We start from the raw sequence: 42,248 nt of genomic DNA, 5'->3' as shown, positions 1-42,248 counted from the left end.
GGAGGCTGAGGGATTTGAACCCTCGGTGACATCGCTGCCACGACGGTTTTCAAGACCGTTCCCTTAGGCCGCTCGGGCAAGCCTCCCCGCGTCGCACTACCTGCGGCGACGTGGGGAGGGCTCGCGGGGCACATGGTTCCGGCGGGGACGCCTGGCCGGAGGTTGGCCACCGCCACGATGGTCGGCCCTGTACGCCCGATCAGGCTCAGGCAGATACATAGGGCTATGCGCCCTCCCTCAGCGGACCTTGCGAACAGGACTGCATACGTATGGCGTCCTCCGTACCGTGGTGTGTGGCGGTATTGCTGGCTGAACCGGTTCCGGCTGATGGGCTCGGCGAGCCGGGAGTCAGGGGGGTGAGGCATGTCGGGGCATGGACGGCAGGGCAGGTCACGTGGCGAGCTGATCCGGCAGCGCGCGCAGGCGAAGTTTGTCGGCCGGCGGACGCAGTTGTCGCTGTTCGCGGAGAACTTGGCGAAGGACCCGGAGTCGGAGCGGGATCCTGCTGAGTTCCTGTTTCACGTGCGTGGAGTGGGCGGCGTAGGCAAGTCCACCTTGCTGAGGCAATGGCAGGAGGTGGCGCGGCGGGCGGGCGCGGTAACTGCAGTGGTGGATGAGAACGACGTCCACGGAGTGCAGCAGGCCCTGGTGGAGCTGGCTCGGCAGTTGGCAGAGCAGGCGGGCCCGCTCAAAGAGTTCGACCGGGCAGTCGAGCAGTACCGGCGGGAGCAGGAAGTGGCTGCCGAGCCAGTACCGACGCAAAGTGGCTCAGCGGCTGAGGGCGAGGCGTCGGTTTCGAGCCGGGTTGTATCGCAGGCCGCGCTGGGCGCGGCGTCGCTGATCCCGGGAGCTGGGGTAGTGACCGCGATGGCGAACCCGGATACCGCGGCCCAGGGACTGGATCGACTGCGGGCCGGGGTTCGGTCCCGGGGACGGCGGGGGCGCGGGGGCGACGCGGTCGGAGGAAGCCGGGCGTTTGTCTCTGAGCTGGGCCGGCTGTGTGGGCGGTACCCATGGGTGGTGCTGTTCTTCGATACCTGGGAGCAGACTGGCCGCTCCCTGGACGGGTGGCTGCGGGATCTACTCGCGGACTCGTTTGGGCCGGTGCCGGTCAACGTGATGGTGGTACTGGCAGGGCGTGACGAACTCGCGGAACGGGAGTGGGCGCATCTGCGGGCGTTGGTGGCAGACGTGCCACTGGAGGTGTTCACCGAGGCGGAGACGCGGGAGCTGCTAGCCAGCCGAGGCGTGACAGAACCAGGGGTGGTGGAAGCGGTCCTGCAGCTGTCGATGGGGCTGCCGCTGCTAGTGCAGCTTCTCTCTCTTGCCCCGCTCGGCGCCGCTGAGGACGTGGACGCGGACGGCGACGTGGTCGATGCAGCGGTCGAACGCTTCGTGCAGTGGATAACAGACCCTCGACAGCGTGAGACGGTCCTCGCGTGCGCGCTGGCCCCCCAGCTGAACGAAGACGTCTTCGCTGCCGCCGCACCACAAGAGGCGCAAGGACTATGGAGCTGGCTGTGCGGGCAACCGTTTGTCACCGGCCGCGGCGGCTTCAAGCAGTACCACGCAGTAGTGCGCGCAAGCATGGTGCGCCAGCAGCGGACCCGTTCCCCACAGCGTTGGACCGCTGCACACCACCGGCTCGCCGACACGCACGCCACCTGGCGGACAGCCGCTGAACAGGACCTCATCGAGAGTAAGCGGTGGAGCAATCCCCGATGGCGTCGCCACCGCTTGGATGAGACTTACCACCTGCTGTGTGCACACCCGGCAGGCCAGCTGGCACCCGCGCTGGAGCAGGCGGTCCATGCCGCTGGCACGGACACTGACACTCTGCGGCAGTGGACCGATTCCTTCCAACAAGCAGCCGACGACACCACCGACTCTGCCCTCCTATGTTGGGCCAACCGCCTCCAAAACGCGGTCGCCAACGATGAGCCCGTCCTGCCTTTTCTTGCCGCACTGCTGTCTCACGGCCACCTGAGCACCACTTCCCGGGCTTGGTCCTACACCTATCGCGGCGAGTACCTCTACCGCGTTGATCGCGATGAGGAAGCGATCTACGAACTGGACCGTGCCATAGCCACCGACCCCCGCAACACCCGTGCCTGGGCCTACCGAGGCGCAGCCCGCCAGCAGCTCGGCCACCATGACCAGGCCATCAGCGACCTCACCACTGCCCTGAACATCGACCCCAACGACGCCTGGACCCACGGTCAACGTGGAGAAGCCCACCGGCAGACTGGGAACTACGACCAGGCCATCACCGACCTCACCGCTGCCCTCAACCTCAACCCCACCTACGCCTGGACTCAAGCACTACGGGGAGAGGCCCACCGGCAGGCCGGAAACTACGACCAGGCCATCACCGACCTCACCGCCGCCGTCAACATCCACGCCCCCGACGACGCCTGGATCCTCGGCTCACGGGGAGAGGCCCACCGGCAGACCGGGAACTACGACCAGGCCATCACCGACCTCACCGCCGCCATCAACATCGACCCCAACGACGCCTGGGCGCTCGGCTCACGGGGACAAGCCCACCGGCAGACCGGGAACTACGACCAGGCCATCACCGACCTCACCGCCGCCATCAACATCGACCCCACCTACGCCTGGGCCCACGCTCAACGGGGCCAAGCCCACCGCCAGGCCGGGAACTACGACCAGGCCATCACCGACCTCACCGCCGCCATCAATCTGCGACCCACCTACGCCTGGGCCCACGGCCAACGGGGACGAGCCCACCTCGCTGCTGGGCACTACGAGCAGGCCATCACCGACCTCACCGCCGCCATCAACATCGACCCCACCTGCAACTGGGCTCTCCGCTCACGGGGACAAGCCCACCTCGCAGCTGGGCACTACGACCAAGCCATCACCGACCTCACCGCCCACCTGGACACCGAACCCCACGACGCCTGGGCCCACGCTCAACGGGGACAAGCCCACCGCCAGGCCGGGAACTACGACCAAGCCATCACCGACCTCACCGCCGCCATCAACATCGACCCCACCTGCGACTGGGCCTTGGCCTCACGGGGAGAAGCCCACCGCCAGGCGGGGAACTACGACCAAGCCATCACCGACCTCACCGCCGCCATCAATCTGCGACCCACCTACGCCTGGGCCCACGGCTCACGGGGACAAGCCCACCGCCAGGCCGGGAACTACGACCAAGCCATCACCGACCTCACCGCCGCCATCAACCTTGACCCCACCTGCGACTGGGCCTTGGCCTCACGGGGAGAAGCCCACCGGCAGATCGGGAACTACGACCAAGCCATCACCGACCTCACCGCCGCCACCAACCTTGACCCCACCTGGGCCTGGGCCCACGCTGAACGAGGAGAGGCCCACCGGCAGGCTGGGCGCTATCTCCAGGCCATCACCGACTTCACCGCTGCCCTGGACATCGACCCCAACACCTGGATCCTTGGTTTGCGAGGCATCGCTCGCCGACAAGCGGGCCACTACGCACAGGCACGTGAAGATCTTGAGCAGGCCGCCGCCGCCACACCCTGTGATAGCGATTTTCTGTTCGAGAAGATCATGCTGGACACCTTGGAATCAGGGCCCGCGGCATGCATGGAGCGGTGGACCGAACTACTCATCTCTCCGATGCCATCACCCGAGGAGGACGCTTGGGGGTTGTTCGGACTGTTCCGTGGGCTGCTCCTCGAACCGGAAAACGACGTCGCGGCGGCAGCGGAAGAGTTTCTCTCAGAAGACCCGGACCACGACACCGTCACCGACGTGCTCCACTACCTGGCCGAGCTATCTGCCACACACGGCGACCTAGCAGACCGCGCGCGGCGGTGCCGCCAGCTCATCGTGGAGTGGACCGAGGCCCGACTAGGCAGGGGGCAGGAGTAGATCCCGCTCGGGGTGCTGGTCGCCCGTGACGCTGCCGGTGACCCCGAGGTCGGTCCGGGCGGCATCGTGGAAGGCGTTGATCGCCCCAAACACCGCCCTGTTTCGCGCGCGCCATTCCTCGAGGCTTCCGGTGATCTTCCCCATGGCTTGCCAGTCGACGTCGAGTGTCACCGAGTTCAGCTCGTGAGCAGCCTCAACAACGTCGTCCCCCGCCAGCAGCATGACCCGCTCGAAGGCACGCCCGCGGAGACGTCCCGCCTCCGCCATGCTGGCCTTGATCTCGGATTCGCTCCGTTCGCTCTCCCGGAGCCCTTCTCGGTGCTCGTAGAGCTCGACGGCCAGGAACACGCTCTCCCTGATCCTGTCGACGTAGCCGGCGTAGGCGTCGAGCTTCCTGTCGTCCCACCGAGTCAGTAGCTGGTGCTGCTTGCGCCGGCGTTCCGCCAGAGCGTTCGTCAGGTGGGTGGTCAGCGCGCCGAGCACCACGGCGGCGACCGTGACCAGTTGTTCTGCGGCCCCCACGCACTCCCCCAGACGCGGCACTCATAAAGATGTCTAGAGGATCTTAGGTGTCGGGCCGAGGCTACACCCGCTGTCTTTCGGTCGCGCTCACGGCATGGGACGTCGCCCAGGCCACCGTCGAAGCCGACGCGCGAACCGCCGCACGGCCAGTTCGTGGGCCACCTGCGGACCCGCGTACATGCACGGGATGATCGAGGCGCTGACAGAGAACGTTGCCCACGCCCCTATCAGCGCCTGGCTGATCAGCACTCCGCCCACCAGCAGGAGCCCCGCAATCGTCATCGCTAGCTTTTGCTCTTGTCCGTGCACTCGGCACCTCCCGGAGATCGTCGAGCCATCGAGGCTAGGTCGCTGATCTCGCGGGCGCTTCCGCTTTGCTGAGACGCCTCAACCTTGGCCGCTTCAGTCCTCAAACCATCCTTGCCGGGGCATGGGCCAGCCCATAGGCTCGCGTCTGACGGACCGTCAGGTTGCCGGGATGGGCAGCCCGTGGAAAAGGAGCGTCATGGTCAGCAATGAGGTTGTCGCTAAGGACCTGCCGCTGATCATCAGCGTGGACGATCACGTAATCGAGCCCGCCCATCTGTTCGAGACGTGGCTCCCGAGCAAGTATCGAGAGCGGGGACCAAAGCCGCTCACCGCCGGCATCGGCGAGCTCCAGTACGTCGGCGGTAAGTACAGGTTCACCACGGACCCGAACGGGCAGCGCACCGACTGGTGGCAGTACGAGGGACTGTTCTTCCCGTACAAGCGGATCATCGCTGCGGTGGGCTTCTCCCGCGAGGAAATGACTCTCGACGGCATCACCCGCGAACAGATGCGGCGTGGCTGTTGGGACCCGAAGGCGCGACTGGAAGACATGGATCTCAACCACGTGGAGGCGTCACTCTGCTTCCCGACCTTCCCGCGGTTCTGCGGTCAGACCTTCGCCGAAGCCCACGACAAGGAGGTCGCCCTCGCTTGCGTGCGGGCCTACAACGACTGGATGGTCGAGGAGTGGTGTGGAGACAGCGGCGGTCGGCTGATCCCGCTGTGTCTGATTCCGCTCTGGGATGTTGGACTTGCCGCCGAGGAGATCCGGCGAAACGCGGCGCGCGGCGTACGGGCCGTGACCTTCAGCGAAATACCGACGCACCTCGGGCTACCCTCGATCCACTCCGGTTACTGGGATCCGTTCTTCGCGGTCTGCGAGGAGACCGGAACGGTGGTCAACATGCACATCGGGTCGTCGTCCCAGATGCCGGCTGCGTCACCGGATGCCCCACCCGCCGTGCAGGCCGCGTTGAGCTTCAACAACGCTATGGCGTCGATGATGGATTTCCTCTTCAGTGGCGTCCTTGTCCGCTTCCCTCGCCTCAAACTCGCCTACAGCGAAGGGCAGATGGGATGGATCCCGTACGCCCTGGAGCGCGCCGACGATGTGTGGCTTGAGCACCGCGCCTGGGGTGGCGTGCGCGAGCTGATTCCCGAGCCGCCCTCCACCTACTACTACCGGCAGGTCTACTGCTGCTTCTTCCGCGACAAACATGGCATCGCCTCGCTCGACGTGGTGGGCCGCGACAACGCCACCTTCGAGACCGACTACCCCCACGTCGACTCCACTTGGCCCCACACCAGACAGGTCGCCCTCGACCATGTGAAGGGCCTGGATACCGAAACCATCCACAAACTGCTGCGCGGCAACGCCATCCGCATGCTCGGACTCGATTTAGCGCCGTGAGCTGCTGTTGACTACTGCCGCCAGACGGCAATGCAGCCTGCCAGCCGGACCTGGCGGGGCTGCATTTCGTGACCTAGCGATCAAACCTTACATAAAGATCGCGGTCACGCCATGAATCGGAGAATGCATCCAGCATTGCTTCGTAGAGTCGGAGGTCGCTGACGTTCGCCCTGGGGTCAGAAATCCTGCTCCTGATCCCCTCCTCCACGGCCTGCCAGCGCAACTCATGCATGACAAAGGAGACCAGCTCGACAACGCCTTCCCTAATCGAATCAATCAGGGAAATGAGCTCCGTCTCAAATTGAGGCCTCAGGTCTGCGTTTCGCTGCAGTACCGCAAGTGCGCGCTCCAGGTCTCGCTCAAGAGCTTCAACTCCGCACGATTCCTCCGCGGCATCCAAGATGCCTTGAGCGATCCCCTGAAAGTCCGTAATGGAATCACGGGCAAATCTCCTTTCCTCGTGGGGCGAAGTATTTTCCATCAGCATTGAGTCCATTCTTATTAAATGCGTCAACGGCTGCGTGCTGTGCGTTGGCCGCACAGGGGAAATTATGTCCAGACGAGCAAGGGCAACACATTCGCGGGCCCGCGGCGCGTGTGGGACAACGGGCTGGGCTAAGCGATGCGAGCGCGGCGGCCGACGCTACCTGGCGTCGTCCGCCGTACGTGGGGACTGGCTGTAATCGGCCGGTCCCCACCGTCGCTTCGTTCGGGCGGCCGGAGAGCTCAGCCCTGAGGGGGGCAGGTACGCGTGTTGCTGGAGCCCCAGCGGACTCGTACGGTCGCGAGCATGCCCTACTTAGAGCGACACCGACCTTCGGACTTGCTCGTCAAACTTGCGCGCCGATATATGAGTGATCTGCCTTATCTGGCGTCCAAGGGGCTGGCCCAGTACCTGAATCAACGCTTACGCGATCACCCGCGACGTCGAATGATCGACGCTCAGTTTGGCGCCAGGTTCGAGGTGCTCACCAGCGACCTCATCCAGCGCTACATCTACATGTTCGGCGTGTGGGAGCCGCACATGACGTACTGGCTCCGGCGCCAACTCCGGCCCGGCGACACGTTCATCGATGTTGGCGCCAACATCGGGTACTTCAGCGTGCTGGCGTCGCGCCTCGTGGGAGACGAGGGCCAGGTCGTCGCGATCGAGGCTTCTCCGGACACTCACCAGAACCTGCTGCGGCAAGTTCAGCTCAACGCGTGCCGCAACATCCGCGCCGTGAATGCCGCCGTCTCCGACAAGCGGGAGACGTTGGCATTCGCCCTGGCCAGCTCCCACAACCTCGGGGCGAACAGCATCGTGCCGTACGCGGGCCGGGCTGAGGCCACCTTCCGGATCGAGGCTCGGCCGCTGGTGGAGATGCTCTCCCCGGCAGAGATCACCAACGCGCGGGTGATCAAGATCGACGTGGAGGGTGCCGAGGGAAGCGTCGTCCGCGGCATGGTGCCCTTACTCGACCAGCTCCGGCCCGACGCAGAGATCACCATCGAGGTCACGCCCGACCGTATGGCGCAGCTGGGTGACTCCGCCGAAGAGCTGCTGGCCACGATGCGGGACCACGGCTTCCACACCTACCGGCTCGCCAATGACTACGCGGCGGAGAGCTACCCGCGGGCCTTACGCGACGGCCCCTCCGCCCCCGTCCGCTGGCGGGGGCCGGTCACCAGTGAAAGCGATCTGATCTTTTCTCGCATCGACGCCGAGACCCTTCCCTGAACGCGAAACGGTCCGGCTCTGCAGAGCAGAGCCGGACCGAAGGGCGTCGCGGGCCGTTGTCGCCCGCGGTGGAATCACCAGCGGATGCGTTCCCGAGTGCCGCCAGCGCATGCCGGGCACGGAACCCGGAGGGTTTGTCGACATGTGTGGCAGCCGGTGAAGCCGCAGCAATCCGGGCACCAGATCGTGCGGTGCCCAGTGCAGCACCCGCAGTACTCCACGGCTGCCGTACTCGTCGTCCGATCCGTGGCCGGGACGGTCATGGGGCCACCTCCGTCGGCGATTCAGCGTCTCCCGCCTTGTCACCTGCGTCGCTCAGTCCGGGGTCGTCCGGCGCCGGCAAACGTGCTCCCCGGCTCTGCGCGACCCTCAGCACGTCCCCCAGGGACTCGGTGACCCGTGCGAGCGCGAACCGCAGCTTGTGGGTGGCCGCTTGGGAATCGGCCAGCACTGTCTTCGCGCCGGCCAGGACCTCGGCCGCGGTGTCCGTCTGCTCCGCTTCGACGTCATCAGCGATTCGAGACAGAACACCGCCCTCGGCAGCCGTGCTCAGGAAGCACGGCTTGCCGTCGGCCGTGTCCCATGGCAGTCGACGGGGGGTGGGGTCAGTGCCATCGGGCGTCTCACATCGCGCGTGAGTGCTGAACACGGCTTCGGTGCGGTCGCCGGGAAGCAGAAGGTACGCGGCTTCCACCACGCAGCCGTCGGCGTCCGTGGACGTGCGCTCCACCACCATCACTGGTGCCTTCACGGGGATGCGGAGAGTCTTCGCCTCCTCGGTACTGGGCACACGGGCGGTGATGCGTTCGGTGGTGGACAGCGCATGTACCCCTGCATCGGCGAGTAGGTCCCAGACGCTGTCGCCCCACGGCGACAGGTTGCCTTGGGGAACCCTGGGCTTCGCGACGTCGCAGGGGACGTATACGCGGGCCAGGCTCTGCGGCCAGTTTCCCCGGCGGCTGAGGTACAGGTACTCCGTGAGCAGGGTGCCAGGCCGCACGCAGAGCAGTGCCGACACGGCGCCGGATGCCTGCACCTTCTGGATCTCGCAACTGACCTGCAGGGCACCGTCGGCCGCCGCGCGAAAGCCGGAGAAGTGCTCACCACCGCGGTAGGTGATCCGCTCGCAGGGCCGACGGACGTAGTTCCCTCGGCCGTGGAACTTCTCGACCAGACCTTCCGCCTGAAGAACCTCCAGAGCGCTCCTCAGCGTAGGTGCGCTCACCCTGTACCGGGACGCGAGCTTCGTCTCCGAGGGCAACCGTGCGCCGACTGCCAATGCACCGGACTGCACCTGGAGCCGGAGGTCGTCTGCGATGGCTTGGTAGTGCATACCCATAGCTGCTGATCACCGGTCCCTGAGGAGTCGTTGCACGGTCAGTCGCGTTCGTGGGTGCAAGGTCAGCGATTCGCCTGAGCTGAAGCACAGGCGCTTCGCCTGGCCGGGCAGGACCGTCAGGTCCGTGATCTCGAACCAGTAGCCGCCTATCGCGACGACGTCTCCCCGCCTCACCGTCTCGGTGGTGACCTCGAAGGTGATGACTGAGTTCTGTGGACGCGCCATCAGCGCCCCTCCCCGCGGTCGCACTCATGCCCCTTGCTTCGGTGGCACGGGCAGCCGCAGGCTTCGTAGGTCACCAGGGAGGCTCGGAGAGCGCCCCTGGCATTGGCCTCGCCGCAATCGCCGTGGGCACCCATTCGGCAGGCGGAGGAGTAGTACTGCCCGGACTCTCCGGTGCGCATGGGCATCAGTGCACCCCCACCAAGTTGGGGAGCTGGCCGAGCGGGAAGGAATGGTGGTCCGACTTCCTCCATAGCCGTTCTCGCTCGTCGCTGGCCATTACGTACGGGCGGACAAGAGCGATCTCTTCGGCCCGGGCCAGCTCCGCGCACTGAGGAGACAGCGGAGGCTGAGGCATGGGAGGTGCCGGCGGAGTCGCCGGCTTGGTGGTCGTCGAGCACTGCACTGGTGTGACCAGGCGGTGCCGTCCCGGTGGGCGAACTAATTGCCGTCTGGTCCAAGCGGCGGCACGGCGGATAAGGTCGAACACGCTGATCAGCTCCTTACAGCTGACGGCCGTGCCCCCGGACAGTGGCGTCTGTCGCGGGGGTTTCCTCGTTGATGTCGGCCCACGCGGTGCAGCCGCTCTCGTTGACGACGAGGCCGAAGCGGTCAGCTGTGTCCAGCACCGCTAAGAGCTCGCGCCACGACTCAGCCGCGACCGATTCCTGGGCTTCCACCTCGATGCAGATGTGGTCGTTCCGATGCGTCACGCGCGTTGTGAAGCCGGCAGCCGAGAGGCGAGCTGCCATGCGCTCGGCGCGGGCGTTGCGTGCGGGCACAAGACGTTCCTCCGTCGCCACCGGATCACTGCGCGTAAGGCTAGTTAACTAGATTAGAGCTAGTGGACTAGATTTTCCATATGCCTGAGCAGCCGCCTTACCTCCGCGTCGCTGACCTGCTGAGACGGCGCATAGCGGACCGGGAATGGACTCCGGGGGACCGGCTGCCGTCGCGTGCGCAGCTTGCGCAGGAGTGTGGCGGCGTGGGCGAGAACGTCATCCGCCGCGCCCAGGAACTGCTGATCTCCCAGGGCCTCTTGGAGGGGCGGGCCGGATCCGGTACGTACGTGGCCGAGCCCCGGGAACGACTGCGCGTCGTCCGCTCTCAGTGCCGCGAAGAGCGCGGGGAGCCGCCCTTCCGTGCCGACATGTCCGTACTGGGCAAGCACGGCACATGGGAGAGCAGCACCGAGGCGAAGGTGCCCGCGCCCGCCCCTGTAGCCGCGCGCCTGGGGATCCCGGAGGGGGACCTCTGCGTCCGGACGGCGTACGAGTTTCTGGCTGACGGCAAGCCCGTGCAGATCTCGACGAGTTGGGAGCCCTACAGCCTTACGCGCGGCACGTTGGTGGTGCTACCCGAGGGCGGCCCTCACGCCGGCAAGGGAGTCGTCGGCCGCATGGCCGCGATCGGCATCACCGTGACGCACGCGGTGGAGCAGCCCGAGCCCGGACATGCCACCGCCGAGGAGGCAACCCTCCTCGGCGTGCAGCGGGGCGCACTCGTCACCCGCATTCAGCGGACCTATTACAGCGATGACGGACGGCCGGTCGAGACGGCGGACATCGTCGTACCCGCCGGCCTGTGCGAGATCGTCTATGAGGTGCCGGTCAGTCCGTAGCGGGGTACTGCCAGCGGCAGGAGGCCAGCGCCCGCGCCCTCGCCTCCACCACGGCCATGCGCGCATCGCGCTCTGCGGCGTCCGTGTGGGCGGACTGCCCGGTCGCCTGGCCAGGCCACTTGCGGTACAGAAGACCCACCTCGCGCGTGAACCAACCGCGGCTGACGGCATCCAGCGCGAGCAGAAGACCGGTGTCCTCCGACGCGGGAAGCGCCATCCAACCGCCGAGGGCGAGCAGCAGATCACGGCGGACGAACAGGGTCGCCGGGTGGACCTGCGCACGGTAGTTGTGCGCCTTCCAGTGGTCGAGCACGGCCCCGCGCTCGATCGGACCGCCCTCGGGGTCCTGGTCGAAGCCGACGGTGCTGCCGTCGGGCATCAGGTCCAGGACGCGGGACGTGGTCCAGCCGACGCTGCGGTCACCCTCGAGCACGGCCAGGTCGCGCGCCAGCGCACCAGGCGGAAGCTGGTCGTCAGCGTCCAGGATCTTGGCGTATTCACCGTCGGCGTGCGCGAGAGCCATGGTCCGGGCAACTCCAGGACCGCCGGGCCGCCCCTGCCGGAAGGTCACCCGCACATCGTCGGGAACGTGAGGAGCGACGCCATCGCTCTTCCCGTCCTCCTGGATGATCCAGTGCCACTCCCAGTCGTCCGGGAGCTCCTGCTCGCAGAGCGACTTGTACGCGTCGCGCAGATGATGCGCGGACGGTGCGTGCACGGCAGTGACGATGATGATGCGCCGGCGCACGGCACTCACCACCTTTCCAGGGAAGTGGTGAAGAGCATTTCCGTACGGTCGCCGGGCAGCGTGATGTCGGAGAGCTCCACAACGCGGTCATTGGTGTCGTACGAGGTCTTCCGGAGGAGGATCACCGCTGTCCCGGCCGGGAGGTCCAGCTCTTCCGCCTCTTCCGGCGTGGGCGGGCGGGCGACGACCCGTTCCTCGATGCGGTCCAGTTCGATCCCCAGGGTGAACAACTGGTTCTGGGTGCCCCCCGGCCACGGCTCGTTGCTCGCGTCCAGGAGGGCCGGGTTCTCCGCGACCATGTCGCGTACGAGGTAGGAGGTCACCAGGGCGAAGGGAGCCCGTTCGGCGGCGTACCGGGTGCGGTAGGTGCGTTCGACGAAGACGGAATCCTCCGGCACCCCGAAGGCATCCGTGATGTCCTTGCCCGCCTTGACCTCCCGGTAGGAGGCGTGGAAGACGAGGTCGTTCACCTGCAGGCCGGTGTCGTGCTCGGTGGCTCCGGTCTCCGCACGCCGCTGCTCCGGCTCCCGGGCGCGGTCCTTCTCCCACTGGTGACGGGCGTTCGTACGCGACACGGTCGTGCGAGGTTGGCGGACGAAGTTGCCGCGACCGTGCTGCTTCTCGATCAACCCCTCATCGCGCAGAACGCGGAGAGCCTCGCGCATGGTCGGGACGCTCCGGCCGTACTGCTCCGCGAGTGTTGTCTCCGAAGGCAAGCGCTCGCCGGGCTTCAACTGACCTGTGCGGATGGATTGGCGGAGATCATCCGCGATCCGTTCGTACGCCTTCGCCATGGTGCTCACCGTCCTGTTGCGCGACGGCCCTCAGCATATGACTCCTAAAGAGGTCTTGACGACTCGACGAGAGGCACGTCATAGTCTTGGCAACTCCTAAAGAGGACTTGAGGAGAAGACCTCTTTAGGAGTCATGGCGCCCGGAAGGACCCGCGAAGGCGGGGACGAAGGAAGCGCTCGCGCCTTGAGAACTGCACAGAGTGCCTGGACAAAACGAGTGTTTTTGATCTTCGGCGGCGTCATGCGACGCGGCGGCGCCGGAGGTGATGACCACTCGTCTCCAGACGAACGGTCTCCCGGAACTGCACCGCAGCGGGTCCACACCCGTTGTCGGTTTTCCTGCCTCTGCCTACTCCAAAGGAGGACCAATGAAGCTTGCCATCGGTGATGTGGTGCGAGGGCGCGATGCCTTAGCCCTCGGCACCGTCGCCGGGGTCACCAGCACGGACACCGGTCGCCTTGTCATGGTGCAGCTCCCCGACGGGGGTTTTCACTTCAGCGATCCTGGGTCGCTGATCGTCGTGGCACGCAGGACTGCCCCCACGACGACAGGCCGCAACGTCGTGGCGCTGCTGGCCTTCGGTATCGCTTTGTTCGCCGCTTTCGTCGGCTGCCGGTCAGCGCGGGAACTCGGTGCCGACTGGCTGCTTGCCTTCCTGTCCGGCCTCGGCGGCCACACCGCGGTGATGGCCGCGTACCAGTGGTGGCTCCGCCTCACCGGCCCCCGGCGCTTCCGCGTTTGAACGCTCGTCCTGAACAGCGGCGGCGGCCGACGGGCCGAGGAAGGAAGTGCCGGTGAGGGATGAAGGCGGCGATGCGCTCGGCCCCGTACCCGAGCACATCGCAAGCCCTGAGAACGAAGAAGATCACCGCGACGGCCCGGCGACTGACCCCTACGAGCGTCGACCGGGCCACATCGGCTCGGACGCATCGGCTGACCGTGATCCGAGAGAAGACACCGCTCCGGGCGAGGTGTTCCTCGTCGACCAGCCCGGAGGCCCGCCAGGCCCCGGCCTGATGGACCGCACGCGCGGAGCGAAACGGCGACCAGTCATCCCTGCTTGGGCGCGGTCACGGCAGGAGTTCATGGCAGCCGGCACGGGCCTCGCTGCCCATGCTTGGCATGTCACCGCCTTCCACGCCGTGCGAACCCCCTGGTACTCCGTCCGCCTGGCCGTGCACGCTCCACGCGGCGCGGCTCGGTTCGTCGGCGGCGCGCTGCGGTGGGCCACCGACGCCGAAGGCGAGCCGTTCCGGCAGTCGGCCGCCGCCCACGAGGACATCAGCGACTACCTCAAGCTCTCCCGCCAGAGAGACCGCCGTGTGCGGTGGCGCTCGGTCGTCGCCGTCGTAGCCTCGCTAGCAGGGTTCGCCACAGCGCTGGCCCTGTACGTGCTGGCGCCGACATGGCTGCTCGCGTTGTGCGGCTTCGCCCTCACCATGGCGATGGGCCGGATGGGGCAGCCGGCCGACGCCCCGATCATCCGCCGGGCCGTCGAGATCCCGAAGGCGACCAAGCTCACGAGCGATGTCGTGCTACGCGCCCTCGGTGCGCTGGGGATCCAGGCGATCAATCAGGCCCAGGCCAAGGGCAATCCCGGCTTCGACTTCGCTGCTCCCATCACCCGCGACGGCCCCGGCTGGCTCGCGGAGGGGGACCTCCCGTACGGCGTCACGGTGACGGACGTCGTCGATCGCCGGGAGAAGTTGGCCTCCGGTCTCCGCCGGCCATTGGGCACCGTGTGGCCCGAGGCGGTGCCGGACGAGCACACCGGACGGCTCAGGCTGTGGGTCGGGGACCAGGACATGTCCCAGGCCAAGCAGCCGGAATGGTCGCTCGCCGAGTCCGGGTTCGTCGACCTCTTCAAGCCCGTCGCATGGGGGACTGATCAGCGCGGCAGGTGGGTCGAAGTCACCCTCATGTACATCGCCGGCGTGATCGGCGCCATCCCCAGGATGGGGAAGACCTACCTCCTTCGGCTCCTGCTCCTCATCGCCGCGCTCGATCCGCGTGCCGAGGTGCACAGCTACGACCTGAAGGGGACCGGCGACCTCGATCCCGTCGGAAACGCCATCGGCTACCGGCACCGGGCGGGCGACGACGAAGAGGACTTCGTCTACGCCGTCAACGCCATGCGTGAGCTGCAGACGGAGCTGCGACGGCGCACCAAGGTGATCCGGGAACTGCCCCGGGACATCTGTCCGGAGTCGAAGGTCACCACGGATCTTGCTTCGAAGCGCTCCCTGAAGCTGCACCCGATCGTGGTGGGAGTGGACGAGTGCCAGAAGTGGTTCGAACACCCGAAGTACGGCAAGGAGCTTGAGGAGATCTGCACCGACCTCGTCAAGCGAGGCCCGGCCACGGGCATCGTGCTGTTGCTGTCCACCCAACGGCCGGACGACTCCAGCCTCCCGAAAGGCATCTCGGCGAACGCCTCGGCCCGCTGGTGCCTGAAGGTCATGAGCCACATCGAGAACGACCTCGTCCTCGGCACCGGCGCCTACAAGCGCGGGGTGCGCGCGACGATGCTCGCCTGGAGTGACAAGGGAATCTGCTACTTCCTCGGCGAAGGCGCGGACGCCCAAATCGTCCGTGCGGTCGAGATCGACGCTGTGGCTGCCGAAGGCATCAGCTCGCGGGCGCGCAAGATGCGCGAGCGCCTCGGAACCCTCGCTGGACACGCGCTCGGCGAGCAGCCGGAAACCGAAGCCCCTCCCTCCTACGACCTGCTCGCGGACGTGCTCATCGCAGTCCCCGCCGGCACGTCGAAGCTGTGGAACGAGTCCATCGTCGCCCGCCTCGCGGAGCTCCGGCCGGAGGTGTACGGCGAGTGGTCGGCGGAGCAGCTGACGTCGGCGCTGAAGCCGTACGGCGTCCGCACCGTCCAGGTGTGGGGCACCACCGAGGACGGCAGAGGCGCGAACCGGCGCGGCATCAGGCGGTCCGACCTCCTCGCGGCGCTTGCGGAACGTGACGGAACAGCCGCCGCCGCATAGCCGACTCCGCCGCTAGACCTAGCGGGCGCCCCCGCTAGGTCTAGCACCCCTGCTAGCAGCAGAGAACCTCTCTGACCTGCGCGCTAGCGCCTAGCGGCACCTTCCCGCGCATCCCTGAATCCTGCCCTGAGAGGGGTTTCGATGACCTCGCTGCTTCACGCTATGCCTGGCCTCATATTCGTCGCTCTCGGTTACGCCTGCCTGTGCGCCATCAGCCCCTTCGGGACGTGCCGTAAGTGCGGAGGTTGGGGCGCCAAGATCCTCAAGGCCCGCAACGGACGGCTCAGGCGCGGCCGGGACTGCCGTCGCTGCGACGGCTACGGCCGATGCATCCGCGTGGGCCGCCGCCTCTACAACGCGGCCGTTCGCCTCCACCGCGACGGCACCCGCTGATCCTCCCAAGGAGCCGCATCCATGTCCCTCACGATCTCCGCGCTCGCACTGTTCGGCCTGCTCCTGGCCATGCTTCTCCGCTCGAAGACCCTCGGCGCCGGCTCCGCGATCGTCGCTGTGCTCTTCGGCTACTACCTCAGCCGGACCGGCGCCGCCGCCCCCATCGACCAAGTCATGGCCGCCATCAGCAACGCCATCCCCAGCCTCGCCAGTTGATCAGTGACCGAGAGGACCCCTCGATGCCGAAGCAGAACACTTCCGCGCCGCAGCCCATATCGCTGATGGCCGCCGGCGAACTCCGCGATGCGCTGACCGCCATCGAAGAAGGCAAAGGACCGACAGCCGTCGCCGCTCTTATGGCGATCGACCCCGCCTCCTGGCAGGCGATCGAGCAGCGCCTCGCCGCCGTCGTGGGGACGGACCTCCGCACGCTCCTGCTCAAGGTCGCAGGTGAGGACGACGTCGCGGTGCCGGCCATTGGCTGACAGCTCCCCGTCGAGCCCCGCTGGAGCGCCGGACAAGCCGGCCGCATTTTCTGATCACCGCCGCCAGGAGAACTGACCGAGGAGAAGCAGTGCCGAACGAGCACCGCACCACCAACGTTGCGACCGTGTACGCGGGCGCCCCCAGCATCATCTTGGAAATCTGCTGGGTGGCACAGCAGGGCCACTCCATCGACGTAGACCAGCACCGTGAGTTCTGGCTCCGCAAGGCCGCGACGCTCGACCGCATCGCCCTCAAGGGAGCGGCTGCGTACGTCCCCGCAGTCGCAGGCGAGGCGGTCGAGGCCGCCATCAGCGCCGCACGTCAGCTGGTCGAGTACGACATCGCGCACAACGGACTGAGTCGCAAGGGGCACGAGCTGGTCACCGGCGAGGACTACCGCGAATACGTCCGCCAGGAGTACCACGCGTGGAGCCGCGACCAGCGCGGGTGATTTCGCCCGGGGCAGTAGTCGGCGGGACGAAGTACGCCCGCACGCCCAGCCCACACGGAGACAGCGGTCGCTTCTCCCCCACCGACCTCACAGCCATGCAGCTCAGGAGGCTTATCGCCGTTGCCTGCCAATCTGGCCGGCGCCCCTTCCGGAAGGAGCCGCAGTGACATCCCCTGCCCGTAAGGCCTCGAACGCCCAAGGCCACCTCAAGCTCTCCGCCGTACTCGAAGAGCTGGACATGTCGCGCTCGGCCTTCTACCGGCTGCGCGCCCGCGGCAAAGCACCTAAGTGCATCAAACTCCCGAACGGCCAGCTCCGATTCCGTCGACGCGACGTCGACGCCTGGTTCGCCGCCCACGAAGAGCCGGCCCCCTGACCTTGGACCACGGGTGCGCCCATCGGGGCGCACCCCCGCTAGGAGGCATTCACGTGTTGACCTACGACGTGCGCATCTGGGGCGTTCGACAGCGCGGCAGCAAAAGCGCCCCGTTTCAGCTTCGTTGGCTGGTCGGAGGGCGAACGCATCAGCAGCCTTTCAAGACCAAGAACCTCGCGGACGGGCGCCGCTCCGAACTGATGTCAGCGGCGCGCAACGGCGAGCAGTTCGACACCGAGACGGGACTTCCCGCGTCAGAACTTAGGGACCTCAACTCACCTACCTGGTACGAACACGCCTGCGCCTACGCGCTGATGAAATGGCCCAAGGCTTCAGCCAAGCACCGAGCCGGCATCGCCGAGGCACTCGCCAACGCCACGATGGCGCTGGTGACCACAGAAAAGGGGGCGCCGGACCCCAAGGTCCTACGCCTTGCGTTGCGCTCCTGGGCATTTCAGATGCTGAAGCACCCGCAGACAGGAATGCTGTTAGCACGCAAGGACTCGGCTACGCCGCCGGAGGCCGTGGCAGACGCACTGGGGTGGATGGCGAAGCACTCGTACAAAGTGAAGGACTTAGCGAACTCCGACACCATGCGTCTCGCACTGGACGCAATCTCCAGGAAGCTGGACGGAACGAACGCGGCCGAGAACACCATCCGCCGCAAGCAAACAGTTCTGAGCAACGCCCTCCGTTACGCGGTCGAGCGGGACCTCCTGGCCGTGAACCCGATGTCGCGCATCGACTGGGAGCCTCCCCCGACCGACGACGAAGTCGACTTCCGCTACGTCCCGGAGCCGAAGCTGGCACGGGCTCTCTTGGACGCTGTCGAAGAACAGGGGCCAAGCGGCGAGCGCCTCAAGGCCTTCTTCGGGTGCATGTACTACGCCGCCCTACGCCCATCCGAGGTGGCCGCACTCGGGGAGTCCGCACTCCTCCTGCCCGAGGAGAGCGAGGAAGGCAAGTGGGGCGAATTCATCCTCGCCGAGAGTCGTCCTGAGGTCGGTTCCGGATGGACGGACGATGGAAAGTCGTACGAGAAGCGTGGCCTGAAACGCCGAGCTCGTAAGGCGACGCGCTCCGTGCCGATCCCTCCAACGCTCGTGAGAATGCTCCGCGCCCACATGAAGACGCATGGCATCGCATCAGACGGCCGACTCTTCTATGCCGTCGAGGGCGGACGCGTCCGCTCGACCGAGTACACCGCAATTTGGCAAGCCGCACGGGAGAAGGCCCTTCCACAGGCGGGCGTGGACACGCCGCTTGCAGAGGTCCCTTACTCATTGCGGCAAGCCTGCATCTCCCTGTGGATCAAAGCCGGCGTCGATCCCGTGGAGGTCGCGCGCAGGGCCGGTCACAGCCCTGCTGTGCTGTGGCGCTTCTACGCGAAGGTGCTGCGGGGCCAGCAGAGGCAGGCGAACCATCTCATCGACCAGGCACTCGCCGAGGACGACGAAGAGGCCTGAAGGCCCCCATCGCGGCCCTTCTGACTGGCCGCAGGTTGGCCGCGCACACTGGTCGACGACGGGATACCGGCGGTTCGAGGTGGGACAGGACCCACGCGAAAGGGGCGCCCCCATGCAGGGGCACCCCTTCTGACCAGCGCCTTCGCTGGGCTGGCGGAGGCTGAGGGATTTGAACCCTCGGTGACATCGCTGCCACGACGGTTTTCAAGACCGTTCCCTTAGGCCGCTCGGGCAAGCCTCCCCGCGTCGCGACAGCCGTCGCGGCGCGGGGACAGCCTACCGGGTGCGCCGTCGCGGGACGGAGCCCCGGGCGGGGCCGAGGACTTCGGGCCGGGTGGCGTGTGCCCGGGTGGGGTCAGCTGTCGCCCTTGCGCTCGCCCAGGATGATGTCCACCGTGTTCTGCTTGCCGTCGCGGGTGTACGTCAGGCTGACCTTGTCGCCCGGCTTGTGGGTCCAGATCTCGCTGATCAAAGTGGGACCGCTGTCGATCTGGGTGTCACCCAGCTTGGTGATGACGTCGCCCGGCTTGAGGCCGGCCTTGTCGGCGGGGCCGCCCGGGGTGACGGCGGGGGTGCCGTTGGCGCCGCTGGGGGCGATCTTGGCGCCGTTGCCGCCCTCCTTCATGTTCACCGTGGCCGAGATGACCGGGTAGATCGGCGTACGGTTCTTGATCAGCTGCTCGGCGACGTTCTTCGCCTGGTTGATCGGGATCGCGAAGCCGAGGCCGATGCTGCCCGACTGGCCCTGGCCGCCGCCGAAGCCGCCGCCACCGCCGCCCGCGGACTGGATGGCGGAGTTGACGCCGATGACGGCGCCCTGGGCGTTGAGCAGCGGGCCGCCGGAGTTGCCGGGGTTGATCGAGGCGTCCGTCTGGAGGGCGCTCATGTACGACGCCTGGCCGCTCCCGCCGCCGTCGCTGGAGGCCACAGGGCGCTTCTTGGCGCTCACGATGCCGGTCGTGACGGTGCCCGACAGGCCGAAGGGCGCGCCGATCGCCACGGTCGCGTCGCCCACGGCCGCCTTGTCGGAGTCGCCGAGCGGGAGAGGGTTGAGCTTGACGCCGGAAGGGTTCTTCAGCTTGATGACCGCGATGTCGTAGCCCTGGGCGCGGCCCAGCACCTCGGCGTCGTACTGCTTGCCGTCGGAGAACGTCACCGCGAGCTTGCCGCTCTCGGCGGCCGACGCCACGACGTGGTTGTTCGTGAGGATGTGGCCCTGCCGGTCGTAGACGAATCCGGTGCCGGTGCCGCCCTCGCCGTTGCCGCCCTGCGCCTCGATGGTCACGACGCTCGGCAGCGCCTTGCTCGCGATGTCCGCGACCGAACCGGGAGAACGGCTCTCGATCTTCGGGTCACCGGACGACGAGACCGTGGTGGAGGTGTCGCTTCCGGTTCTATCGGCCGCCCAGTAGCCGACGCCGCCGCCGATGCCGCCCGCGAGCAGCGCCGCGGCGAGCACCGCCGCCACGAGACCGCCGCCCCGCTTGCGCGGCGGCGGGGTGGGAGCGCCCCACATCGGGGCCGGGCCGCCGGGCCCGCCCGCCGAGCCGTCGGGAGCCCCGCCGTAGGGCGGGGGCGCGTCGGCGCCGCCGTACCAGCCGCCGGAGGCCGGACCTCCGGAGCCCGGCGCCCCGGCCGCCGCGAACGCGGCGTGCGGTGCGTGCGGTGTCTGCGGTGCGTGTGGTGCCTGTGCCTGGCCGTCCGCCGGAGCGGGGTACTGCGCGGTCTGACCGGTCACGTCCGCCGCCGGATATTGCGCGGTCTGACCCTCCGCACCCGTCGCCGGGTACTGCGCCGTCTCCGCCGGCTGCCCGGAGACCGGCTCCGCCACCGGAGCGCTCGCGTCAGCAGGCGCAGGCGCGGGCTCGGGCGGAAGCTGCGCCGGCCGCTCCTCGGTCTGCGCCAGCGCCACCGCCTCCGTCGGGGCCGGCGGGTTCGCCGGAACGGGCGGGACCGCGGGCGCGGGGACCTGCGTGGACTCGGACGACGACGCCTCCGATGCCGGAGACGCCGTACGCGGCCCCGCCGCGGACGGAACGGCGGCGCCCTCGTTCTCGGTGCTCACAGTTGTCTCCTCAATCAGGTACACGTCAGTTGTCGCGACTTCCGGCCACACTCGCATGTGTCTCGCATCCAGCTTTTCCCATGACGCGTCAGACCACCGTAAGCGGAGCCTGTGACCTCGGGTGCGAGTCCTTACTACAGGACAAATCACACTCCCTGCGCGATCGCGCCGGCCGGTGGCACCATAACGCGGTGACCTACGCACACCCGGCCGGGGACATGCGTCCCGAGCGCCACCCCCTCGACGTCGTCGCCCACCGCGGAGCCTCCGAGGACGCTCCGGAACACACGCTGGCCGCGTACCGCAAGGCGATCGAGGACGGCGCGGACGCGCTGGAGTGCGATGTGCGGCTGACCGCCGACGGGCACCTGGTCTGCGTCCACGACCGCCGGATCAACCGCACGTCCAACGGCCGCGGCGCCGTCTCCACCCTCGAGCTGGCCGACCTCGCGGCCCTCGACTTCGGGTCCTGGATGGGGCAGGCCGGGGACGCGGAGGCCCCCGACCGGGCCCTGGACCGGGACCTCGGCGGGGACTTCGACCCGGACGCCGGCCGCCGGACGGGCCGCGGAAACCGCTCCGCGGCCGGACGTACGGGCTCCGGATCCGGCCATCGGGCCGGGCCCCGGGCCGGCAACACCGACCCCGACCGCACCTCCGTGCTCACCCTGGAGCGCCTCCTCGAACTCGTCACCGACTCCGGCCGCCGCGTCGAGCTGGCCATCGAGACCAAGCACCCCACCCGCTGGGCGGGGCAGGTGGAGGAGAAGCTGCTGACCCTCCTCAACCGCTTCGGGCTCGCCGATCCGCCGCCGGGCGAGCCCTCGCCCGTACGGGTGATGAGCTTCTCGGCCCGCTCCCTGCACCGGGTGCAGGCGGCGGCGCCCGCGTTGCCGACCGTCTATCTGATGCAGTTCGTCTCCCCCCGCTACCGCGACGGCCGGCTGCCCGTGGGCGTGGGCATCGCCGGACCGAGCATCCGCATCGTCCGGAACAACCCCGACTACGTGGCCCGCCTGCACCGCGCCGGCAATCAGGTGCACGTATGGACCGTGAACGAGCCCGAGGACGTCGAACTGTGCGCCCGCCTCGGCGTGGACGCGGTCATCACAAACCGGCCCAAGGCGGTACTTACCCAGCTCGGCCGACGGTAGCGGCCATTACATGGAGTGCACCGGCGCGTTCGGTGCGTATTCGAGCGTCGCGAGTGCCCCACCGCGTCGAGGTTGGCCGGTTTCCGGTCCAGTCCATTGGGGCATCCATCCCCTGACGTGGGGCAAAGGAGGTCTCGGGGGTGGCGTTGGTGGTGGCACAGGAGGTGCCCACGTCGTCGATCATGGCCGTACCCCATGGTCCAGCCGGTGTGGGCGAAGCAAGACACCGGATGCGCAAGGACTTGCGCACCAGCGGGGTACCGGAATCGGTCATCGACGACGCGGTACTGATCCTTTCGGAGCTGCTCAGCAACGCGTACCGGCACGGTCGCCCGCTGAGCCGGGACAACGGCAAAAGAGACCGCGAGGGGCACGGCGGCATCCTCGCCGCCTGGCGGGTCGACGGGCGCGGCAACCTCACCGTCGAGGTCACCGACGGCGGCGGGCCCACCCGGCCCTTTCCGGCCACTCCCTCCGTCACCGCGCGCGGCGGCCGCGGACTGAACATCATCAGCGCGCTCTCCCAGGACTGGGGCGTACGGGACTCCCTCGGCGAGGTGACCGTCTGGGCGGCGCTCTCGGTACGCGCCGGCTTCGCCACGCGCATGGACCCCGACCCCGTCCTGACCTTCTCCGACCTCGACGAGCTGGCGTGATGACGCGCGTAGACCGCTCGCCGCGCACCGGCATCCCCGGCATCCCCTGCCACACCGCATGACCAGCGGTCCATAACCGGCAGCGGGCAGCAGCGGGCAGGGGCCGGGCCCCGGGCCGCCGCTCCACCGCCGCTCCACCGCCGTACGCACGCGCCCGTACCGCACCCGTCCGTACCCCGCCCGCACCCGCACCCGTAACCACCCACCCGGCCACCACCCAGGCGTACGCACCCGTCGCCTGCCGTCCGCGTGCCCTCCGCGCCCCTTCCCGCGCGTGCCCGGCTGTGCCGACACACCGGGCGCTAGGCTCGCGCCCGTCAACGCAGCAATGCCGTTCGGCACACGAGCGCCCACACGAGTTCGCCCTCGGGCACCGCGCCGGACGCAACGATCGGGAGACACGCACACCATGGCCAAGAAGCGCCGCCCCCAGACCAAGGCCGCCACGCCGCAGGCCGGCGACGCGCCGATCCCTGTCGTCGGCGCCCGCGAGCCCTGCCCCTGTGGCTCGGGCAGGCGCTACAAGGCCTGCCACGGGCGTGCCGCCTCGCACGCGGTGGCCGAGCTGGTGCAGCGCCCCTTCGAGGGCCTGCCCGGCGAGGCCGACTGGGTCGCGCTGCGCGAGCTGGTGCCCGCCGCGACCGTCGAGCTCAAGCTCAAGGACGGGCTGCCCGAGGGCGTGCCCTCCGTGACGCTGGCGACCGTGCTGCCGATGGCCTGGCCCGCGCTGCGCCGCGACAGCGGCGCCGTGCTGCTGGGCCTGCAGAACGACACCCCGACCGGCGACCTCAGCCGCGACCTGGCCGACACCCTGCAGCGCGCCCTGGCCGCCCAGCCCGGCACCCCGGTCACCGCGGAGCGCATCGGCGCCGACGGGCCGCGCCTGCAGGACCTGCTGGACCTGGACAGCCCGTTCGAGCCGGTCGTCCACACGGGCTTCGAGTTCTGGATCGAGAACGCCGAGAACGCCACCGGCGAGGTCGCCGCCTCGCTGGAGCGGGCGAACGCCGCCGCCATCCCGACCGTCCGGCTGTCGGGCGTCGAGGCCGCGTACTGGTGCGAGACGCCGGAGAAGAACCATCTGCGCTGGGTCATGACCCACCCGGAGGAGCAGCTTCTGGACGCTCTGGCGCGGCTGCACGCCACGGGCGGCACGTCGCTCGGCGAGGGCACCCGTCTGGTCGGCTCGTTCCGCGCGCACGGCCTGACCGTGCCGGTGTGGGACCTGCCCAGCGGGATGGGCGCCGAGGACGTGGCGAAGCCCGCCGCGGCCTTCGCCGAGCGGCTCGCCGCCGCGCTCGCGGACGACAGCCCGCTGACGGCGGAGGAGCGTCGCGCCCGCGGCGGTCTCACCAGCCGTCAGGTCACCCTGAACTGACCCGGAAATCCATTCGGACAACCGCCAGGAATCAGCCGCGCCGCCGCACCCCGGCGGAATGAATGATTCCGGCGGTCGCCGCCGGAAAACCCGGGTAAATGGCGGGTCAAACTGCGTGACTCCTGTCACAACTCCCGCTTCCAGGCCGGAAATCCGCGTCCGGAAATCCGCGATCGAATTTGCGAACCGCGGATCTCTTGTTACGGTTCTAGAAGCCCGGTCGCTGGTGCATCCCCCGTCGCCAGCGACCGGGCGTTTCCATGCCCGGACGCGCCCGCCGGAGCCCCCGAAGACCGGCGGCACCCTCCCCGGGCCCCCTCCGGGAAGCCGCGAAGGTACGCACGGGCGGCCCACGCCTCAGCCGCGAAAGCCCCGCACCGCCCGCCGCGTCGCCGTACGCCATCGCCGTACGCCCCGTAGGCGCCTCTCAGGCCGCCACGCCAAGCTCCGGGCCCCTGGCGGCCCCTGAAGCCCCGCAGACAGCCCCCGAACGGCCTCCAGCGACCTCCCAGCGGCCTCCGCCCGGCGCGCACGCCGTCCTGGGCGCCCCCTCCAGAGGCGCCCGCGCGGGGCGCGCGCCTAATCCTCCTCGGACGCCGGTGAGTTGCTGCCGGAGCGGAGCAGCAGCTTCCCATCCGTCGAGGCGATCTCCGCCACCGCCGCATACGAGCCATGTCCGCGCAGGGTCGGTTCGTGGGGCGTCTCGCACATGTCCGGATCATCGGTCGCGGCCATCCGGCACTGCACCTGCACGGTCCGGCCGGCGGGCGCCATGAGCGTGAGGACGCCCGTCAGGGGCGCGCCCGTCGCGTTGCGGTAGTACGTGCGGGCCCAGGTCTCCCGCGACTGTTCCAGGACGCACGTCTGGGCCTCGACGCCTTCGGGAGAGGCCAGTTCGGGGCCGCACCGGGCCGCACCGCGGTCCGGGTCGTCCAGGTCGGGGCCGTAGGGACCGTAGGGGTCACGGGGCTCACGGGTGCCGCCGAGGCCCAGGAGGTCCGAGGGGCGCGTGTGATCGCCGTCCGGGCCGAGCGGGCCGCCCGCGGCGCCCGGGCCGCGGAAGCCGGCCGGCCGCAGCAGATCCGCTCCCGTGCCCCCGCCCTTGCCCCGTTCCGCCTTCTGCCGGGGCTTTTCCCGGCCGCTCAGGCTCGCCGGGCCCGCCGTGGCGACCGCCAGCGGCAGCACGACGGCGACAGCCACCGCGCCGGCCAGCGCGATCATCCGGAAATTCGCCGCACGTCGCGAAGACGCGACGGGCACACGGGACGCACGCACCATGGGACCACCTGCAATTCGCCGCGGAAGCTGACTCGCTCGATCGCGGGGACGGACCGGAATTGATCGCGGGGACGGATTCGGACGCACGCCCGCCGGGCCGGCGGCGCCCTATGTCCCGGCGCCCGCCACAGCCCTAGTGCCGAACATAGGGGCACGACCGCGTTCTTCAGGACCTCGCACGGCCGTTTCCTGCAGTTCTTTCGGCGGCTTACACCCTTACGAGTGAGAGCGCGTGCGTCTCCCGTCCGTACGCGCCCTCACACACCCGCTCGGGGCACCACCGTCACACCGCCCCGGACCCCGGTGGATCCCGCACACCGGCCCCGCACCGGCCCCGTACGCCGGCTCCCCGGGACGTCACCCCGCCGCGTCAGCCCGGCGCGTCAGCCGCCCGTCGCGTGCGTCAGTACGTCAGGCGGCTGCCGCCGCCACCGGGCGCGCCCGTGCTCCGTACGCTCTGCTCCACCAGGACGTCGACCACCGAGGCCACGTCCGGCAGCCACGGCCGGGCCAGGCCGTCCACGCGGCGGCCGGAGGCCGCCCGCGCGCCGCGGCCGCCGGACGCGGCGCCCGCCGGCCTCGGCGCCCGCTCCCAGCGGACCCGTCCGGCGCCCGTGGGCGAGGGCGGCAGCACCGCGTAGCCGCCCTCGCCGTGGAAGCGCAGCGAGCCGGGCACCCAGTCCTGGTTGTTGAGCAGCTCGCCGAGGACCTCGAGCGAATAGGGGGCCACCAGCAGGGACCAGCGGGTGGGGGTGGCCACCACCGGGCCGAGCCGTACGCCCGCCCGGTCGAACGCGGCCAGCGCACGGGCCCCGGCGACCGCCGGCAGGCTCACGGCGCAGGGCGCCCGGCCGCCGGTGGCGAGCACGACGGGCGCTTCGGGACGGTTGGTCCACCACCAGCGGACCATCCGGGCATCGGTGGTCGCGGCCAGCAGCCCGGGGTCGAACGGGTGGGCGCCGGGGACCACGCAGTCGGGGTCGGGGCAGCCGCATTCGCGTACGCGGCCGATGCCGGGCCGCAGGCCCACACCGGGGAGTACGGGCCACTGCCACTCCGTGGCGTAGGTCAGGGCCGCGGTGAGCACCGCGGACCGGCCGGCCCGCCGGAGGGAGAGCTTGCGTCGCCTTCCGAGGATCTCGCGCATGAGCGCTCGTTCCTTTCCGTGAACGCCGAAGGAGGGTCCCTGCCGTCGGACAAGGACCGTCTTGCACATACATGAACACGTTGGCAGGAACTGCATGGACCGCAGAGAACTGCGGGAACTGCATGGACTGCACGGACTACGCATAGCCCCTGGGATTGCGGGGACTACATGGCACTACGGGCACTGCTCGGCGCGGTACTCAACGCGCCGTCGCCCCTCGGACCGGCACACCAGGTGGATCACGGGTCGCCGCGCGTACAACGCAGCGCATCACGCCATGGGCCGAGCGTGAAACCTGGCGGGGGGTGGCGCGCGCATGGCGCTTCGTGCTGAGCCGGTGCGCCCCTCGCCCGTGGCGTGGGTTGCCCCACGCCGCTCGGGGATGGGCGTGGCCGTCGACCGATAAGACGCTCGGGCCCGCCGCCGGGTTGCGGGGCGGCCCCAACTGCCGCTGCCCTTCACCGAGTACGTACCCACCGTGGTGGATGTGACGCGTTGTTGGAGCGACGCCAGTCGACAGCAAAACACGGGCCACGGCACTTTTTTCCGGCCAAACTTCAAGGCGGTATGGAACCTCACCAGACACCACCAATCCCACTGGTCCAATGCTGGACATTCCCTTGCCCGGGCGTGTACATGTGGAGCACTGATAGCACGCAACACGACAGGGGGTTTGCGATGCTATTGCGCAGAAAGCCCAGGCCAACCAGCTGGTCAAGCGGCTTCGGCGGAGCGCCGCGGGCCGTGTCCCCGACGTGCCCGGAGCCCGGCCGCGCACGGCCCTGCCGGAACAGCCGGCCATGAGCGCCCCGCACCTGCCGAAAGTGGCCGGAATCAGTCCACCGGTCCCCGCCCCCGCGCACACTTCCGCCCCCGCAGTTCCCCCCACTCCCCCTGCTTCTGCCTCTTCTGGTCCCGCCGGTCCCCCCGCTTCCCCCACCCCTGCCGGCCCCTCGGCCCCCTCCCCGGCCGCCCTGGTGCAGGACCGTCTCGCGGGCTGGGTCTCCGACCTCACCACGCTCCAGGAACTGACCGAGCGGCTCACCCGGACCTCGCACCTCGACGACGCCCTGCGCGAGGTGCTGCGGGCCGGCGCCTCGCTCGTGGGCGCGGGCCGCGGGCTCGTCACCCTGCACCCCGCCGGCACCGGCGACGGCGCCCCGGGGCACCCCGTCACCGTCGGCCTCGGCCTCGGCCTCGCCGACCTCGGGCACATCGAGACGATCCCGCACGCAGGGGACTCCGCGGCCCACAGCCCGTACGTACGGCTGCTCGACGACCTTCCGCCCGTCGGCGACCGGTCCGGCACGGCGCACCCCGACATCCCCCGCGAGCACGGCCTCGACCCCATTCACCGCGAGGTCGCGGCCCGCCTGGGCTACGCCGCCAGCTACGCCGTCCCGCTGGAGTCGCCGGCCCACCCGGCCACGGACTCCGGCGCTCCGCCCGCCGCCGGGCGGATCGGCGCGGCCGTCTGGCTGTACGACGAGCCGGCCGAGCCCACCGAGCGCCAGCGCCATCTGGCCGGTCTGTACTGCGGTTACGCCACCGAGCACCTCGCCCGCCTGCTGGAGCTGACCCACGCCCGCGAGACCGTCGCCACCCTGCGCGAGGAGCTGCTGCCCAGCCGGCTGCCCCGCGTCCCCGGCGTCCGCCTCGCCGTCCGGCACCGCACCGGCCCGCACGGCGGCGGCGACTGGTACGACGCCCTCGCGCTGCCCGAGGGGGCGCTCGGCCTCGCCCTGGGCGGAGTCACTGGTTCCGGGCCCGGTGCGCTCGCCGCGATGGGCCGGTTGCGGGCCTCCCTGCGCGCGTACGCCGTCATGGAGGGCGAGGATCCGGTCGCCGTGCTCTCCGACCTCGAGCTGCTGCTCAGGGTGACCGAGCCCACCCGGGCCGCGACCGCCCTGTTCGCCTACTACGAGCCGGCGGAGCGCAAGGTGATCGTCGCCGGGGCCGGGCACTGCTCACCGCTGATCATCGGGTCGGACCGGGTCGAGTACGTGGAAACCTCGCTCTCCGCGCCGCTGGGGATGCTGGCGTGCTGGGAGGCGCCCAGCGTGGAAATCGAACCGGCGCCCGGAGAAACGCTCCTCTTCTACAGCGACGGCCTGCTGCACCGCAGCGGCGACAGCATGGACCGGGCCTTCTCCCGGCTGCACTCGGCCGCGGCGGGCGTGCCCAGGTCGGCGCGGCGGGACCCGGAGGCCATCGCGGACCACGTGCTGCGCACGGTCCTGCCGGACGGCAGCCTTCCGGAGGGTGGCGGTGACGTGATCCTCCTCGTGGCCCACTTCGAATGACCTTCTGAGACCGGCCGCGTCGCCGGACCCTCACCTGCGGTCATCCTGTATGAACGCATGTCCGCCGCTGACTGTTCGGTCACAGCCTTCTCGGGCACTTTCCCCCACACATACGATGGAAAGCGGCCCCGTTCGAGGAGGAAATGCAGTGACCGAGCAGCAGCCCGCGCCCGAGAACCCCGAAGGTGACGAGCCGATCAAGCAGCGGAAGAACGGCCTCTACCCGGCCGTCTCCGACGAGCTTGCCGAGAACATGAAGGCCGGCTGGGCCGACACCGAACTGCACGACCTGCGTCCGATAGCCCAGGCCGCCGAGACCGCCCGCCGCCGCGCCGAGCTCTCGGCCCGGTTCCCCGGCCAGCGCCTGGTGATCCCGGCGGGCAATCTGAAGACCCGCTCCAACGACACCGAGTACAGCTTCCGCCCCTCGACGGAGTACGTGTACCTCACCGGCGACCAGACCCAGGACGGCGTCCTGGTGCTCGAGCCCACCGGGGGCGAGGGCCACACCGCGACGATCTACCTCCTGCCGCGCTCCGACCGGGAGAACGGCGAGTTCTGGCTGGACGGCCAGGGCGAGCTCTGGGTCGGCCGCCGCCACAGCCTGACCGAGGCCGAGCAGCTGCTGGGCCTGCCCGCCAAGGACGTGCGTGAGCTGCCCGACGCCCTGCGCGAGGCCACCGGCGACGTCCGGGTCGTCCGCGGCCACGACGCCGGCATCGAGGCCGCCCTGGCCGACAAGGTCACCGCCGAGCGCGACGAGGAGCTGCGCGTCTTCCTCAGCGAGCAGCGCCTGGTCAAGGACGCCTTCGAGATCGGCGAGCTGCAGAAGGCCGTCGACTCCACCGTCCGCGGCTTCGAGGACGTCGTGAAGATCCTCGACAAGGCCGAGGCCACCAGCGAGCGCTACATCGAAGGAACGTTCTTCCTGCGCGCCCGCGTCGAGGGCAACGACATAGGCTACGGCTCCATCTGCGCCGCCGGCCCGCACGCCACCACCCTGCACTGGGTGCGCAACGACGGCCCGGTCCGCTCCGGCGAGCTGCTGCTGCTCGACGCCGGCGTGGAGACCCACACCCTCTACACCGCCGACGTGACCCGCACGCTGCCCATCAACGGCACGTACAGCGAGCTCCAGCGGAAGATCTACGACGCGGTGTACGACGCCCAGGAGGCCGGCATCGCGGCGGTCAGGCCCGGCGCCAAGTACCGCGACTTCCACGACGCCGCGCAGCGGGTACTCGCCGAGCGGCTCGTGGAGTGGGGCCTGATCGAGGGCCCGGTCGAGCGCGTCCTGGAGCTCGGCCTGCAGCGCCGCTGGACCCTGCACGGCACCGGCCACATGCTCGGCCTGGACGTCCACGACTGCGCGGTCGCCCGCACCGAGACCTACGTCGACGGCGTCCTGGAGCCCGGCATGGTCCTGACCGTCGAGCCCGGCCTGTACTTCCAGGCCGACGACACGACCGTGCCGCAGGAGTACCGCGGCATCGGCGTCCGGATCGAGGACGACATCCTGGTCACCGAGGACGGCAACCGCAACCTCTCGGCCGGGCTGCCCCGCACGTCCTCGGACGTCGAGGCGTGGATGGCCGGCCTCAAGGGCTGATCCCCGCTCCGCACCCGGACGGCCCCTCGGCCCCGCGCACGGCGGGCCGCGGGGCCGTCCGGGCGAGCGGCGCCACGCCGGGCGCGGGCGCATGATGGTGGCAGGGGCATCACCAGCGAGGGAGGTGCCGGGCCATGACGAAGTTCATGGACGTCCACCACGGCATGCAGGGCATCACCAAGGACCAGCTGGCCACCGCGCACCGCGCCGACCAGGCGATCGAGCGCGAGGAAGGTGTGCACTTCGAGCACGCGTGGGCGGACCCGAAGTCGGGAACCGTCTACTGCCTCTCCGAGGCGCCCTCGGCGGACGCGGTCAAGCGCATCCACGAGCGGGCCGGCCACCCGGTCGACGAGGTGCACCAGGTACCTCTGGAGATCTCCTGAACCGTACCTCTGGAGATCTCCTGAACGGAGCGCGCACGCCGGCGCCGGGCGTCACGACGCGCGGCATCACGACGCGCGGCATCACGACGCGCGCAGCAGCGCCGCCGCGGGCGGGCCGCCGTCTCTCCACTTGAGGATCTTGTCGAAGCTGACCACGGCGCCCTGGCGGCCCGGGCGGTTGCGGACGCGGACGTGGTCGGTGAGGGACTCGATCAAGAAGAGACCCCGGCCGTGTTCGTCGTGGACGGGGGCCGGGGTCCTGGTGTGCAGCGTGCGGGCCGGGTAGCGGCGGGCCCGCCGGGGCCGTTCGGCGAATCCGGGTCCGGAATCGGTGACCTCGATGCGACAGGTGTCCCCGTCGATGAGCGCGGTGACGCGGTAGCCGGTGGAGGCGTCACCGCCGTGCTCGACCGCGTTGGCGCACGCCTCGCTGAGGGCGACCGCCAGGTCGTAGGAGGTCTCGGGGTCGACGCCGGCCGTCTCCATGGCACCGATCAGAAGCCGCCGGGCGAGCGGAACGCTCGCGGCCTCGCGCCGCAAGTGGAGTGACCACCAAATGCTCATGCTCAGCCTCCTGGCTGCGGCTCGACATACCGATACGTATAGCCACGGTGGGCGCCGCGTAAGCCTGCGGGCCGTGTGAGTCCGCTCATTCGGCCGACGCGCCATGTGGGTGAGGGCGTGTATGGGACAAGGTGACAAGTCGGGCTTACCGATTCGCGGCGGCCCGCACCCTGCCGTAGGGAATCGGTAAGCGCGGTGGGATGATGGCGCAGCCATGCCTCACCCCGTCGCGCGCGCCGGCGCCGATCTGCGACTGATCCGGGCCGCGGTGTTCACCGCGGTCTGTGTTCTGCTGTCCGCGGGCGGGCACGTGCTGGCGTCGTGCGCGAGCGTTCCGTTGTGGACGCTGGCCGCGGGGTTCGCGGTCGTCTTCGCGGTGGCCGTGCCGCTGGCCGGGCGGGAGCGCTCGCTGCCGGGGATCGGCCTCTGCCTGGCCGTCGGACAGCTCGCGCTGCACACGCTCTTCGGCCTGGGACAGCACGTCACGGGCGGCGGGACGGCCGGCCGGCAGGCCGCCGCCGAGGGCGGACTGATCCGCTTCGCCGCGCAGCTCACCTGTGACCAGGGCCCGATGTCCGCCGGCCGGGCGCGCCAGGTCGTCATCGACGCGGGCCTCGACCCGGCCGTCCACCCCGCGGCCGTGGGCATGCCCGCCGGTGGCGTGGCGCCCGTCCGGGCGTCCCTCGCGCACACGTTGCTGCCGTCGCTGCCCATGGTGCTCGGCCACGTCCTGGCCGCGCTGGCCGTGGGCTGGCTGCTGCGGCGTGGCGAGGCCGCGCTGTGGCGTGCGGTGCGGCTGTCGGCGCGGTCGGCCCGCGGTGTCGCGGAGGCCGCGCTCGTGCGTGCGCTGCGGGCCGCGCTGGTGCTCGTCCGCGTACCGGCCGTGGAGCCGCCCGTCGCGGCCGCGCGCCCGGGGCGCGCGCAGGACGAGCGCCCGGCGCGGGAGCCGGAGCTACGGCATCTGGTGATCAGGCGGGGCCCGCCGCGCCTCGCCCTCGCGGCCTGACGACGCGACGTACTCCCCACACCCACCGCATGACGCCCCGACGGCCTGCGGTTCACGGCTCATGGCTCATGGCTCATGGCTTACGGCGGGAGGACGGTCGCGCTGCCGCCGCACGCGCGCCATCCCTTTCCTTCCCTCCTGCCTGTGGAGTGTTTTCCCATGACCGCATCGCGCCTTCGCGCCGTTCGTACCTCTCTTGTCGGCGGCATCGCCGCCGGCAGCCTGCTGCTGCTCGCCGGCCCCGCCTTCGCGCACGTGAGCGTGCAGCCGGGCACCGCCGAGAAGGGCGGCTACAGCACCATCAACATCAAGGTGCCGAACGAGAAGGACAACGCCTCGACCGTGAAGCTCGAGCTCAGCCTCGACCCCAAGCACCCGCTGGTCTCGGTGATGCCGCAGGCGGTGCCGGGCTGGGAGGTCAAGGTCGAGAAGACCAAGCTCGACAAGCCGGTGCAGATGCACGGCAAGGAGATCAACGAGGCCGTCAGCAAGGTGACCTGGAGCGGCGGCAAGATCGAGCCGGGGCAGTTCCAGCAGTTCCCGCTGTCGGTCGGCAAGCTGCCCACCGACGCCGACGAGCTGGTCTTCAAGGCGCTGCAGACCTACTCCGACGACGAGGTCGTCCGCTGGATCGACGCGTCCACGCCGGGCGGTCACGAGGCCGATCACCCGGCCCCGGTCCTCAAGCTCGTCGCCAAGGGCTCCACCGGTCCGGCCGGCAAGACGGACGGCAAGGAGGCGAAGGACGGCACGGCCGCCGCGGCCGCCGCCAAGGACGAGAAGGCCGCCGGCTCCGACGGCGGTTCGGACACCACCGCCCGGGTCCTCGCCGTCGCCGGCATCGTCGTCGGCGTGGCCGGCGCCGCGTTCGGCGTGCTCGCCGGCCGCCGCCGGTCCGCCGCCTGACGCACCCCGTACGGCACCACAGCACGGAAGGTCCCGTCGGGCGGGCGCTCGCACCGCCCGACGGGACGGCACCGACCCACTCCCTGGAGAAGAAGCACTCCATGCGCACCAAGATCCTGGGCGCGGCCCTGGCCACGGCCGCCGCGCTCGCCCTGACCGCCTGCGACGGCTCGGGCGGCGGGGGCGACAAGCCCGCCGCCGACGTCTCGGCCGAGCCCACGAAGGCCGGGGCGATCGTCCTGGACTCGCCCAAGGCCAAGCCCGACCTGGTCCTGAAGGACACGTCGGAGAAGACCTACGAGCTGGTCAAGGAGACCAAGGGCCGGCCGGTCCTGCTCTACTTCGGCTACACCTACTGCCCCGACGTCTGCTCGACGGTCGTCTCCGACATCGCGGCCGCCGAGAAGAAGCTGCCGAAGGCGGACCAGGAAAAGCTCCAGATCGTCTTCGTGACGACCGACCCCGAGCGCGACACCCCCAAGAGGATGCGCGAGTGGCTGGACGCCCAGGGCGGCCAGGACATAGTCGGTCTGACCGGCGACTTCGCCACGATCCAGGCGGCCGCCAAGCCGCTCGGCATCCTCGTCGAGCCGCCCAAGAAGGAGAAGGACGGCTCCGTGACCGTCAGCCACGGCGCCGAGGTCGTCGGCTTCTCGCCGAAGGACGACTCCGGCCACTGGCTCTACACCGCTTCCACCACGTCCGAGCAGTACGCCAAGGATCTCCCGCAGATCGTCAAGGGGGAGAACCCGTGATGCGCAAGTCCAGCACCGCCACCGCCGCCACCGCCGCCGTCCTGCCGCTCGCCGTCGCCGCGGGCCTGCTGCTGACCACCGGCTGCCAGTCGGAGAAGAACGCCCTCTCCCCCGGCAAGCCCGCGCTGTCCGTCAGCGGCGCCTACCTGCCGCAGCCGGCGATGACCGACATGGCCGCCGCCTACTTCACCGTCACCAACGACGGTGGCAAGGCCGACCAGCTCACCAAGGTCACCAGCCCGCTCTCGCCGGAGGTCACGCTGCACACCACCGAGGGCTCGCAGATGAAGCACGCGCGGCAGCTGGAGGTGCCCGCGAAGGGCAGGCTGACGCTCACGCGCGGCGGCACGCACCTGATGCTCGGCAAGCTCGGCCACAAGCCGAAGAAGGGCGAGAAGGTCGAGTTCACGCTGCACTTCGCCACCTCGGCACCCATCAAGATCAAGGTGCCCGTCGAGAGCGCGACCTACCGTCCCAAGGACTGACGTGCGATGAAGACCCCGTTCACCGGGCCGCCCCGGGCCGCCGCACGACTGGCGGCACTGCTCGGCACGCTGCTCGCCGCACTGCTGTGCTCGCTGACCCTCGGCGCGGGCACCGCGTCGGCCCACGCGGCGCTCACCTCCACCGACCCCGCCGACGGGTCGGTGGTGGCTGCCGCGCCCCGGCAGGTCAGCCTCGCCTTCTCCGAGGGGGTGCTGCTGAGCGCCGACTCGGTGCGGGTCCTGGACCCGCGCGGCGAGCGCGTCGACGAGGGCCGGCCGGCGCACGTCGACGGCAAGTCCGAGACGGCGGCCGTCGCGCTGCGCGGCGGGATCGCCGACGGCACCTACACGGTGGCCTGGCAGGCGGTCTCGGCGGACAGCCACCCGGTGGCCGGGGCCTTCACCTTCTCCATCGGCGCGCCCTCGAAGACGTCGGTGACGGTACGGACGGCGGCCACCGCCATCGACCCGACCGTCGGCGCGTTCTACGGGATCGGCCGCTATGCGGCGTACGGGGGCTTCGTCCTGCTCGTCGGCGGCTGTGCCTTCGCCGGCGTGTGCCGCTCGACGCGGCCCGTGCAGCGGGTCGCGGTGGCAGGCTGGGTCGCGCTGTTCGTCTCGACGGTGGCGCTGTTGCTGCTGCGGGGCGCCTATACGAGCGGCAAGGGGCTGGGCTCCGTCGCCGACCTGACGCTGCTCGGCGACGCGCTGGCCACCAAGCCGGGCGCGGCGCTGCTGTCCCGGCTGCTCCTGCTGAGCGCGGCGGCCGTCTTCCTGGCGGTGCTGTTCGGTTCGTACGCCGGGGAGGAAAAGGAGGAGAACGCGCGCGTGTCCTCCGGCGGGCGCCGGAACCTCGCGTACGGGCTCGGGATCGGCGGCTTCGTCGTCGCGGGCGGGCTGGCGGCGACGTGGGCGATGGCCGAGCACGCGTCGGCCGGGATCCAGCCCTGGCTCGCCATGCCGGTCGACGTGGCCCACCTGCTGGCCGCGGCGCTCTGGCTGGGCGGCCTGGCGGCGCTGCTGGCCGCGCTGTTCTCGGGCGGGACCGTGCCGCAGACGGCGGTCGAGCGCTTCTCGCGCATGGCGTTCGCGTCGGTGTGCGTGCTGGTGGTCACCGGCCTCTACCAGTCCTGGCGGCAGGTCGGCTTCTCGTGGAGCACGCTCACGGGCACGGAGTACGGGCGCTGGCTGCTGCTCAAGGTGGCCCTGGTGGCCGCCATGCTGGGCGCCGCCTTCTTCTCGCGCCGGTGGACGGGCCGGCTCGCCGACTCCGCCACCGCCGGACGTCCGGCGGGCGCGGCCGTACCCAGGGCGCCGGCCGTGAAGAAGACCCAGGGTCCCGTCGGCAGGCCCGCCGCGGGGGACCCCGTGCGGGCCGCCCAGCTCGCGCGGCAGCAGGCCGCGCTCGACAAGGCCGCCGGCAGGCGCGAGCGCGACGCGGACGAGAACCGCGGCGGACTGCGCCGCTCGGTCCTCGCCGAGGCGGCGATCGCCGTCGTCCTGCTGGCCGTCACCACGCTGCTCACCGGCACCCAGCCCGGCCGCGCGGAGGCCGGACAACAGCGCGCCGGGGCCCCGGCCGCGCCGGCCACCGGGCCGGCCGAGGTACGGATCGCCTACGACACGGGCGGCCGGAACGGCCGCGGCACGGCCCGCGTCAGCATCGATCCCGCGCGTACGGGCGCCAACACCGTCTCCGTCACTCTCTCGGACCCCTCCGGCCGCCCTGTGGACGTACCTGAGCTGACACTGTCCTTGACGGAGAGAGAAAAACAGATCGGTCCCCTGCGGGCCGCGCTGGAGCGTCAGTCCGCCGGCCACTGGCAGGCAACCGGTTTCCAACTCCCCATGGCCGGCGACTGGCAGCTGTCCCTGACCGTACGGACCTCGGACATCGACCAGGTCACCGAGATCGAAAACGTGAAGATCAATTGATGGCTGACAAGACTGACACCGCGCCCGCCGAGAAGGCCGGCACCACATCCGCCACCACCGGCATCTCCGCGGTCTCCAGACGGCGGCTGCTGGGCACCGCCGGAGCCGCCGGAGCGGCCGCGCTCGTCGTGGGCGGCGTCGCCGGCGCGGCCGGCGCCTCGGCCGTGGGCGGCAAACCCGAGCCGCTGTCCTCCGTCGGGGCGGCCGTCGTGCCGTTCCACGGCCCCCACCAGGCGGGCATCGTCGAGCCCTCGCAGGCGCACGGCCATCTGGTCGCCTTCGACCTGGTGCCCGGCGCCGACCGCAAGGCGGCGGCGGCCCTGCTGCGCCGCTGGTCGGACACGGCGGCGGCGATGGCGGCGGGCAACACGCCCCAGGGCGGCGACCTGGGCATCGCCCTGGACGCGGGGCCGTCGTCCCTGACGGTCACCTTCGGCTTCGGCCGCACCTTCTTCGACCGCACCGGGCTGGTGGACAAGCGGCCCGCCGCGCTCGAGCCGCTGCCCGCGTTCACCGCCGACGCGCTCGACCCCAAGCGCAGCGAAGGGGACCTGTGGGTGCAGATCGGCGCCGACGACGCGCTCGTCGCGTTCAACGCGCTGCGGACGATCCAGAAGCAGGCGGCGGGCACGGCCCGGCTGCGCTGGCAGATGAACGGCTTCAACCGCACGCCGGGCGCCACCGACCAGCCGATGACCGGCCGCAATCTGATGGGCCAGATCGACGGCACCAACAACCCCAAGCCGTCCGACGCCAACTTCAACCAGCGCGTGTTCGTCCCCGACGACCGCACCGGCGCCGACGCGTGGATGGCGGGCGGCTCGTACGTCGTCTTCCGGCGCATCCGGATGCTGCTCGACAGCTGGGACAACCTGACGGTGGCGCAACAGGAGAAGGTCATCGGCCGCCGGAAGTCGGACGGCGCACCGCTGTCGGGCGGTACGGAGAAGACCCGGGCGGATCTTGAGAAGGTCGGCCCCGACGGTGTCCTGGCGATCGCGGGCGACGCGCACGTGCGCGTGGCGTCGCCCGCCTCCAACCGCGGGGCGGCGATGCTGCGGCGCGCCTTCTCCTACCACGACGGCTTCCGCGACGACGGCGCCCCGGACGCGGGCCTGCTGTTCATCGCCTGGCAGGCGGATCCGATGAAGGGCTTCGTCCCGGTCCAGCGCAAGCTCGACCGCGGCGACGGCCTCTCCCGTTTCCTGCGCCACGAGGCCAGCGGCCTGTTCGCGGTGCCGGGCGGCTGCGCGGAAGGCGAGTACGTGGGGCAGAAGTTGCTGGAGGGGTGAGGCCCCCGCCGGGACCGGGGGGGACGCTTTCCCGAACGCCTCCGCGAACCATGGGTAGGGTGGCGAAGCCCATGGTGATCGATCCGGAGGAACGCGCGTGATGTCGTCGGCCAGCCGCTACACCTACCTCGGCCCCGAGGGCACGTTCACCGAGGCCGCCCTGCGCACGCTTCCGGAGGCGGCCACGCGCGAGCTGGTCCCCATGGTCTCCGTGCCCGCCGCCCTCGACGCCGTGCGGGGCGGCGAGGCCGCCGCGGCGCTCGTGCCGATCGAGAACTCCGTGGAGGGCGGCGTCACCGCGACGCTCGACGAACTGGCCACCGGCGAGCCGTTGATGATCTACCGCGAGGTGCTGCTGCCGATCGCCTTCGCGCTGCTCGTGCGGCCCGGCACGCGGCTGGAGGACATCAAGACGGTGACCGGGCACCCGGTCGCGCAGCCGCAGGTGCGCAACTGGCTCGCGGCGAACCTGCCGGACGCCCTGTGGGAGTCGTCGGCGTCGAACGCCGACGGTGCGCGCCTGGTGCGCGAGGGACGCTACGACGCCGCGTTCGCGGGGGAGTTCGCGGCGGCGACGTACGGGCTGGAACCGCTGGTCACCGACATCCACGACGCGCAGAACGCGCAGACCCGCTTCGTCCTGGCCGGCCGTCCGGCGCGGCCGGCGGCCCGCACGGGCGCGGACCGGACGTCCCTGGTGATGTGGCAGCGCGACGACCACCCGGGCGCGCTGCTGGAGTATCTGCAGGAATTCGCGGTGCGGGGCGTCAACCTCATGCGGATCGAGTCACGGCCGACGGGCGAGGGCATGGGGCGCTACTGCTTCTCCGTCGACTGCGAGGGGCACATCAGCGACCGCCGGGTGGGCGAGGCGCTGATGGGGCTCAAGCGGACGTGCGCGAAGGTGCGGTTCCTGGGCTCGTATCCGCGTGCGGGTGTTGACCCGGATGCCCGGTCGCATGCCTCGGCGGCCCCGCGGCCGGGAACGTCGGACCATGATTTCGTGGCGGCGGCGGACTGGCTGGCGCGCTGCCAGGACGGCCGGGCCTGAGAAACGCCCCTTACCCACAGAGTTATCCACAGGCAGCTCTCGACCTGGGGATAAGTCGACACATTGAGCTGTCGAGAAGTGTGGCGAAACGGTCAAGGTCGACAAATCGCTCCCGCTCACCCTCCGGACCGTCCACAGGCCCGCGCCTGCGGTCCCCTGCCCGCCCCGTCTACCGAAAAGCCTCGAACAACCCATTAGGGCGAGCGAATCCCACCCCAAAGAGTGTCCGGGTGATGTTTGCCGGGAGAAACTCTGACGAATGACAGAAGAGGCGGAAGCTGGGATTCCGGCATCCACAGATTTCGCGCACACCCTGTGGACAAAGAACCGGAACGATTGATTCCTGTGGACAACGGGCGCCTTCAACTGCCGCCCTCCACAAGGATGATCACCCGTGGACGCGGGCCCTTTCCCCCTGCCACGCCCCCCTTGTTCCGGCCTTGTTCCGGTTTTCCGGAAATTCCCGCACGGGTCGGCCCTGACGTCGCACCGCCTTTTCCGCTGCCCCAGAGGGGGGCAAATCACCACGAAAAGGAATATCGCGTCGAGCAACCGCAGTGCGCAACGGTAGCCTGGAGGGGTGATTGACCTTCGCCTGCTCCGTGAGGACCCCGACCGTGTGCGCGCGTCCCAGCGCGCCCGTGGAGAGGACGTCGACGTCGTCGACGCGCTGCTCTCCGCCGACGAGCGGCGCAGGTCGTCCAGCGTCCGCTTCGACGAGCTCCGCTCCGAGCAGAAAGCGCTCGGCAAGCTCATTCCCAAGGCCACCGGCGACGAGAAGGCCGCCCTGCTGAAGAAGGCGGGCGAGCTGTCCGCCGCGGTCAAGGCCGCCGACGCCGAGCAGGACGAGGCCGCGGCCGAGGCCCAGCGCCTGCTGCTGCAGATCGGCAACCTGGTCCACCCGGACGTGCCGCGCGGCGGCGAGGACGACTTCGTCGTCCTGGAGACCGTCGGCACCCCGCGCGACTTCGCGGCGGAGGGCTTCGAGCCGAAGGACCACCTCGAGCTCGGCCAGACCCTCGGCGCGATCGACGTCGAGCGCGGCGCCAAGGTCTCCGGCTCCCGCTTCTACTACCTGACGGGTGTCGGCGCGCTGCTGGAGCTCGCCCTCGTCAACGCCGCCATCGCCCAGGCCACCGCCGCCGGCTTCACCCCGATGCTCACCCCCGCGCTGGTCAAGCCGCGCGCCATGGAGGGCACCGGCTTCCTCGGCCAGGCCGCGCAGGACGTCTACCACCTGGAGAAGGACGACTTCTACCTGGTCGGCACGTCCGAGGTGCCGCTCGCCGCGTACCACATGGACGAGATCATCGAGGCGGACCAGCTGCCGCTGCGCTACGCCGGCTTCTCCCCGTGCTTCCGCCGCGAGGCCGGTACGTACGGCAAGGACACCCGCGGCATCTTCCGCGTCCACCAGTTCGACAAGGTGGAGATGTTCTCCTACGTCGCGCCGGAGGACGCCGAGGCGGAGCACGCGCGCCTGCTGGAGTGGGAGAAGCAGTGGCTGACCAGCCTCGAGCTGCCCTTCCAGGTCATCGACACCGCCACGGGCGACCTGGGCTCCTCCGCCTCGCGCAAGTTCGACTGCGAGGCGTGGATCCCCACCCAGGGCAAGTACCGCGAGCTGACCTCGACGTCCAACTGCAACGAGTTCCAGGCCCGCCGCCTGTCCGTGCGGATGCGCGACGGCAAGAACGTCAAGCCGCTGGCGACGCTCAACGGCACGCTGTGCGCGGTGCCGCGCACCATCGTGGCGCTGCTGGAGAACCACCAGCAGGCCGACGGCTCGGTGCGGGTGCCCGAGGCGCTCCGCCCGTACCTGGGCGGCCGTGAGCTCCTGGAGCCCCTCGCCAAGTGAGTGACGGCCCCAGCTCCCCCCTGCCCTACCGGCTCGTCGCCACCGATCTCGACGGCACGCTGCTGCGCTCCGACGACACCGTCTCGGAGCGCACCCGCGCCGCCCTGAAGCTGGCCACGGCGGCGGGTGCCGCGCACATCGTCGTCACCGGGCGGACCGTCGCCTGGACGAAGCACATCCTGGACTCGCTGGACTACCGGGGGCTGGCGGTCTGCGGACAGGGCGCGCAGGTTTACCACGCGGGCGAGCACAGACTGCTGACGTCCGTGACGCTCGACCGGCAGCTCGCCGGGCTCGCCCTCGCCAAGATCGAGGCCGAGGTCGGACCGCTGTTCCTCGCCGCCAGCCGTGACGGCATGGACGGCGACGTCCTGGTCGGTCCCGGCTACCGGGTCCAGGAGGGGCCGCTGCCGGCGGTCCCGATCACGGACCCCGGTGAGATCTGGTCGGCGCCCCTGAACAAGCTCTACCTCCAGCACCCCGAGCTCGACGACGACGCCCTGGCGGAGGTCGCGCGCACGGTCGCCGGCGGTCTGGTGGGCGTGACCATGGCGGGTTCCGGCATAGTCGAGCTGCTGCCGCTGGGCCTGAGCAAGGCCACGGGCCTGTCGCTGGCGGCGCGCCGGCTGGGCGTCAAGGCGGCCGAGACGATCGCCTTCGGCGACATGCCCAACGACGTGCCGATGTTCGGCTGGGCGGCGCACGGCGTCGCGATGGCCAACGCGCACGACGAGCTCAAGGCCGTGGCGGACGAGATGACGGCCTCTCACGACGAGGACGGCATCGCCCTCGTCCTGGAGCGGCTCTACCGCTGAGGCGCTGCCTGACGGCCTCGGGGACGGCCGCCGGCACCAGCGTCCGGGCCGTCCCGGGCGCCGCCCACGTGGGCCGCCCGCGCGTCAGTGGCCGGCACGCCAGCCCCAGTCCCAGGGCGATCGCGTGCCCGACGTCGGTGAACGTGCCGCCCGTCGTCAGCGGCACGGCGAAGAAGAGCACCACCCCCGCCAGACAGAGCCAGCGCCAGGGCCGGGGCACGCGGTAGACCAGGACGCCCAAGGCCCCGGCGAGCCCGTACGAGACGCCTATGTCGACAACGTGCTTCATCGAGCGTGGCGCCGAGTGGCTCTCGATCGCCATCAGCAGGACCTCCTGGCTGATCAGCGTCGCCGCGATGTGCGCGACGGCGACCGTGACCAGCCAGCGCGCGGTGCCCAGCCAGCGCTCGACGTTGGCGTGGACGAGCTCGAAGAGGGCGGCGTAGAGCAGGAACGAGGACGGGTCCGCGATCCAGAAGCCGCTGATGAGCAGTGACTGCAACGGGTGCTTGGTGAGCTCGTGGATGTTGCTGCCGGTGCGGTGGAGGAGGAAGCTCTCCAGTCCCTCGCTCGCCGAGGCGATGACGAGGCTGGTGATCCCGATGATCAACAGCCAGATGTGGGTGCCGGGCGAGGATCGGACCCAGGAACGGATCCCGTCGACTGTCACCTTTCGGTCGACTGCCACCTTTCGACGGTAGCCCGGAGGACGGGGCCCCGCAGTGGTGGAGTTGTAGGATGACTGGGCAACCGGTTGAATCGGCTCACCGTCCGGAGGAGAAATGGCACTGCGAGCGGCGGGACGCCAGTCCCTCGTGGACACCGTCGTGGAACAGCTGCGCGCCCAGGTCACCGCCGGCGAGTGGGGGGT

General features: G+C 70.0%; 39 protein-coding genes, 2 tRNA genes and 1 pseudogene (1 of these 42 running past the window's edge). 28 read left to right on the top strand and 14 right to left on the bottom strand.

Going from position 1 to position 42,248, the window contains the following annotated elements:
• A tRNA-Ser gene (locus ABZ956_RS05515) sits at positions 1-86 on the bottom strand.
• Positions 87-363: 277 nt separating this feature from the next.
• Here ABZ956_RS05515 and ABZ956_RS05510 point away from each other — a divergent pair.
• The gene (locus ABZ956_RS05510) at positions 364-3,879 is read left to right on the top strand and encodes a tetratricopeptide repeat protein (protein WP_361887349.1); all 3,516 of its coding nucleotides are present in this window, start codon (positions 364-366) and stop codon (positions 3,877-3,879) included.
• Here the strand turns inward: ABZ956_RS05510 and ABZ956_RS05505 are convergent.
• A complete protein-coding gene (locus ABZ956_RS05505; RefSeq protein WP_361887347.1) occupies positions 3,859-4,401 on the bottom strand; it encodes a hypothetical protein in 543 nt (180 codons plus the stop codon). The two genes, ABZ956_RS05510 and ABZ956_RS05505, sit on opposite strands and share 21 nt — an antisense overlap.
• 505 nt (positions 4,402-4,906) lie before the next feature.
• On the opposite strand from ABZ956_RS05505, the gene ABZ956_RS05500 reads away from it, so the two are divergent.
• Entirely contained in the window at positions 4,907-6,121 is a 1,215-nt protein-coding gene (locus ABZ956_RS05500) for an amidohydrolase family protein (protein WP_361887345.1), read from the top strand.
• 73 nt (positions 6,122-6,194) lie between these two features.
• On the opposite strand, the gene ABZ956_RS05495 is transcribed toward ABZ956_RS05500, so the two are convergent.
• Positions 6,195-6,608 (bottom strand): hypothetical protein, encoded by a 414-nt coding sequence (locus tag ABZ956_RS05495; RefSeq protein ID WP_361887343.1) that lies wholly within the window; start codon positions 6,606-6,608, stop codon positions 6,195-6,197.
• Between the two features lie 363 nt (positions 6,609-6,971).
• Between ABZ956_RS05495 and ABZ956_RS05490 the strand changes: the two genes are divergently transcribed.
• A complete protein-coding gene (locus ABZ956_RS05490) occupies positions 6,972-7,841 on the top strand; it encodes an FkbM family methyltransferase (protein ID WP_361887341.1) in 870 nt (289 codons plus the stop codon).
• Positions 7,842-8,100: 259 nt separating this feature from the next.
• Here ABZ956_RS05490 and ABZ956_RS05485 read toward each other — a convergent pair whose 3' ends face one another.
• The 3 genes from ABZ956_RS05485 to ABZ956_RS05475 all read right to left on the bottom strand — a co-directional run bounded on the left by ABZ956_RS05485 (position 8,101) and on the right by ABZ956_RS05475 (position 10,184).
• The gene (locus ABZ956_RS05485; RefSeq protein WP_361887338.1) at positions 8,101-9,174 is read right to left on the bottom strand and encodes a GntR family transcriptional regulator; all 1,074 of its coding nucleotides are present in this window, start codon (positions 9,172-9,174) and stop codon (positions 8,101-8,103) included.
• Positions 9,175-9,189: 15 nt separating this feature from the next.
• Positions 9,190-9,405 carry a hypothetical protein gene (locus ABZ956_RS05480; protein WP_361887335.1) on the bottom strand — a complete coding sequence of 72 codons (216 nt, stop codon included), beginning with the start codon at positions 9,403-9,405 and terminating at the stop codon, positions 9,190-9,192.
• Between the two features lie 500 nt (positions 9,406-9,905).
• Positions 9,906-10,184: a hypothetical protein gene (locus ABZ956_RS05475; RefSeq protein WP_361887332.1), complete on the bottom strand. Its 279-nt coding sequence runs from the start codon at positions 10,182-10,184 to the stop codon at positions 9,906-9,908.
• 80 nt (positions 10,185-10,264) lie between these two features.
• On the opposite strand from ABZ956_RS05475, the gene ABZ956_RS05470 reads away from it, so the two are divergent.
• Positions 10,265-11,023 (top strand): GntR family transcriptional regulator, encoded by a 759-nt coding sequence (locus ABZ956_RS05470; protein WP_361887329.1) that lies wholly within the window; start codon positions 10,265-10,267, stop codon positions 11,021-11,023.
• Here ABZ956_RS05470 and ABZ956_RS05465 read toward each other — a convergent pair.
• Both ABZ956_RS05465 and ABZ956_RS05460 read right to left on the bottom strand, forming a co-directional pair.
• Positions 11,013-11,783 carry a glycosyltransferase gene (locus ABZ956_RS05465; RefSeq protein WP_361887326.1) on the bottom strand — a complete coding sequence of 257 codons (771 nt, stop codon included), beginning with the start codon at positions 11,781-11,783 and terminating at the stop codon, positions 11,013-11,015. The two genes, ABZ956_RS05470 and ABZ956_RS05465, sit on opposite strands and share 11 nt — an antisense overlap.
• Positions 11,777-12,565, bottom strand: coding sequence for a GntR family transcriptional regulator (locus tag ABZ956_RS05460; RefSeq protein WP_361887323.1), 789 nt, complete (start codon positions 12,563-12,565; stop codon positions 11,777-11,779). Before ABZ956_RS05460 ends, ABZ956_RS05465 begins: the two co-directional genes overlap by 7 nt.
• 368 nt (positions 12,566-12,933) lie before the next feature.
• Here ABZ956_RS05460 and ABZ956_RS05455 point away from each other — a divergent pair, with 368 nt between their 5' ends.
• The 8 genes from ABZ956_RS05455 (at position 12,934) to ABZ956_RS05420 (ending at position 18,734) form a co-directional block, all read left to right on the top strand.
• A complete protein-coding gene (locus tag ABZ956_RS05455) occupies positions 12,934-13,308 on the top strand; it encodes a hypothetical protein (RefSeq protein ID WP_361887320.1) in 375 nt (124 codons plus the stop codon).
• Between the two features lie 274 nt (positions 13,309-13,582).
• Positions 13,583-15,562, top strand: coding sequence for a cell division protein FtsK (locus ABZ956_RS05450; protein WP_361887318.1), 1,980 nt, complete (start codon positions 13,583-13,585; stop codon positions 15,560-15,562).
• A gap of 162 nt (positions 15,563-15,724) precedes the next feature.
• Positions 15,725-15,955: a hypothetical protein gene (locus ABZ956_RS05445; RefSeq protein WP_361887315.1), complete on the top strand. Its 231-nt coding sequence runs from the start codon at positions 15,725-15,727 to the stop codon at positions 15,953-15,955.
• Between the two features lie 21 nt (positions 15,956-15,976).
• Positions 15,977-16,171, top strand: coding sequence for a hypothetical protein (locus ABZ956_RS05440; protein WP_361887312.1), 195 nt, complete (start codon positions 15,977-15,979; stop codon positions 16,169-16,171).
• A gap of 23 nt (positions 16,172-16,194) precedes the next feature.
• Positions 16,195-16,440, top strand: coding sequence for a hypothetical protein (locus ABZ956_RS05435; protein ID WP_361887309.1), 246 nt, complete (start codon positions 16,195-16,197; stop codon positions 16,438-16,440).
• Between the two features lie 167 nt (positions 16,441-16,607).
• Positions 16,608-16,892 (top strand): hypothetical protein, encoded by a 285-nt coding sequence (locus tag ABZ956_RS05430; protein WP_361887306.1) that lies wholly within the window; start codon positions 16,608-16,610, stop codon positions 16,890-16,892.
• A 163-nt stretch (positions 16,893-17,055) separates the two neighbouring features.
• Complete coding sequence (locus ABZ956_RS05425) at positions 17,056-17,268, top strand: helix-turn-helix domain-containing protein (RefSeq protein WP_361887303.1); 213 nt, start codon at positions 17,056-17,058, stop codon at positions 17,266-17,268.
• Between the two features lie 53 nt (positions 17,269-17,321).
• Entirely contained in the window at positions 17,322-18,734 is a 1,413-nt protein-coding gene (locus ABZ956_RS05420; RefSeq protein WP_361887300.1) for a site-specific integrase, read from the top strand.
• Between the two features lie 151 nt (positions 18,735-18,885).
• On the opposite strand, the gene ABZ956_RS05415 is transcribed toward ABZ956_RS05420, so the two are convergent.
• Together ABZ956_RS05415 and ABZ956_RS05410 are read right to left on the bottom strand one after the other, a co-directional pair.
• A tRNA-Ser gene (locus ABZ956_RS05415) sits at positions 18,886-18,975 on the bottom strand.
• Positions 18,976-19,089: 114 nt separating this feature from the next.
• Complete coding sequence (locus ABZ956_RS05410) at positions 19,090-20,799, bottom strand: trypsin-like peptidase domain-containing protein (RefSeq protein WP_361887297.1); 1,710 nt, start codon at positions 20,797-20,799, stop codon at positions 19,090-19,092.
• A gap of 218 nt (positions 20,800-21,017) precedes the next feature.
• Here ABZ956_RS05410 and ABZ956_RS05405 point away from each other — a divergent pair, with 218 nt between their 5' ends.
• The 3 genes and pseudogenes from ABZ956_RS05405 (at position 21,018) to ABZ956_RS05395 (ending at position 23,987) form a co-directional block, all read left to right on the top strand.
• Positions 21,018-21,953, top strand: a complete 936-nt coding sequence (locus ABZ956_RS05405) for a glycerophosphodiester phosphodiesterase (RefSeq protein ID WP_361888028.1) — start codon at positions 21,018-21,020, stop codon at positions 21,951-21,953.
• Between the two features lie 53 nt (positions 21,954-22,006).
• Positions 22,007-22,609, top strand: a pseudogene (locus ABZ956_RS05400) (ATP-binding protein).
• A 409-nt stretch (positions 22,610-23,018) separates the two neighbouring features.
• On the top strand, positions 23,019-23,987 hold the full coding sequence (locus tag ABZ956_RS05395; protein ID WP_361887294.1) for a DUF5926 family protein: 969 nt from the start codon (positions 23,019-23,021) through the stop codon (positions 23,985-23,987).
• A 579-nt stretch (positions 23,988-24,566) separates the two neighbouring features.
• Here the strand turns inward: ABZ956_RS05395 and ABZ956_RS05390 are convergent.
• Positions 24,567-25,208, bottom strand: a complete 642-nt coding sequence (locus ABZ956_RS05390; protein ID WP_361887291.1) for a hypothetical protein — start codon at positions 25,206-25,208, stop codon at positions 24,567-24,569.
• Between the two features lie 460 nt (positions 25,209-25,668).
• A complete protein-coding gene (locus ABZ956_RS05385) occupies positions 25,669-26,412 on the bottom strand; it encodes a bifunctional DNA primase/polymerase (RefSeq protein ID WP_361887288.1) in 744 nt (247 codons plus the stop codon).
• Between the two features lie 800 nt (positions 26,413-27,212).
• Here ABZ956_RS05385 and ABZ956_RS05380 point away from each other — a divergent pair.
• From ABZ956_RS05380 to ABZ956_RS05370, 3 genes are all read left to right on the top strand, one after another.
• On the top strand, positions 27,213-28,715 hold the full coding sequence (locus ABZ956_RS05380; protein WP_361887285.1) for a PP2C family protein-serine/threonine phosphatase: 1,503 nt from the start codon (positions 27,213-27,215) through the stop codon (positions 28,713-28,715).
• Between the two features lie 148 nt (positions 28,716-28,863).
• Positions 28,864-30,324, top strand: coding sequence for an aminopeptidase P family protein (locus ABZ956_RS05375; RefSeq protein WP_361887282.1), 1,461 nt, complete (start codon positions 28,864-28,866; stop codon positions 30,322-30,324).
• A gap of 134 nt (positions 30,325-30,458) precedes the next feature.
• A complete protein-coding gene (locus ABZ956_RS05370) occupies positions 30,459-30,710 on the top strand; it encodes an SCO4226 family nickel-binding protein (protein WP_361887279.1) in 252 nt (83 codons plus the stop codon).
• An 81-nt stretch (positions 30,711-30,791) separates the two neighbouring features.
• Here ABZ956_RS05370 and ABZ956_RS05365 read toward each other — a convergent pair whose 3' ends face one another.
• Positions 30,792-31,274 carry an ATP-binding protein gene (locus tag ABZ956_RS05365; RefSeq protein ID WP_361887276.1) on the bottom strand — a complete coding sequence of 161 codons (483 nt, stop codon included), beginning with the start codon at positions 31,272-31,274 and terminating at the stop codon, positions 30,792-30,794.
• A 214-nt stretch (positions 31,275-31,488) separates the two neighbouring features.
• On the opposite strand from ABZ956_RS05365, the gene ABZ956_RS05360 reads away from it, so the two are divergent.
• From ABZ956_RS05360 to ABZ956_RS05320, 9 genes are all read left to right on the top strand, one after another.
• Positions 31,489-32,280 (top strand): hypothetical protein, encoded by a 792-nt coding sequence (locus ABZ956_RS05360; RefSeq protein ID WP_361887273.1) that lies wholly within the window; start codon positions 31,489-31,491, stop codon positions 32,278-32,280.
• A gap of 159 nt (positions 32,281-32,439) precedes the next feature.
• Positions 32,440-33,186 (top strand): YcnI family protein, encoded by a 747-nt coding sequence (locus tag ABZ956_RS05355; protein WP_361887270.1) that lies wholly within the window; start codon positions 32,440-32,442, stop codon positions 33,184-33,186.
• A 101-nt stretch (positions 33,187-33,287) separates the two neighbouring features.
• Positions 33,288-33,941, top strand: a complete 654-nt coding sequence (locus ABZ956_RS05350) for an SCO family protein (RefSeq protein ID WP_361887267.1) — start codon at positions 33,288-33,290, stop codon at positions 33,939-33,941.
• The gene (locus tag ABZ956_RS05345; protein WP_361887264.1) at positions 33,941-34,426 is read left to right on the top strand and encodes a copper chaperone PCu(A)C; all 486 of its coding nucleotides are present in this window, start codon (positions 33,941-33,943) and stop codon (positions 34,424-34,426) included. Before ABZ956_RS05350 ends, ABZ956_RS05345 begins: the two co-directional genes overlap by 1 nt.
• Positions 34,427-34,432: 6 nt before the next feature.
• Positions 34,433-36,361, top strand: coding sequence for a FixH family protein (locus ABZ956_RS05340; protein ID WP_361887261.1), 1,929 nt, complete (start codon positions 34,433-34,435; stop codon positions 36,359-36,361).
• Positions 36,361-37,653 (top strand): iron uptake transporter deferrochelatase/peroxidase subunit, encoded by a 1,293-nt coding sequence (efeB, locus tag ABZ956_RS05335; protein WP_361887259.1) that lies wholly within the window; start codon positions 36,361-36,363, stop codon positions 37,651-37,653. Before ABZ956_RS05340 ends, efeB begins: the two co-directional genes overlap by 1 nt.
• Positions 37,654-37,753: 100 nt before the next feature.
• Positions 37,754-38,704 (top strand): prephenate dehydratase, encoded by a 951-nt coding sequence (gene pheA, locus ABZ956_RS05330; protein WP_361887257.1) that lies wholly within the window; start codon positions 37,754-37,756, stop codon positions 38,702-38,704.
• A gap of 580 nt (positions 38,705-39,284) precedes the next feature.
• Positions 39,285-40,562 carry a serine--tRNA ligase gene (serS, locus tag ABZ956_RS05325; protein WP_361887256.1) on the top strand — a complete coding sequence of 426 codons (1,278 nt, stop codon included), beginning with the start codon at positions 39,285-39,287 and terminating at the stop codon, positions 40,560-40,562.
• Positions 40,559-41,377 carry an HAD family hydrolase gene (locus tag ABZ956_RS05320; protein WP_361887253.1) on the top strand — a complete coding sequence of 273 codons (819 nt, stop codon included), beginning with the start codon at positions 40,559-40,561 and terminating at the stop codon, positions 41,375-41,377. The genes serS and ABZ956_RS05320 overlap by 4 nt, the downstream gene beginning before the upstream one ends.
• Here ABZ956_RS05320 and ABZ956_RS05315 read toward each other — a convergent pair.
• Positions 41,298-42,065, bottom strand: a complete 768-nt coding sequence (locus tag ABZ956_RS05315; protein WP_361887251.1) for a rhomboid-like protein — start codon at positions 42,063-42,065, stop codon at positions 41,298-41,300. The genes ABZ956_RS05320 and ABZ956_RS05315 overlap by 80 nt on opposite strands.
• A 94-nt stretch (positions 42,066-42,159) precedes the next feature.
• Here ABZ956_RS05315 and ABZ956_RS05310 point away from each other — a divergent pair, with 94 nt between their 5' ends.
• On the top strand, positions 42,160-42,248 hold the start of the coding sequence (locus tag ABZ956_RS05310; RefSeq protein WP_361887248.1) for an FCD domain-containing protein. Its footprint extends 622 nt past the window's final position; only the first 89 of its 711 coding nucleotides appear in the window; the start codon lies at positions 42,160-42,162; the stop codon falls past the right edge of the window.

The organism is Streptomyces sp. NPDC046261 (genome assembly GCF_040646235.1).
Classification (GTDB): Bacteria; Actinomycetota; Actinomycetes; order Streptomycetales; family Streptomycetaceae; genus Streptomyces.
Note: the sequence above shows the minus strand (reverse complement) of the source record. Positions and strands in the feature narration are given on the sequence as shown.

Bases quoted from the DNA above. Each gene is read 5' to 3' on its own strand.
- ABZ956_RS05510 (WP_361887349.1), top strand. From the start codon at position 364: ATGTCGGGGCATGGACGGCAGGGCAGGTCACGTGGCGAGCTGATCCGG.
- ABZ956_RS05500 (WP_361887345.1), top strand. From the start codon at position 4,907: ATGGTCAGCAATGAGGTTGTCGCTAAGGACCTGCCGCTGATCATCAGC.
- ABZ956_RS05495 (WP_361887343.1), bottom strand. From the start codon at position 6,608: ATGCTGATGGAAAATACTTCGCCCCACGAGGAAAGGAGATTTGCCCGT.
- ABZ956_RS05490 (WP_361887341.1), top strand. From the start codon at position 6,972: ATGAGTGATCTGCCTTATCTGGCGTCCAAGGGGCTGGCCCAGTACCTG.
- ABZ956_RS05485 (WP_361887338.1), bottom strand. From the start codon at position 9,174: ATGCACTACCAAGCCATCGCAGACGACCTCCGGCTCCAGGTGCAGTCC.
- ABZ956_RS05480 (WP_361887335.1), bottom strand. From the start codon at position 9,405: ATGGCGCGTCCACAGAACTCAGTCATCACCTTCGAGGTCACCACCGAG.
- ABZ956_RS05470 (WP_361887329.1), top strand. From the start codon at position 10,265: ATGCCTGAGCAGCCGCCTTACCTCCGCGTCGCTGACCTGCTGAGACGG.
- ABZ956_RS05460 (WP_361887323.1), bottom strand. From the start codon at position 12,565: ATGGCGAAGGCGTACGAACGGATCGCGGATGATCTCCGCCAATCCATC.
- ABZ956_RS05455 (WP_361887320.1), top strand. From the start codon at position 12,934: ATGAAGCTTGCCATCGGTGATGTGGTGCGAGGGCGCGATGCCTTAGCC.
- ABZ956_RS05450 (WP_361887318.1), top strand. From the start codon at position 13,583: ATGGACCGCACGCGCGGAGCGAAACGGCGACCAGTCATCCCTGCTTGG.
- ABZ956_RS05445 (WP_361887315.1), top strand. From the start codon at position 15,725: ATGCCTGGCCTCATATTCGTCGCTCTCGGTTACGCCTGCCTGTGCGCC.
- ABZ956_RS05440 (WP_361887312.1), top strand. From the start codon at position 15,977: ATGTCCCTCACGATCTCCGCGCTCGCACTGTTCGGCCTGCTCCTGGCC.
- ABZ956_RS05435 (WP_361887309.1), top strand. From the start codon at position 16,195: ATGCCGAAGCAGAACACTTCCGCGCCGCAGCCCATATCGCTGATGGCC.
- ABZ956_RS05405 (WP_361888028.1), top strand. From the start codon at position 21,018: ATGCGTCCCGAGCGCCACCCCCTCGACGTCGTCGCCCACCGCGGAGCC.
- ABZ956_RS05395 (WP_361887294.1), top strand. From the start codon at position 23,019: ATGGCCAAGAAGCGCCGCCCCCAGACCAAGGCCGCCACGCCGCAGGCC.
- ABZ956_RS05390 (WP_361887291.1), bottom strand. From the start codon at position 25,208: ATGATCGCGCTGGCCGGCGCGGTGGCTGTCGCCGTCGTGCTGCCGCTG.
- ABZ956_RS05385 (WP_361887288.1), bottom strand. From the start codon at position 26,412: ATGCGCGAGATCCTCGGAAGGCGACGCAAGCTCTCCCTCCGGCGGGCC.
- ABZ956_RS05380 (WP_361887285.1), top strand. From the start codon at position 27,213: ATGAGCGCCCCGCACCTGCCGAAAGTGGCCGGAATCAGTCCACCGGTC.
- ABZ956_RS05370 (WP_361887279.1), top strand. From the start codon at position 30,459: ATGACGAAGTTCATGGACGTCCACCACGGCATGCAGGGCATCACCAAG.
- ABZ956_RS05365 (WP_361887276.1), bottom strand. From the start codon at position 31,274: ATGAGCATTTGGTGGTCACTCCACTTGCGGCGCGAGGCCGCGAGCGTT.
- ABZ956_RS05360 (WP_361887273.1), top strand. From the start codon at position 31,489: ATGCCTCACCCCGTCGCGCGCGCCGGCGCCGATCTGCGACTGATCCGG.
- ABZ956_RS05355 (WP_361887270.1), top strand. From the start codon at position 32,440: ATGACCGCATCGCGCCTTCGCGCCGTTCGTACCTCTCTTGTCGGCGGC.
- ABZ956_RS05350 (WP_361887267.1), top strand. From the start codon at position 33,288: ATGCGCACCAAGATCCTGGGCGCGGCCCTGGCCACGGCCGCCGCGCTC.
- ABZ956_RS05345 (WP_361887264.1), top strand. From the start codon at position 33,941: ATGCGCAAGTCCAGCACCGCCACCGCCGCCACCGCCGCCGTCCTGCCG.
- ABZ956_RS05340 (WP_361887261.1), top strand. From the start codon at position 34,433: ATGAAGACCCCGTTCACCGGGCCGCCCCGGGCCGCCGCACGACTGGCG.
- efeB (WP_361887259.1), top strand. From the start codon at position 36,361: ATGGCTGACAAGACTGACACCGCGCCCGCCGAGAAGGCCGGCACCACA.
- pheA (WP_361887257.1), top strand. From the start codon at position 37,754: ATGTCGTCGGCCAGCCGCTACACCTACCTCGGCCCCGAGGGCACGTTC.